Origin of the sequence: Paraburkholderia sp. GAS32, from assembly GCF_050434225.1 — a bacterium.
GTDB lineage: Bacteria > Pseudomonadota > Gammaproteobacteria > Burkholderiales > Burkholderiaceae > Paraburkholderia > Paraburkholderia madseniana.
Genome location: NZ_JBNPVS010000008.1, coordinates 173015 through 230685, shown reverse-complemented (window position 1 = coordinate 230685; position 57671 = coordinate 173015). Strand labels below are relative to the sequence as shown.

Here is a 57671-nt window from a genome sequence, read left to right as displayed (position 1 = left end):
CAATAGCGCGATCGTGCCGGAACTGACACCCGCGCAAGGAGAGCTGGTGGTGCGCAAGACCGTGCCGTCCGCGTTCTTCGGCACGCAACTCGCGCCATGGCTCACGCAGCGCGCCGTGCAGACGCTGCTCGTGGCCGGCGCGGTAACGAGTGGTTGTGTGCGGGCCAGCGTTGTCGATGCGATGTCGTATGGGTTCCGGCCGCTGGTGCTGTCCGACTGTGTCGGCGATCGGGCAATCGGCCCGCACGACGCGAACCTGTTCGACATGCAGCAGAAGTATGCCGCGGTGATGCCGCTCGCGGACGCGCTGGTCGCGATCGAGCAGCGCGTGCGTTGACGCATGAGCGTGGTACACACCTTGGGACCCTGCCCGTGAACCGCTCCGAACTTCTGGCAAGTGTCGGCCGCCTTGCCGTGATCCGCCGGCCGGCTGCGCCCGTCAGGCCCGCCGCCGGACAGCCCGGCAGCCTCTCGACCTACGTGCCGGACGTACCCGAAGTCTTCGTCGCGATACTCGATGACGGACGGATCCTCGCGTTCAACGGTCACGTCGATCTCGGCACGGGCATACGCACATCGCTCGGCCAGATCGTCGCGGAAGAACTCGACGTGCCGGCGAAGCGCGTCACGGTGCTGCTCGGCGACACCGCCGCCACGCCGAATCAGGGTCCCACGATCGCCAGTGCGACAATCCAGATTTCGGCGGTACCGCTGCGTTGTGCGGCGGCGCAGGCGCGCGGCGCACTCTTCGAACTCGCCGCGCAGCACCTCGGCGTCGCCATCGAGCAGCTTGCCACCGATGACGCCCAGATTTTCTGCGCGGCCAACCCGGACGGCGCACGCGTGACGTTTGCCGAACTGATCGCTGGCCGCAGCATTACGCTTGAACTCGACATCGGCACGCCCGTCAAGGATCCATCGACGTACCGGCTCGTCGGGCGTTCATCGCCGCGCATCGATCTGCCGGCGAAGGCGACCGGCGCGTTGACCTTTGTGCATGACATGCGCGTGCCCGGCATGCTGCATGGACGGGTGGTACGTCCGCCTTATAGCGGCATCGATAGCGGCGCTTTTGTCGGCACATCTCTCGAGCGGGTTGAACGCGAATCCGTCGCTCATATTGCGGGTGTACGAGACGTGGTCGTGATCGGCGATTTCGTGGGCGTCGTGGCCGAGCGCGAAGAACAGGCGATTCGTGCCGCACGCGAGTTGCGCGTCAAATGGAAGCCACTGCCGCCGCTCGATTCCCTGGATGATCCAGGCGCTGCGATCTCCGCTGCGCCGGCAAAACGACGGCCTCTGCTGGAAGAAGGCGACGTCGAATCCGTGCGCGGTCTGCCCGGCGCGACCACGCTGTCACGCACCTACGTATGGCCTTATCAGATGCATGGCTCGATCGGTCCATCGTGTTCGGTGGCCGACTACCGGGAGCCCGGCAAGGGACGCATCACCGTCTGGTCGGGCACGCAGAACCCGGTCTCGCTACGCTGCGACCTCGCGACCCTCTTGCAACGCGACGAAGCCGACGTCGACGTCGTCCGCATGGAAGCGGCGGGCTGCTACGGACGCAATTGTGCGGACGACGTCTGTGGTGACGCGCTGCTGCTCTCGCGCGCGGTCGGTGCGCCGGTGCGCGTGCAGCTCTCGCGTGCCGACGAACACACGTGGGAGCCGAAAGGCTGTGGCCAGGTGGTGGACGTCACCGGCACGGTGAGCGACGACGGCCGTCTGCTCGGCTACGACTTCGCGACGCGCTATCCGTCGAACGATGCGCCGCTGCTCGCGTCGCTGCTGACAGGCGCCGTCGCCCCACAAGCGCGCGTCTTCGAAATGGGCGACCGCACCGCCGTCTCGCCGTACGAAAGCCCGCACCGTCGTTTCGCATGCGACGATCTCGCCCCTCTCGTGCGTTCGTCATGGTTTCGCGGTGTGTCGGCGCTGCCCAACTCGTTCGCGCACGATTCGTTCGCCGATGAAATGGCCGCGCTAACCGGCAGCGACCCACTGGAATTTCGTTTGCGCCATCTGAAGGACACACGCGCTGCCGAACTGCTCGAAGCGGTTGCCGCACGTGCCGGGTGGAAGCATCGCAAGCGCGGCATTGAAGCGGCTGACGAGCGCTATGCGCGCGGACATGGCATCGCTTACGCGCGCTACGTGCACAGCCGCTTTCCAGGCTTTGGCGCGGCATGGTCGGCGTGGGCGGTGGAACTCGTGGTGGATCGCGTGACCGGGCAGGTGCGGGTCGAGCGCATCACGGTCGGCCAGGACACCGGCACGATGATCAACCCCGACGGCGTGCGTCATCAGATTCACGGCAACGTAATCCAGGTCCTGAGCCGCTCGCTCAAGGAGCGCGTGCGATTCGTCGACGGCAAGGTGGCGAGCCGCGAATGGGGCAGCTACCCGATCCTGACTTTTCCGGAGTTGCCGGCCGTCGATATCGTGCTGATGCCGCGCCAAGGCGAACCGCCGCTGGGCGCCGGCGAATCGGCCTCCGTGCCTGGACCCGCCGCGCTCGCGAATGCGATCTACGACGCGACTGGCGTGCGCCTGCTCGCGCCGCCGTTCACGCAAGAGACCGTGCGCGAGGGTTTGCGCGCCGCCGGCAAGCTGCTGGCGGCTGAACCGGCGCATGCGGCGAATACTTAGGAGCCACGCAAGACGATCGCGGCGGGACTCGCCTACTCGGCGTCCGCGTCCGACTCCATCATTTTGCGCAGCAGAAACAGCATGGCGACGCGCTCGCCCGCATTCAGCGCGCCGTAAGTGCGCTCCGTGACCTCCTGGGCGAACGGCACAGTGCGCTCGATCAATGCGAGGCCCGCCGCGGTGGGACGCACAACGAGCTTGCGTCCGTCGTTCGGGTCGGCGCCCACCTCGATCAGCGCGCGCGCCTTCAGGCGCTCGACGACGCCGCGGATCGTTGCCTGATCGATCGCAGTCGCTTTGACGATGTCGTTCAGCGAGCACGGTTGCTGTTCTTTGACCGCACACAGTGCGACGAACTGCGCGGCGGTCAGATCGGAATCGGGAATCGCTTCCTGGAAAATCGCGACATGCCGTTGATACGCACGACGCAACAAGTGGCCGATCTGATCGTGAAAGTCGTAGGAATCCTTGCGCGGCGCCATAGGGGTACAAGGCCGGGCGGCCTGAAGACGAAAGAGAAAGAGTGTACACCCTCTAACCGGACCCTCAATACGACCTTGATCAAGCTGCCGCGTCGTGCAGCTGATTTGTAGCTAACACGCTTTACATTTTTCATGCACTTCCGCTGTGCAAGAGGTACGTACACGCTCGCATGAAAGCACGAATTACAGGCATTTCTACGAGGAATCACGCAACTCAATGAGGAAAATTTATGGGCTTTGATGGGTATTTTTCCACACCGTATTTTGGAGCGTATACGCTACGTTTTTAGCGTGATACACAGACATCTGCAAGCGAAGTGCGAGTGATCTCTGTCGCACGATATCCACCTTTTTTCGCACCACCTTCCGGGAGTGGCAGTCATGGCGAATGTTTATCAGGGCAGTGCCGTGCTCGACACGAGCAGCACCGACAACAGCGAGCTCTATCGCAAGGTTACGATCCGTCTCATCACGTTCTTCTGTCTGTGTTATTTCGCGGCGTATCTCGACCGAATCAACATCGGTCTCGCTAAGCTGCAGATGCTCGACGCGCTCAAGTTCAGCGATACCGTCTACGGCCTCGGCGCGGGTCTGTTCTTCGCCGGCTATATCCTCTTCGAAGTACCGAGCAATCTGATTCTGCAGCGGGTCGGTGCGCGCTTGTGGATCGCGCGCATCATGATTACCTGGGGTCTGCTGTCGGGCGCGACGCTGTTCGTCACCACGCCGATGCAGTTCTATATCGTGCGCTTCCTGCTCGGCGTCGCCGAAGCCGGATTTCTGCCGGGCGTGCTGCTCTATCTGACGCAGTGGTATCCCGATGCACGCCGTGCTCGCATGGTGGCGCTGTTCATGGTCGGCTTGCCGCTGTCGAGCATGATCGGCAGCCCCATTTCCGGCTGGATCATGGCGTTCTTCAACGGCGCGCACGGCCTGGGCGGCTGGCAATGGCTGTTCCTGCTCGAAGCGCTGCCGTCGATTGCGCTCGGCATTGCGATCCTCGCGTGGCTACCGAATAACATCGAATCCGCCCGCTGGCTCAGCGCCGCGGAGAAGAAAACGCTGCGTGCGAATCTCGACGCGGAGCCGTCCGGCAACAAGAGTCATTCGCTAAGCGGCGCCTTCGTCGACTTCAAGGTGTGGGCGCTCGGCCTCATCGATCTGTGCGTGCTGCTTGGGCTGTACGCGACGAGCTTCTGGCTGCCGTCGATCCTGCGCGACACCGGTGTAGCAGATCCGTATCACATCGGTTGGCTGATGGCGATTCCGAATGCGTTAGCCGTGCTGAGCACGCTTTACTGCGGCGCCAGTTCCGACCGGATGCGCGAACGCCGCTGGCATATCGTGGTCCCGTTCCTCGTGGCGGCGGTTGCGCTGGTTATCGCCGGTTCGGGTCACCACGGCACAGTCGCGACGGTCATTCTGTTCTCGCTGATCAACGCGGGCGCGGCCGCTGCGATGCCCGTCGTGTGGTCGCTGCCTTCGACCTTCCTGAAGGGCCCCGCCGCGGCGGCGGGTATCGCCTTCGCCTGTTCGATCGCGAACCTCGGCGGCTTCGGCAGCACGTATTTCATCGGCTGGCTGCGCGATACGTTCCATTCGCAAAGCGCGGGTCTGTTCGGCTTTGCGGCATGCATGATCGTCGGCTGCGCGCTTGCGCTGACCTATTCCGCCAAGCTCGTGAACCGCTGATCGGTTCGTTGCGATGCGTCGCGTCTCGCCGCGGCGCATCATGACGCTTGCTGGCGTAGCAAAAAAGAATCGCGGAAAGAAGCGGTTAGCAAGCCGGGTGTCGGCCTGTTTTATGGGAGTTTGCCGAGAAGAGCGCTGAATTCGTCTTTCTTTAATGCACGGAGCGTTTGCGTGCGGACATTGCCTGCGGCGCCGAGCGCCAGGCCGAATGACATGAAGCTTTGCTCATCCGGTGCTTCCACGATCGTGACAATGTCATATTGGCCCATCGTCCAGTAGATCTCTTTCATTTCACAGCCAAAACTCTTGGCCATCTCAGCCGCTTGACCGGCCCGCTGTGCGCTGTTTTTGACGGCGCGAATACCCTGATCAGTAAACTGTGCAAGAACCACATAAGTCGCCATGACGATTCCCCTTACGAATAGTACGAGTTGGGATTCAGACGCGCAGGCTCGACAGCGAACGCTACTGCAATCGAGTTGCTCGAAAGCGTTCTGCGCGTAACCTGATTCTAGGTAATGGAATCGCGTGTCACCGCATCAATCTCGACACGCAGCGTTTCCGATGGGAAAAGTTGCTCGGTCGTCGCACGAGCCGGACGCTACCCAGACCCTCCCTTCCCAAATGTTATTATCGGAAACATCGAACGCCGCGCAAGGCGAGCATTTAAGCCAGCCCCATGGACACCCACCTCACCAAACCCGCCGACCCATCGACAACCGACCTCGGCCGCCGCGTCCGCGCCGCCCGCCAGGCGCAGGACTTGACGCTCGAAACCGCGAGCCGCCTCTGCGGCGTCTCCCGCTCGACCCTCTCCAAAGTCGAAAACGGTCTGATGTCCCCGACTTTCGACGTCCTGCAGAAAATCGTTCTCGGTCTGAAGATTGAAATCGGCGAGCTCTTCGGCTCGACGCCCAAAGTCAGCGCCAGCGGCCGCCGCGCGTTGACCCGCAAAAACGAAGGCCAGCGTCACGCCTACCGCGGCTATCAGATGGAGTTGCTCGCCACGGATCTGGCGCACAAAGCGATGTTGCCGTTTCGCATCCGCATTTCGGCGCACACGCTGGATGCCTTCGATGACTGGGGCCGTCACGAGGGCGAAGAATTCCTGTACGTGATCAGCGGCAGTGTGTGTCTCTATTCCGAGTTGTACGCGCCGACGCATCTGAATGCGGGCGACAGCCTTTACTTCGACAGCCGTACCGGCCACGCAGCAGTGTCCACTAGCGACGAAGACGCCGAGGTGTTGTGGATGGCAACCAGCGCCGACATCCCGCAGACGTCGGCTACCTCAGAGCCGGCGAAAAAATAACGACGGCGCTACGGCCCCTTAACGGCGCGCCGCCAACGCCCGCTGCGCTAGTTGCGCGATATGCATCGCGTGTTGCCCGGTCCCCTGTTCGATCTGCTCCCGGCAACTGAAGCCGTTAGTCAGCACGATCGTTTCCGCGTTTGCCGCCGCAGCAGCACGCACCGCTGGAAACAGCGTGTCTTCGCCGATCTTCTCCGAAAGCACGTGATGCTCGTCGTTAAAGCCGAACGATCCCGCCATGCCACAGCATCCCGTATCGAGCAATTTCCACTTCACGCCAAGCTTGTTCAGGAGCGCGGTATCGCCTTGCATACCGAACAGCGCCTTCTGATGACAATGTCCGTGCACGATCACGTCCGCTGCGAGCGTCGGCCAATCGAACGGCTGACGCGCGACGAAATCGGAAAATAGAAACGTCTGCGCCGATAGTTGCGTCGCTAAAGCATGATCGGGGAACTGCTTCAGCAGTTCATCCTTGAACACCGACAGGCAACCCGGTTCGAGCCCGACCACCGGCACACCCGCGGCGATGTCCTCTCCGAGGTCATCGAGAATGGTGGTCAGCAACTCGCGCGCACGGTCGAGTAAACCGAAGTCATACAGCGGACGCCCGCAACACAACCGGTTCTTCGGCAGCACGACGTGCCACCCCATTTGCGTCAGCACATCGGCCGCGGCCTGCGCGATCTCTGGCGTGAAGTGATCGTTGAACGTATCGACCCACAGGATGACTTTCTTCACCTCACCAGGAGAGCGAGCATCAAGCTCCGTCTGAGGCGAACGCCGAGCAATCTGCCGATACGTCCGCGTAGCAAACATTGGCAACTCACGTGCTTGCGCGACACCGGCGACCCACTTCCCAACCGCAGCCAACCCCGGCGCCGACGTCATAAAATTCGTCAACCGCGGGAAGCGCGCCGCCCACGGCGCCCATTCGCCAATCCGCCCCATAAACAACGCCTGACGCGGCCGGCGATTCGTCTCGTAGTAATGCGAAAGAAACTCCGCTTTGTACGACGCCATATCCGTATGCGTCGGGCAATCGGATTTGCAGCCCTTGCACGCGAGGCAGGTATCAAGCGCCTCTTTCACTTCACGGCTTTGCCAGCCATCGGCGATCACGTCGCCTTGCAGCATTTCCCAGAACAGATGCGCGCGGCCACGTGTCGAGTATTTCTCTTCACGTGTCGCGCGAAAGCTCGGGCACATCGTGCCGCCTTCTAGCGAGCGGCACTTGCCCATGCCGATGCATCGTTCGATCTCACGCTGAAAACCGTCGCCTTCCTGGCTCGCGAAGGTGAGCTTCGTTTGCAGTGTCACGGGCTTGTAGGCCGGACCCATGCGCAGGTTTTCGTCGGCGCGATACGCATGCACGACCTTGCCGGGATTCAATCGATTGGCCGGGTCCCAGATCGCTTTGAATTGCTCCATCGCCTGCATCAGTTCGGGGCCGTACATGATCGGCAGGAATTCGGCCTTGGCCTGGCCGTCGCCGTGTTCGCCCGAGAGCGAGCCACCGAATTCGACCACCAGTTCCGCGGCCTCGCGCAGAAACTTGCGCCACGTCGCGACGCCTTCCACGCTGCGCAGATCGAAGGTAATACGCGCGTGGACGCAGCCGTCGCCGAAATGACCGTATAGACTCGTCTCGTAGCCATAGCGATCCACCAGCGCCTGAAACGCACGCAGATAATCGCCGAGACGCATTGGATCGACCGCTGCATCCTCCCAGCCGACCACTGGATCGGGCGTGCCTGCATCCACCGACAAGGCCACCGCCGACGCGCCCGTCTCGCGGATCGACCACACCTTCGCCTGCAGAGCACGATCTTCGACAAGCATCGCGGACACGTTCGGTCCTGCTGCGCCCGACGAGAAATATGCCTCAGCGGTTTGCGCCTGATGCACGGCGTCGTCTTGCGTATCAGCACCGAATTCGAGCACGACCCAGGCATCACCTGCCGGCAACAAGGCGATCTCATCCTTCTTCAACCCGCGCGCCTGCAAGCCGCGAACGATCGCACGGTCGAGCCCTTCGATCGCGATCGGCCCGCAGCGCATGAAATGCGGCACGGCGTCCGCGGCGGTGTAGATATCGGTGAAACCGACCACGACGATCACGCGTTTCGCCGGGCTCTTTACGAGCCGAACTTTCGCCTGCAAGGTCACGGCACAGGTGCCCTCGGTGCCGACCAACGCACGTGCGACATTGAAGCCGTTTTCCGGCAGCAGTTGATCGAGGTTGAAGCCCGACACGCGCCGCTTGATCTGCGGGAATTTCGCGCGAATCTGAACGGCGTAGGTGTCGCGCAGTTGCTTGAGTGCGGCGTAGATTTCGCCCTGGCGGCCGCCTGCGGCGATGATGCGTTCGAGTTCGCCGTCCGGAGTGGGGCCGACCCAGAAACGGGCGCCATCGAAGGTTGCGATTTCCAGCGCCTCGACGTTCTCCACCGTTTTGCCGGCCATTACCGAATGCGCGCCGCACGAGTTGTTGGCGATCATGCCGCCGAGCGTGCAGCGACTGTGAGTCGCGGGATCGGGTGCGAACGTGAGGCCGTGTTCTTCGGCGGCATCGCGCAAGGTGTCGCAGACCACACCCGGTTCGACGATCGCCACGCCCGCTACAGGATCGACCGACACGACGCGGTTCACATACTTGCTCGCGTCGGCCACCACCGCGACATTCACACATTGGCCGTTCTGCGAGGTGCCACCGCCGCGCGGGAGAAAGGGCACGTCATTGCGGCGGCACGCAGCGAGCGTTTCGAGCAGATCGTCGACGTCCGATGGCACCACCACGGCGAGCGGGACTTGCCGATAGTTCGACGCATCCGCCGCATAGAGCGCTTTCGAGCCCTGATCGAAGCGCACTTCGCCGCGTACGTTGCGGCGGAGGTCAGCTTCGAGCGCCTGCATAACAGCAGCGGTCCCTTGAAAGGGCTTGGCAACGCGCGGCGCTTTTGACGGGCCATGAGCCGCGTCGCTCAACGAAGCACTCATGCCCGCGCCCTGCTCTTCATCCAATGACGTTCCCACTCCGCCTCTCATGTCTCGTGTCCGACGCTCGCGCTATCACCCTGCGCTTACAAATTAAGCCGCCTGGCTCGCGGTCATCTTGAAGATGCCCTGCGCGTTGCCCGCGTCGAAACGCAGGTCCGTTTCCCAGCGACGCGCGTCCTGATCGAAGGTCCGCTTGCGCGTGATGAACTCGTAGAACGAACCCGGCACCTCGCGCGTCACGATGCTGCCATCGGCCGCACGGAATTCGCGCCGCACGATGTCCGCACGGTATGCGGTCTGAAACACACGGCCCGAACGCGAACGCTCGACTTCCGGCTTCATCGGACGACCCTTCGCCTTTTCGTCGTCGGAGAGCTTGAACACGTCCGCGACGCGATCGGTAGCGTGATTGAACGCATTGCCTTCGGTCGCGATCCACGCCATTTCTGCCGACTCCTTCAACAATACTTCGTAATCGGCTTCGCGTGGCGTCTCATGCTGACGGGCGAAGGCGCCGACGATCACCGGCAGCAACGCGTGAGCCGCCTCGAGCGGCAACACGCCGTCGCGTTCGAGCTCCCACAACTGGCCGGCGGCTTGCGGCGTCAACGGATCGCGCGAGGCGCCGATCACGTTCGTCACCGCCTGCTGAAACTCTGCCGAGAAACGCTCGGGATGCAATTCGCTGACGAAGAACTGCGCGATCTCATCGGGGGCGTCATCGTGCGCCCAGGCGCGGCCGGTCATGCCAAGGCGATCGAGTGGATAACGGCCGTTGATGCTGAAGCCGAGCGGACGCAGGATGCGCGCGAAAGCCGCTTCGCCCGGCGGCAACGCGCCGCTCGCCGCCCAGCGCACCGTGCGCAATGCACCATGATCGAAGTAGACACTGCCACCAGCGGCGATCGCCTCCTCGGTGTACTGGCGGCCATTCGCCGAGCGCGCCAGCAGGTCTTCGAACAGCGCCATGTTCATCGCCTGCGCCAGTTCGGCGCGCGTAACGGTGCCGCCCTCCCATTCGTTAAGAATCTGCGGATGGTTCAGGGTGGCGAACAGCCTCGCGGTTTTCTCTGCGCCGAGCAGTTTCAGCAGCAGTTGTTCGACATTCGCATTCTTGATGTTTCGCATATCGGTTCCGGGCGGAGCGCGGTGAGCACGCGTTCGTGTGTTTGAAGATGGCCTGCCGGCATGGCTTCAAGGCGCAAGCACGGCATCGTTGGATGCAAGATTATTCAAATTCGCAGCACTGCCGTAAAGCGAGATAAAATCGCCACTTGATGCGTTTTTGGAATCAACGTGCGAAAGTTCAAGATCCCCAACATGGGCGCGCTGCTCGCTTTCGAAGCCGCCGCGCGGCACGAGAGCTTCACGCATGCGGCGCGCGAGCTGTTCCTCACCGAAAGCGCGGTGTCCCGGCAGATCAATACGCTGGAGAGCAATCTCGGCGTGCGGCTCTTCGTGCGCGTCAAACAGCGCGTGGTGCTGACCAAGGCAGGCAAGGTCTATAGCGCGCAGGTGCGGCGCTCGCTGGAACAACTGGACCGCGACACGCTGTCGATCATTGCGCATGGCAGCGGCGGTGGTTATCTGGAACTGGCGGTGCTGCCGACTTTCGCATCGCAATGGCTGATTCCGCGGCTGGCGGCATTCAACGCGCAGTATCCGGACGTGCGGGTCAATATGGGCGTGCGCACCGGCACCTTCCCGTTCGCCGATACGCATTTCGAAGCCGCGATTCACTACGGCAAGCCGACATGGCCAGGCACGTCGGCGGATTTTCTGTTTAGCGAGGAAGTCGTGCCGGTGTGTGCGGCGAGTCTGCTGGCCCGGCCCGTGGAAACTGCGGCAGAACTGCTGGACTACCCGCTACTGCATTCCACCACCCGGCCTGACGGCTGGGCGTCATGGTTCGCCAACCTCGGCGTCGACGATAACCGGACGATGCAAGGGGTCCGGTACGAACTCCACACGATGCTGATCAGCGCCGCCGCGGCCGGTCTCGGCATCGCGCTGGTGCCGCGCTTTTTCGTCGACGCACAGCTCGAACAGCTCGGACTCGTGATGCCGCTCGACGCACCCGCCGTCGCCGACTCGGCGTATTACCTCGTCTATCCGACGGAGTTGAGCCACGGTAAGCCGCTCACGAGCTTTCGCGAGTGGCTGTTGCGGGAAGCGGCGGCATACAGCGCCGTGAATCCTGGGCTGGGCGGCAATCCCGATACTGATTGATTCAGCGGCAGGCGCCGAGTGGCAAACGGCAAGCGCTAAGCGTTAAGCGTTAAGCGCCGGTTTGCTCGCGTGCCTGCGCCAACGCGCTCAAATTGCCTTCGCCGAAACCGTGGTGACCCTGCCGTTGCACGATCTCAAAGAAGATCTCGCCGGCGCCGCGTCGCACAAAGGTCTGAAAGAACAGCAGCGGTACGCCGTCGGCGCCGATCTCGCCGTCCACCAGAACATGCGTGCGCTTGAGCCGCTCGACATCGAGCCCATGACCTGGCAGGCGCGCGTCCAGTTGCTCGTAATAGCGCGGCGGTGGCTCGACGAATTCGACGCCGTTCGCGAGGAGTTGCTCGACGCACGCAAAGATATCGTCGGTGGCGAGCGCGATGTGCTGCACGCCTTCGCCCGGATGATCCGGCAGATAGTCGTGCATCAGATTCGTACGGCGCGTGCCTTCTTCATACAAAGGCACGCGGATCGCGCCGCATGGCGACACCATCACGCGCGATTCCGCGGACACATGCCAGTTCGCGTGCAGTTCGTGAATCTCACGGAAGTTAAGCAGGTCGCGATAAAAGTCGAGCCATTCCTGCATCCGGCCCTCACCGACCGTTTGCGTCAGATGATCGACCGCAACCAGGCCGGTGCCCGCGTGACTCAGATCGGCGTGCGCGGTATCGATCTCGATCGGACGGAAGTCGATGTCGAAGATCGAGATGTCGCCGAGGCCGCCGCGCTGGCCGCCACGGCCGCGCCACCGGTCGACGAAATAGATGTGCGAATCGCCAATGCCCTGGATCGCCGGAATCAGCAACTCGCCCGCACCGAGGCGTTCGCCTTCGAACGCCCATGCACCGAGTTCGATCGCGCGGTCGAAGGCGCGCTGCGCGTTGGCCACGCGAATGCCGATCGCGCAGATGCCGGCGCCGTATTCCTCGGCGTAGCGCTCGGCAAACGAATCCGGCTCCGCGTTGATCAGGAAATGCATCTCGCCCTGGCGATACAGCGTGACGTCCTTGCTGATATGGCGCGCAATCGCCTTGAAGCCGAGTTTCGTGAACGTCTCGCCGAGCGCCTTCGGCTCGCGCGAGGCGAACTCCACGAATTCGAGGCCGGCGGTGCCGAGCGGATTGTGCTCAGGCGCCGACACGGCGCGCAGCGCGGCGTCTGGAGTGGGCAAGTCGCTGGGCATGGCAATCTCCTTGTGCAGTCTTTCGTACGCTGTTGCGCGTGTTCGTGATGTTTCTGCTGTTCGGTGCACGCCGTCATTCACCTGAAGTGTGACACCGTATGCGCGGTGTGCCGCAGCAATGCGGCCCGTGACGGCTTTTGCACCGTGTTTGTACACCGGGTAGCAGGGCGTTCGCAACCTTCATTTTGTACTGGATGGTTCACGCGGGGAGAATTGGGCCGCAGCGGGCGTCTACTGCGCCTCCTGCATTTCCCGTGACTCCCGCATCTCCAGCTTCGCTTGGCGACGTGCGTCAGGTCTTGGACATGCCGCCGCGACTGCGTTTGGACGCACGTTTAACCGCAGGCTTGCCAGCGGCCGCCGCCATGCGCTGCTGCGCAACCTCGCGCACGGCATCGATAAACGCCCGTCCCACAGGAGACGGCTGCGTGTCCGAGCGCCGGATCAGCCCCACAGGCTCGCCGGTGCCCGCGAACGGCAAGGGCAAACGCACCAACATACCGTGCACCAGTTCATATTCGACGGCGCTCAGTGGCACGAACCACACCGCGTCATTCTCCAGCGTCAACGCACGCCCCGTCGACACCGACAGCACTTCGACAAACCCCGACAACGGCGGCACGCCCCACGCGCTCAACAGGCTTTCAGCCGATTGCCGGATCAGCGTGCCGAACGGCGGCAGCACCACCGGAAAATCCTCCAGCGACGTGGCCGGCAAGCCGGCCCCCAGCGCCAACGGATGCCCGGCGCGGACCACGGCAATCAACGGCTCGCTGAAAAGCTGCTCGAAACTGAGCCCAACCATCCGTTCCGGGTCCGCCAGACGCCCGATCGCGAATTCGATCGTGCCGGCCTTTAAACGCTCGAGCAATTCGGGGTTGGCGCCGGTGGCAAGGCGCACGATCACGCGCGGCCAAAGCGCGGCGAACCGCTTCAGCACCGGCGGCACCAGCGCAGCCGCGACGGTCGGCAGAATGCCGATTTCCAGCGTGGCGGCCGCCGCGCCTTCCGCGCGCGCCAGCAAGTCCACACCCTGTCGCAACGCACTGACACAGGCGCTCGCATGCGGCATGAAGAGCTGCCCCTCGCGGGTCGGCACGGCGCCGTGGCGGCCGCGCTCGAAGAGCTTCACGCCGAGAATCGCCTCCAGTTCGGCAACCGTCTTGGAGACCGCGGGCTGCGTAATGGACAGGCTTTCGGCCGCCCGCTGCACGCCGCCGAACTGGGCGACGGCCAGGAAGCACTGGAGATGACGGAATTTGACGCGGCTGTCCGCGAGGCTGCGTTGCATAACGGTAGGTTATACGAAATGGGCGAAAACGTCATTTTGCATAACCTCTCAGGTTAGATAAAGTCGCTCCATACGCTGTATCCCACAATTCCCCGAAGGAGACACTGATGGACGAGTCCTTTCTCACCGCGCGCGACTTCGCGTCCCACCCCGCCTACGTCTATCCCGGCTACGGTTCTTCGGTCAAACGCGGCCCGACGCGTCCGCTGATTCCGCTGAAGGAAAAACTGCGCGACCAGCGTGTACCGGTCTACGGCACCGAAGACCTCGGCGCGCTCGATCACGATCTGACGCGCAATGCGGTGCGCAACGGCGAGCCGCTCGGCGAGCGCATCATCGTGACGGGCCGCGTGCTCGACGAAGGCGGCCGCCCGGTGCGCAATACGCTGGTTGAGATCTGGCAAGCCAATGCTGCCGGCCGCTATGTGCACAAGAACGATCAGCACGACGCGCCGCTCGACCCGAACTTCCTCGGTGCCGGCCGCTGCATCACCGACAACGAAGGCCGCTATCGCTTTCTGACGATCAAACCAGGCGCTTACCCTTGGGGCAATCACCCGAACGCGTGGCGTCCGAATCACATTCACTTCTCGCTGTTCGGCGACCATTTCGGCTCGCGCCTCGTCACGCAGATGTATTTCCCCGGCGACCCGCTGCTGGCCTTCGACCCGATTTTCCAGGGCACGCCCGAGCACGCACGCGACCGCCTGATTGCAGGCTTCTCGCTCGATACGACGCAAGAGGCCTATGCGCTCGGCTACGACTTCGACATCGTGCTGCGCGGCCGCAACGAAACTCCGATGGAGCGCTAAGCCATGACGACCCTCAAACAAACGCCTTCGCAAACGGTTGGACCGTACTTCGCCTACGGTCTGTGCCCTCAGCAATACGACTTCGCCTTCAAGAGCCTGTTTACGCCGGTTCTGGCCGACCGCGAAGCGGCCGGCGAGCACATCACGATCGTCGGCCAGGTGTTCGACGGCGACGGCAAGGTGATCGGCGATGCGATGCTGGAAGTGTCGCAGGTAGACGCGCAAGGCCACTACCCGGAATCACGCGAGGAAATCCTGAAGACCGGTTTCCGCGGCTTCGCCCGCGTCGGTACGGGCACCGATCCGCTCCAGCGCTTTGTCGTTGAAACGGTGAAACCCGGCCGCGCAAACCCGGACGAAGCGCCGCATCTGAATGTGATCGTGACGATGCGCGGCATGCTGCTGCACACCTTCACGCGCATCTATTTCGAGGACGAAGCCGAGGCTAACGAACGGGATGCCGTGCTGGCAGCGGTTCCGGCGGACAGGCGTGGCACGCTGATCGCGCGCCGCGAGCCGAACACGGCCAATGTGTACCGGTTCGATATCTATATGCAGGGCGACAAGGAAACCGTGTTTTTCGATCTGTAACGCGGATTTTCTATACTTTCATAAAGCTTTCACATACACTGGAGATGATCCGTCTAGCGACTGGATCGCGAAACTCCGAGTAGGTTAAGCCCGCCCCGCGCGGGCTTTTTTTTGGATGCCGAATCAATTGGCACAACGCGATATCGCGCAGCCACGCAGGAAAACGATTAGCAGAAGAAACTGAGGCCCCGCTCAACAGCGGAAATGGTCGATGTTCTGTCCAGCGTAGATTGCACGCGCAAGCCAATCCGGCTTTTCGCCATGACCGTCCCACGTATTTCCGTAGGCGTCGCGATACATCACGGCCCGCACTGCGGCTTTGTCGGCCTCGATTGCATCAGCAAGCGCTTCAATCGTAATGCCGTATTCGTCCATGCGTCGGCGGATCCACACGATCAGGCGCTCACGCGCATTCCCGTCGAGGTCGAACAGCCGTTGTTCTTCTCGCTCTTTCATAACGTACCGGTTTCGCGGCTGATAGTGCTCGCGTTGGAAAAACAAAGGCTTCGCTAAACAACGCGAAGCCTATGCGTGAATCAGATGGGTTGAGTGCGAATCGAACTCACGACGCCGCGCCTGATGCGCGACAACTCGCATCGGGAATCATGCCCAATAAATCCTGGATTTAGGGGAATTCGTCGGCAAACGGCTCGAATCGCGCCCGATCGGCCTTGGTGCTCCAAGGCTGCTTTAGCGTATGGGAGGGCATTCTAGCATCCAATTTCCGCTGCTTGCAGCAACTGATTGGCTGCGTGCGGTGATGGGCTTTCTTTGTCATTCGGTTGGCGTTCGTTACCGGCTTTTTCGATTCTTATTGGTTCTTTATTGGTTCTATTGGCGCTGACCGAAAACAAAACCTCGCCCTCCCATGCTATGTTCACTGATCCGCATCGCCGCCTGTAGGAGACACACAAAAATGCCCGCCTCGACCGCCATCGTCACAATCCTGGCCGCACTGCTGCTCGGTGCAATGAGCCCAGGACCGAGCTTCGTTATCGTTGCACGCAATGCAATCGGACTCTCGCGCGGCGACGGCCTTGCAACGGCGGCCGGCATGGGCATCGGCGGCGTGTTCTTTAGCGGTATCGCCTTGCTCGGCCTGTACACCTTGCTGGCGACAGTGGAATGGCTGTACGTCGGCTTGAAAGTGGCCGGCGGCCTTTATCTGATCTACCTTGCGTCGAAGATCTGGCGCGGTGCGGCCAAACCGCTCGCGTTCGACGCGGCGCAAGCCGCCGCTACCAACGTGCGCAAATCCTTCTGGATCGGTTTGAGCACACAACTCAGCAATCCGAAGACAGCGGTCTACTACGGCAGTATCTTCGCGGCCTTGCTTCCGCAACATCCGCCGCTGTGGTGCTACTTTGCATTGCCCCCTGCGATCTTCGCCATTGAAGCCGGCTGGTACACCGTGGTCGCCTTGTGCTTTTCGAGCAAACGTCCGCGCGAAATCTATCTGCAGTGGAAGGCCTGGATCGATCGCGTCGCCGCAAGCGCAGTTGCCGCGCTCGGATTACGCCTGATCCTGACAGCGCATAAAGTGGGCATCTGAAACCGAAACCCAGTTGGAGTGACTTGCCGTGCCGCGCGACACGGCAAGTAAGCAACGAGGGTCACATGACCACACGCCCCTCATGCACAAACGATGCCCATAACAAAACAGTTACAAGATAAGTGTTGACGCTGACATGGCCCGGCGGTTACTGTGGCATCCGAAGTTCAAGAAGTTCGATTGCTGTTCATCAATGTCTCGCTCCTCAGCGGTATTCGTTGTCCTCTCCCTCCTTGACCCTTCACGCGCTCCTCAACAGAGCAAATTTTTCTATTTTTTCCTCAAGGATTCTTCATGGATACCGGTACCGTTAAGTGGTTCAACGACAGCAAAGGCTTTGGCTTCATCACCCCGGACAAGGGCGGCGACGACCTGTTCGCGCACTTCTCCGAAATCAGCGGCGACGGCTTCAAGACGCTGGCTGAAAATCAGAAGGTGAGCTTCGAAACGAAGCAAGGCCCGAAGGGTCTGCAAGCGGCTAACATCAAGCCGATGTAAGTTTGAAGGGCTCGGTGTCCGGCAACGGACATCGGGCTGCAGCGACATCCTCGCGGAGCGTTGTCTCCCACAGTTGGCGCGATCGCTTTTAGCTGCATATATTGTTCAGCTAGCCTAAGCGCCAAACGCCTCGTTGCACCTCATTCTCCCCTCTGGCTTTAACGCCCTTTTTAGCTTTCCGACTGCGTTTGGATTCGGCTCGCAATGGCTTGAATCGGCTCGTCCGCGTGACCCGTATAACGGCTCGCACGGCAGGCGCGCACTCGAACATTATTAAAATATAAAATGCAAAACAAACATATTCATCATTACAACGGCTATGCCGTCAAACCCTCGGCACATCGTTTGCCCGACGGTAGCTTCTCATCCAACCTGTTGCTCGAACGCGCTAACAGCGCGCGTACCGAAGGGCGCTACCAGTTCTATTCGCTCGATTACTTCCCGAACGAAGAACAGGCACTGCAGCACTCGGCACGCTGGGCACGACGTTGGGTCGACACGCGCGGTTAAGCGCTTGTCGAAACTGATGCGCGCGGAATCCCGCGCTTGCATCGCTCAGCACCCATAGCGCGCCATTCGGTGCGCTAGACCCTCGCGCGCGATCTATTCGGTTTGTTCCGCCTTGATCCGCGCGCGCAGTTCGAACTTCTGAATTTTTCCCGTCGACGTCTTCGGCAATTCGCCGAAACGCACCGCCTTTGGCAGCTTGTATCCCGCAAGAAATAGCCGGCAGTGCGCGATGATCTCTTCTGCGCTCACCTGAGCGCCCTCCTTGAGTTCGACGAACGCGCAGGGTACCTCACCCCACTTCGGATCGGCCATCGCCACCACGGCGGCAACCGACACCGCAGGGTGACGGTACAGCGTGTCTTCGACCTCGATGCTCGAGATGTTCTCGCCGCCCGAAATGATGATGTCCTTGCTGCGATCACGGATACGGATGTAGCCGTCAGGCATCCGCACGCCGAGATCCCCGGTATGGAACCAGCCGCCGCGGAAGGTCGCTTCCGTGGCGCGCTCGTTCTTCAGGTACCCCTTCATGCAGATATTGCCGCGGAACATGATCTCGCCGAGCGTTTCGCCGTCGTCAGGCACGGGCGCGAGCGTGTCCGGATCGAGTACCGTAACGGCCGCCTGCAAGTGATAACGCACACCTTGCCGCGCGTTCATTTCGGCGCGCGCGTTGTCGTCGAGCGTGTCCCATTCTTCCTGTTTTGCGCAGACCGCGGCCGGGCCGTAGGTTTCGGTGAGTCCATACACATGCGTCAGATCGAAGCCGATCTCCTTCATCTTCGCGATCACCGCCGGTGCGGGGGCCGCGCCCGCCACCATCGTCGACACGCGATGCGTGATGCCCTCACGCCATTCGGCGGGCGCATTCGCGAGCGCGCTTTGCACGATCGGTGCGCCGCAATAATGCGTGATGCCTTCGCGGCGGATCAGGTCAAACACCGTCTTCGCGTCGAATTTGCGTAGACAGACGTTGACGCCGGCACGCGCGGCAACGGTCCATGGGAAACACCAGCCGTTGCAGTGAAAGAGCGGCAAGGTCCAAAGGTAGACCGCATGCTTGGGCATATCCCATTCGAGGATATTGCTGAGCGCATTCAGATACGCGCCGCGATGGTGGTAGACCACGCCTTTAGGGTCGCCCGTCGTGCCCGAGGTGTAGTTCAACGCGATAGCGTCCCACTCGTCGGCGGGCAAGGTCCAGGCGAACTCGGGGTCGCCGGTTTGCAGGAAGGCTTCGTAGTCGGTTGCGCGGATAAACTTGCTGGCGTCGGCGGGCATCGCATCGGCCACGCTGATCACGCGCAACTCCGGGAATTCCAGCGCGGCGCGGTGCGCCAATTCGCTGTACTCCGTATCGACGATCAAGGCCTTCGCCTCGCCATGACGCAACATGAACAGCAGCGACGATACGTCGAGCCGCGTATTCAGCGTATTGAGCACGGCGCCGGCCATCGGCACGCCGAAATGCGCTTCTATCATCGGAGGAATATTCGGCAGCAAAGCGGCAACCGTGTCGCCGCGTTCTATACCGGCCTGCTGCAGCGCGCTGGCCAGACGCCGCGCGCGCTCGTAGGTTTCGCGCCAGTTACGGCGAATCTCCCCATGGACGACCGCCAGCCGCTCACCGTAGACTTCCGCTGCGCGTACGATGAAATCGATGGGCGTCAGCGGGACATAATTGGCCTCGCGCCGCTGGAGGCCTTCTTCGAACATGTGTGTCATCGCTTTGTCTCCTGAGGCGCTGGCCGCGCCGTCGATTTTTCTGATTGATGAGCTAGCCTAGCAATTGTCATGGTGAACTGTCTGTCATTCAAATGACAGAGTGACGCGCCCTGGTTCTATTCAACCGACTTCACCCGCCTACACCCCGCTCGCCGCTTATGGAAGACGCACCGTTTACCGTCGTCGCAGACTCCCACCCGCACCGGCCTGAACGGGTCCCGCGCGCCGATCTGCCGCGGCTTTTCGGCACCTGCGCATGGTTCAGGGCGCTCGCCGCCGAGCACCAAGCCATCGTGCTTGCCAGCGCGCACGCGGAGCGGCTGGAAGGGGGAGCTTGGATCGCGCGCCGCCAGGAGCCGTCAGACTACTGGATCGGCGTCCATTCCGGCCTCATCAAACTCGCCATCTACAACGCCTCGGGACGCAGTTGCACGCTCTCCGGCGTGCCACCCGGCGGCTGGTTCGGCGAAGGCAGCGTGATCAAGCGCGAATTGCGCAAATACGACGTGGCCGCCATTCAGCCTTCGCTCGTGATGTTCGTGCCGTCGGAGACGTTCCATGCGCTGCTCGAATCGAGCCTACCGTTCACCGGTTTTGTGATCCGGCAGTTGAACAACCGCATGGGCGAATTCATCGCGTCGATCCAGAATAGCCGTCTGCTGGATGTCGACGCGCGCGTCGCCCAGTCGCTCGCGCAACTGTTCAATCCGGACCTCTACCCCGATACCGGTCGCACGCTGGCCATTTCGCAGGAAGAAGTCGGCCTGCTGGCAGGCGTGTCGCGGCAACGGATCAACCAGGCACTGCAAAACCTCGAAAGGCTGCAGATTTTGCGCCTCTCGTACAACCAGATCGACGTGCTGGACCTCGAACGCCTGTGCGCGTTTGGTCAAGAACAGATCTAGGGTAAGCGCGTGCGCCCGGCTGCCTCTTGCAGCTCGCCGCGGTTTCCCGCGATTTTCTACGGGTTTTGGCTCCTTTTTCCCCGATTTTCCTCGACGTTTCCCGTATTTCATCGGTCGCCTCGGGCCGGAAATTCACGTTTCAGGCGGCAATTTCGGACGCCGGAATAAAGAATCCACAGCAATAGCCGTTATGCCGGCTATGCAACGCAGATTGCAGCCCCTCCCTATTCCGAGTTCAACGTATTGTCGAAACCGATAATGAACCGTCTGACACTAAAACAGAAATTGTGGGTGCCGATACTGCTTTGCTGGGCGGCGCTTCTGATCGTGACCGTTGTGAATGCGTTCGATGCACGAAACGCTCAAATGGACGCACGGCGCGCGGATCTGGCCGACGTCACCGACATGGCGGTGTCGCTCGTCGCGGACTACGCGAAGCAGGCCGACGCGGGCAAGCTCCCGGTCGATGAGGCCAAACAGCAGGCCATCGCCCGCATCACTGCGCAACGCTACGGCACATCGGGCTACGTGACGATCGTGCGGAGCGATTCGGTAATGGTCGCTCATCCGATGAGTCCGAAGCTGAACGGCAAGGATATGAGCAGCTTCCGAGACGCCAAAGGCAATGCGCTGTATCACGACATCGCGCAGGCAGGCGGCTCGGCGAGCGGCGCAGGCTATCTGCGCTACTGGTGGCCGAAACCCGGCGAGACGGCGCCGAGCGAAAAGATCGGCTATGTGAAGCGCTTCGGCCCGTGGAACTGGGACTTTATCGCCGGCGCCTATATGGATGACATCCAGGCGCAGTTCTACGCGACCCTCGCGCGCTCGGCCGGCATGCTGGTGCTGCTGGGTGTGCTGGTGTCGTTCGTGGCTTCGCGGGTGGTGCGCAACGTATCGCGTTCGATCGGCGGAGAGCCTTCCACGGCAGCGGCGATTGCCATGCAGATCGCGCGCGGCGACCTCGCCACTCACATCGACCTACGGCGCGACGACGCGTCGAGCCTGTTGTTCTCGCTGCGCGAGATGCGCAATCAACTGGCTGCGACCGTCGCGCGGATCAAGACGTCCGCCGAAACGATCACGATCGCCTCGAAAGAGATCGCCGCGGGCAACCTGGATCTGTCGAGCCGTACCGAAGAACAGGCCGCATCGTTGCAGCAGACTGCCGCCAGCATGGACGAACTCACCAAGACCGTCACGCAGAACGCCGACAATGCGGCGACCGCGTCAGAACTCGCGGCGGATGCATCGAACATTGCCGCGCGTGGCGGCGAGGTCGTCAATGACGTGGTCGAGAAAATGGCCGGCATCACCGATAGTTCGCGCAAGATCGGCGAGATCATCAGCGTGATCGAAGGCATCGCCTTCCAGACCAATATCCTCGCGCTGAACGCAGCGGTGGAAGCGGCGCGCGCCGGTGAAGAAGGCCGCGGCTTCGCGGTCGTTGCGGGCGAAGTGCGCAATCTCGCGCAGCGCAGCGCGACGGCAGCCAAAGAGATCAAGGTGCTGATCCATCAGTCCGTCGCGCAGGTCGGCGAAGGCTCGACGCTGGCAGGCAAAGCCGGCAGCACGATCAGCGAGGTGGTCGACGCCGTGCGCCGCGTGACGGCGATCATGAACGAGATCTCGGCGGCCTCGAAAGAACAGAGTTCGGGTATCGGCGAAGTCAATCTCGCGATCCGCCAGATGGACGATGTGACGCAGCGCAATGCTGCGCTAGTCGAACAGGCAGCGGCTGCAGCCGGTTCACTCGACGAGCAGACCGAACGTCTGCGAAATGCGGTTGCAGTGTTCAAGGTCGAACAGCATGCGTGATTGAGCGGTGCCTTCGATCAGCACCTTCATGCAGCAGGCCAAAGCATGCGATTGAAAAGGCCGTCATCCGGTAACCGGATGACGGCCTTTCTGCTTGTTATTCCGAAACGGTTCTGAGCCTGCTACGCTGGGCGCGGATAGCCCCTGCGAGTGATAGGCCGCGTCAGCATGGCATCGGTATCGAACAAGGCAAAGGCGATATTGGCCAGCACCCCTGAATTCTTCCAGCGCAAATAATAGCGATGCGCGGTCTGATAAGGCGCATAGCGGTCGGGCATTGCGTGCCATGGCTTGCCAGTGTGCAGCACCCACAGCACGCTGTTCACCACGCAACGGATGTCGATGCTGGGACGGCCACGCCGAGGTCCGTGATCTTTCATTTCAGGCAGGAGCGGCACGATGAGATGCCATTGCTCGTCGGTGAGATCCTGAATGGCTGGCGAACGAGCCAGCGGGTTTGAAGCGGGAGTATCCATGCAGTAAGAACGCGCACCTGCAGCACACGTGCTAGCGTCGCCGCGAAAAATGTCTATAACTCAATCGTTTCAGACTACCCCAAGCGCGCTGTCGCGAAAGTCAATTATTGTCAGACTCGTGTGCACAATTGTTAGAAATCGCCATACGTTATTGCGCCAATGGATTAATGGCGCGGCGGAGGTGGTGGCCTATCATCGGCGCGCCCGGCGCGTAGCAAGCCTGCGCGTCCCGCCCTTGAATGGCGCACCACGGCATCCGGCATTCACGCCGGGTGCCGACCACCAAAGTGGCGCGCCCATAAAAAAAGGTGCCGCGAACGGCTAATGCCGTTCAGTTAAGATCCTTCTTCAAGAAACGAACGGTATAACGGTGAGGTCGAGATTTGACGACCCGGTCGCATGCGCGGCCGGGTCGTTTTTCATTGGGCAGCGACTTGAGGCGCTCACGCAGGCGCTTCAGACAGGCGGGCAATTTCGCATAGGCCGGCGTTAGCGCGGCCCACATCATTTCGTGCTGGATCGTGTGCAGGGCGCGCACGAAGCTGATATCGGTCGGCTCGAGTTTCGCTTCCCATGCGGCGCTGGCGATCTCACGGCGAATCAGGTTGTAGGCGATCAACGCACCCCATATCTCCTGATACACACCTTCGACCGTACGACTGCGCAAGGTCAACTCCGAGCCGAGCATCGATTGCTTAAGCTCGCGGTAGCTGGTTTCGATCTGCCAGCGACGCTCGTAGCAGGCCAGGATATCAGCGGGTTTGAAGCGGCGACGATCGCCCAGCGAAGTCAGTAGCACGCGTTCGCGCCCGCGCGCATCGATGGTGCGGATCGCCCGCGCATTCCAGAATTCGGGCAAAGCCGGACACTTCTTGCGCGCCTGCGGCGAGACGCGCATGCGTACCGTCGCATCGTCAGCGGTACCCGCGATCACTTCCCAGCAGCTATTGGATTTGGCGGGAATCAGGAAGTGGCGGTTACGTCCTCCCATCGTCAGGCCACAGAGGATTTCGGCAGACAGAAAGCCTTTATCGAATACCGTCAGCGAATCTTCCGGTATCTGCGGCAACAGGCCTTTTGCATACACCATCTCGTTGGTGTCGTAACGACCGAAATTGATGTCGGCGACCAGATGCGTTGGAATCGCCGTGAGCGTCACTGCGCGCACCTGCGGATAGCTGGCCACCCTGCCACCGGCGTAACCTTGCGCGCCGAAGTGCTCCCGGTTGGCGGGGCTGTCGGGCGTGCGTAGCGTGGTGCCGTCCATCGCCCACAAACTCAACCCCTTGAACGCATGGTGAGCCGCGTCCTGCCGGGTCCAGGTCCGAGCTGTCCGGTCAAAAAGCCAGGCCAGCGGCGCTTCGCCGATGCGCTGACGCGCCTGCGTCACCGCGCTCTTGCTGACGAATGGTGCATCCTCGCTGGGTAGCGCCAGATCGAGTCCGTCGAGCACTTCACTGATTGACCAGTGCCGGTACATGGCCAGAGCGATCACCAGCCATACCACCTGCTCGGCCGGCAGGCGTCGCCGCCGCAGGCTTGCCGTCCCCGTAGCACGCACCGCGTGCTCAATCCATTCGTAAGGCAGATGCTCAGCCAGCCGGCTCAGGTCGGCTACCGGCTCTTGCGCTTCGATCAGGTAGGTAAGGTGGGCTGAGAGCATCGCGCCGAAAAGTTAACACCCCGGCGCGCCGTTTACAACCTCTTCCTGCTCTGCAAATGAAAATGCCGTTCAGTGCTAACTGAACGGCATTAGCCGCGAACGGCACCTTTTCTGCAACAACTAGCTTCTTCTGCTGAAGCTTAGAAGCGGTGACGCAGACCGACCGTAGCGGCCGTCTGGTTCTTCGACGACGACGGCAGTTGCGTCACGTCGCCGCTGTAGATCGAAGCAACACCGCCGTCGCCCATTGCGTGCTGGTACACGGCTTGTGCGTAGACGTCCGTACGACGCGACAGCGAGTAGTCAGCTTGCAGGCCGATCTGGTGGTAGCGAACCGACTCCGAACCACCGTTTGCAGCAACGCCGTAGCCCTTGCCGTCGGTGAACGTGTAAGCAACGCCCAGGCCCAGAGCCGGGGTCACGTTGTACTTGCCGTTGACTTCGTAGTTGTTGGCGCGCAGCGATTGTTGTGCGCCAGCGACGTTGTCGATACGCGATTGCGTCCATGCCAGACCGACGGTAGCCGGGCCGAACGAGTACGAACCTGCTGCGCCGAATTCACGCTGACGGAAGTTACCGGTGAGGCCCAGGATCGAACCGTCCGAAGCTCCGCCGTTGCTTGCCGTGCCTGCTGCGTTCCTTGCGCCCGGGTTGTTCTGCTGTGCGTAAGCAGCGCCCAGGTGCAGGCCTTGCCACTGGTATGCAGCACCCACGCTGTATTCGCGGTTGTTTGCGAATGCGCCAGCCTGGTTCGAGAAGCCGTACGTGCCGCCGAACGTGAAGCCAGCGTAGTTAGCGCTCGAGTACTTGATCGAGTTGTTGACTGCGAAGCCGCCGTTCGTGTTCAGGTTGTCGTTGTTGAACGGGTGCGCGAAGTACGTGCCGCCCCAGCTGCCCGTTGCGGTCAGCGGTGCCAGGTAGTCTTGTGCCGCGTCGTATTGACGACCCAGCGTGACCATACCGAATTGCGCGCTCGACAGACCGACAAACGCTTGACGGTTGAACATGCCGTTGTTGTTAGCGAACTTGCCGTTGTTGATATTGAAGCCGCTTTCCAACGTGAAGATTGCCTTCAGACCGCCGCCCAGATCTTCCGAACCACGCAGACCGAACATGCTTTGGTTGATGCCGCCGCTACCTGCTGCCCACTTTGCGTTGTGGTTGACGTTGCTGGTGTACGTCAAGCCTGCGTCCAGCAGACCATACAGGGTCACGCTGCTTTGTGCGTGAGCGACGGAAGCAAACGATGCGGCAACCGCAACGACGATGAGACTCTTTTTCATGCGTGGGACTCCAGTTCGATAAATTTACGCGGGGAGCGGGACCTGCCTCAGCAGCGCATGCATCATTCGCTGCCGCCCTGTTCGCCGACCCGTTTCGGATCAGCTGGGCACCCTTGAAACGAAGCGTGAGTGTAGGTGGAGACCCTAGTAGCGACGCCCGCAATTTACGCAACAGGATTTTTCAGAATCCGCAACAATCAAATCGAGATATGCATTAAGTCTTTATCTTTCATACGCTTATCGCAAAATGTGGATGAATGTACGCCTGCTCTGGACAAAAGTTATCCGCAACATCTCAATATTAAAGTTGTGTGAATGCAACAGCATTTAATATGCGTGACGTAATCGGGTCGGAACGTTTGAAAAATGAGAGACATCTGATTGCTCGGAAATCAGGCGATTGCGATAGGCCTAAATCGATGCGGTGTAAATTTATTTTGGAAAAGCGGGAACTTAATTGATTTAATGCAGTCGGCGATTTAACACCGAATACTCCGAGGAACGGGTATCTGCATTAGCTGTGATTAAAGCGGGTCGCGAATTGTCGAGCGGCGTGGCGAAGTGGAGTCAGGCGAGGTGAAGCCTTCAGCACGGGCATTGCCCGGAGGTGAACTGCGCGGCGCCAGCCGTCGTGTGACAAGAGCCCGTGCTGAAAGCGGACGACATACATCGAACAGCCTTCCGTATTCATTTAACGGCACAGCCGTGCACTTTTTTACACGGAGTTTTCCTTACCTCCCGGTCGCCGGTCCATATGGCCCGCAGTGGAACCGGTTAGGCCTTAAGAGTCGGCGCACGCTGGCGCCAGGTTCGCCGATCTCTTCTCGAAAGTGAAGCGTGATATTGCGCGGGAACACGCGACGCTTAATAAGCGGCATATTGCCGCATCTGATATTGGATTCTCACCACAAAACAAAAAGGGTTCCGAAAACTCGGAACCCTTCTTTACATCTATGGTGGGCCGGGTCGGAGTCGAACCGACGGTGTCCTTTCGGAGGCGGATTATGAGTCCGCTGCCTGCAACCAGCACGGCGTCCGGCCCAAGAAAAAGACCCGGTCATGAAGGCCGGGCCAATTCGTTGATTGGCCGACATACTACACGAAAAAGGGGCCTTCGCAACCGCTTCGCCCAAGCGAAACAACCGGAAGACCCCTTCAAACCGCTACATCATTTCGCACGACCGCCTACTTCGATCAATTCCCTTCGAGGAACGACTTCAGCTTGTCCGAACGGCTCGGGTGACGCAGTTTGCGCAGCGCCTTTGCTTCGATCTGACGGATCCGCTCACGCGTCACGTCGAACTGCTTGCCGACTTCTTCGAGCGTGTGATCGGTGCTCATTTCGATACCGAAACGCATGCGCAGCACCTTGGCTTCGCGCGGCGTCAGCGAGTCGAGCACGTCCTTCACGACGTCGCGCATGCTGGCATGCAGAGCGGCGTCGGCCGGCGCAACCGTGTTCGTATCTTCGATAAAGTCGCCCAGATGCGAATCGTCGTCGTCACCGATCGGCGTTTCCATCGAGATCGGCTCCTTCGCGATCTTCATGATCTTGCGGATCTTGTCTTCCGGCATTTCCATCTTCTCGGCCAGCGTTGCCGGATCCGGCTCGAGACCGGTTTCCTGCAAGATCTGACGCGAGATGCGGTTCATCTTGTTGATCGTTTCGATCATGTGAACCGGAATCCGGATCGTACGCGCCTGGTCAGCAATCGAACGCGTAATGGCCTGACGGATCCACCATGTTGCATACGTGGAGAACTTGTAGCCGCGACGATATTCGAACTTGTCCACCGCCTTCATCAGGCCGATGTTGCCTTCCTGAATCAGGTCGAGAAACTGCAAACCACGGTTCGTGTACTTCTTCGCGATCGAGATCACGAGACGCAAGTTCGCCTCGGTCATTTCACGCTTTGCCTGACGCGCTTTCAGTTCGCCCGCCGCCATCTGGCGGTTGGTTTCCTTCAGGTCCTTCAACGGCAGTACGACGCGCGCCTGCAGGTCCAGCAGACGTTGCTGCTGTTCGCGAATGGCCGGAATGTTACGCGTGAGGATCGCGCTATACGCGTGACCTTCACCGACGATCTTGTCAGCCCATTCGAGATCCGTTTCGCTGCCCGGGAAACGCGCGATAAATTCCGCACGCGGCATGCCGCACTTATCGACCACCGTATGCAGAATCTGACGCTCGACCTGACGCACTTCGTCCACTTGCGCACGCAACGTGTCGCACAGACGCTCAACGGTACGCGCGGTAAAGCGGATCGTCATCAGCTCGTTCTGGATCGTTTCCTGCGCCTTCAGATACGACTTGGACTTGTAGCCTTCCTTCTCGAACGCACGACGCATCTTGTCGAACCATTCGCTGATCATGGCGAACTTCTCGAGGGACGCACGCTTGAGCGCTTCCATCTGCGCTGCGTTGGCCGTGGCTTGCGCCGCGCCGTCGTCTTCTTCCTCGTCGTCCGATTCCTCTTCCTCGGCTTCCTCGTCTTCGCTTTCGATCGCTTCCGCTTCCTGCGCCGAGAAGCCGTCTGCATCTTCCGCGTTGGCGTCGATCAGGCCGTCGACCAGTTCGTCGATGCGGATTTCCTCGTTCGCGACGCGCTCGGCCATCGCCAGAATGTCGGCGATCGTGGTCGGGCACGCGGAGATCGCCATCACCATGTGCTTGAGGCCGTCTTCGATCCGCTTGGCGATTTCGATTTCGCCTTCACGCGTCAGCAGTTCGACCGTACCCATTTCACGCATGTACATGCGGACCGGGTCCGTTGTGCGGCCGAATTCGGAGTCGACGGTGGAGAGCGCGACTTCCGCTTCCTCTTCCACTTCGTCGTCTGACGAAGCAGCGGGTGCGTTGTCGTTCAGCAGCAGCGTTTCAGCATCCGGCGCCTGCTCGTACACAGCCACGCCCATGTCGTTGAACGTGCTGATGATGCCTTCGATCGCCTCGGTCTCGGTGAAGTTGTCCGGGAGGTGGTCGTTGATTTCCGCGTACGTGAGGAAGCCGCGCTCCTTGCCGAGCTTGATCAACGCGCGCAGTTTGGCGCGGCGCTCTTCGAGTTCCTCGACGGTGCCCGGCTGCGACGACGCAAACGCGTCCTTCAGCAGTGCTTTTTCCTTTGCACGACGATCGCGAGCCTTGACCTTTTCCACCTTGCCGGGAACGGCAGCAGGGGTTTCTTCGCTTTGGGTTGCGTCGTCATCGACGGGTGTTTCGTTCAGCTTTTTCGTCATGGAGTTCGTCGTACCGGCTGTAGTCTCGACTCGCGGCTGTTGGACAACAGCCGGTTGAACCGTGGATACTGGAGTCTCACGCTCTACCGCATCGTCCTGCGCGGCAGGCGCTTCCCTTGCGCTTCTGACACCCGGCCGTTTTGCGGCCGGTGGTGGTACAGCTTTCGCCGCCCTGACCGGCTCCGCTCGCGCAGCGGAAGTGGTCGAGGATTTCTTCCCGGCAGCAGGTGTGACGCTTGCGGCAGACGCTTTTCTGGGGGAAGAAGCTAACTTGGCCTCGGTGACCTTTCTGGTCGGCTCATTCGAACCTGTGCCCGTTGCTTTTTTCCCGCCTGGTGTCTTTGCCATCGCAATCGCCTTTTCGCCTTTGCTAGGAAAACCATTGAAAAAACAAACCGCTAGAAACTTTTTATTATAGCACTCAGCTTTCTGCCATCCCGCTTACAGCCCGAGCTGGCGCTTCATCTCAGCCCGCTTCTGATTCAGGCCCGTCAGCTCCGCAAACTCCTCCGGCGTGTGCCGGGATTGCCGCGAAAGCTGCTCGAGGCGATCGCAGTAAGCGTCGTATCGCATCTTCAGAATCGCCGCTTTCAACTCCTCTCCGACGATCCGTTCCTGCTCGCGCCGTTCCTCGATGACGGTCGCATCCTCCGGGTCCTTCAGCAGCAAATCCCGGACGTTTTCATCATAGTCTAGAATTTTGCGAAAGATTTCCTCGAAAGTTGGGGCATTTGCGCCGTTTCGCAACAGGTCGGACAGCAACTGAAACTCCGCCGAATCGCCCAGCGCGCGCGCATGCGTCGTCACTTCTTCGAACAGCTCGCCGTGCCGCGTGACGCTCAGAAGCGCCTGTTCGGCTTCCTCGTCGAGCACCGCCACGGTCCGCGGATACATCACCAAATTACGCAGCGTCTTTTCTTCGATCCCGGTCACACTGCGCCGGTCCTTGCGGGCCGGCGCCGATCGGGCGGCCGCCGCGATCCGGGCGTCGACTTCGCATAAAGCGGCCACTTCCTCGAACGGCACGTCGAGCCGGTCGGCAAACATATGCATGATCTGCGCGCGCAGCGCATTCGCGGGCAGCTGCTGCAGCAGCGGTTTCGCGTCGAACAGCGCACGGGCGCGGCCTTCCGGCTGATCCAGCTCCTTGCCGGCCAACACCTCGTTCAGCATGAACTGCGACAGCGGCATGGCACGCTCGACCTGCTCGGCGAACGCTTCTGTGCCGAATTCACGCACGTAGCTGTCCGGATCGTGCTCGGACGGCAGAAACAGGAACCGGATGGTCCGGTTGTCCGCCGCGTGGGGCAGGCAGGCGTCCAGCGCACGGCGCGCGGCGCGGCGCCCCGCCGAATCGCCGTCGAAGCTGAAGATGACCGTATCGGTCTGGCGCATCAGTTTCTGCACATGAATCGGTGTGCAGGCCGTGCCGAGCGTGGCGACCGCGTTCTGGAACCCCAATTGGGCCAGCGCGACCACGTCCATATAGCCTTCGACCACCAGCACGTAATGCTGTTCACGAATCGCCAGACGGGCCTCGAAGAGCCCGTAAAGCTCGCTGCCTTTGTTAAATAGAGGCGTTTCCGGCGAATTCAAATATTTGGGTTCGCCGCCGTCCAGCACGCGCCCGCCGAAGCCGATCACCTGCCCTTTCACATTCCGTATCGGGAACATGATCCGCTCGCGAAAGCGGTCGTACCGGCGGTTCTGACCTTGTGCGTCCGACTTTTCGCTGACGATCACGAGACCGGACTCGACCAGCGAATCATCCCGATAGTTGGGGAAGGCCGGTTCGAGGTTCTGCCAGCCGTCCGGTGCATAGCCGAGGCCAAAACGGGCGGCGATCTCGCCGGTCAGACCGCGTTTCTTCAGATACTGGATCGCGACCGGCGCGCCACGCAACTGCTTGCGGTAGAAATCGCAGGCGGTCTGCATGACATCGGACAGCGCCGTGGTCACCGCCTTGGACGCACCCGGCGAATACCCGCCGGAGCCGCCACCGCCGCCATAGCCCGGCGAAGGCTCGTTCGGCACGGTCAACCCGACCGATTGCGCGAGTTCGTTGACCGCCTCGGGGAACGTGGACCCAACGTGCTCCATCAGGAAGCCGATGGCCGTACCGTGCGCGCCGCAGCCGAAGCAGTGATAGAACTGTTTAGTCGGACTAACCGTAAACGAAGGGCTCTTCTCGTTGTGAAACGGGCACAGCCCCATGAAGTTCGCGCCGCCCTTTTTCAACTGCACGTACCGGCCGACCACGTCGACGATATCGACGCGGTTGAGCAGGTCCTGCAGGAATGACGGTGGAATCACAGTGAATGACGCTACCTAAAAAGCTCAAGGCTGTGCGCGCCGTCGAACAACGGCACGCGCAGACCGGAAATACAGGAATTACTTCGCGAGCGCGGCTTTGACTTGCGCCGAGACAGCGGTCATGTCGGCGCGACCGGCCAGCTTCGGCTTGAGCACGCCCATCACCTTGCCCATGTCCTGCGGGCCCGCAGCGCCGGTTTGCGCGACCGCGGCCTGAACTTCGGCAACGATCTCCGCTTCGGACATCTGCGCCGGCATATAGGCGGACAGGATGGCCAGTTCGGCCTTTTCCTTGTCGGCGAGGTCCGTGCGGCCAGCAGCTTCGAACTGGCTGATCGAGTCTTTGCGCTGCTTGATCATCTTGTCGATGACGGCGATGATCGCCGCGTCGTCAAGGGTGACGCGTTCGTCGACTTCGCGTTGCTTGACCGCGGCGAGCAGCAGGCGGATCGTGCCGAGACGCTCGGTCTCACGCGCCCGCATGGCCGCTTTCATGTCGTCGTTGATCTGGTCCTTGAGGCTCATCACTCACCTGAATGCGTTGAAAATTTAAAAACCGGCCGCTTACGGTACCAATGCGCCGCATCCAACACAAACGCCCGCTTGGGACTGCTTCCTCAAGCGGGTTGGCGCAATTTTGCGTAGTGGATGCGACCCTGCCGGCTGGCCCGAAGGGCCGTGTTTTCCGCGATGGCACCTGCTGTGCCGTCACCGTTGGATGTCGCCGCTCCGTTCGACGGGAACCGCGGCAACGCCAGAATCAGTAGAACTTCTTTGGCAGCATCTGGCCACGCAGACGCTTGAAATGACGCTTAACCGCAGCCGCCTTCTTGCGCTTGCGCTCAGCCGTAGGCTTTTCGTAAAACTCCCGGGCGCGAAGTTCCGTTAGCAGCCCGGTTTTCTCCATCGTGCGCTTGAAGCGGCGCATGGCAACTTCAAACGGCTCGTTGTCTTTTACGTGGATGGTCGTCATTTTTCAATAACGGAACTTTGTAAAGGTTCAGGAGTATAGCAGAGCTTTCTCACAAAGCTATTGCGCCGTCAAGCCCCTAAAACGTACTCCGCGGACGCCTGGCCGGCCGCCACGCCGGAGGCCCACGCCCACTGGAAATTGTAGCCGCCGAGCCAGCCAGTCACGTCGACCGCCTCGCCAATGAAGTACAAACCCGGCGTGCGGGCGCTCATCATCGTCGCCGACGACAGCTCGCGCGTGTCGATACCACCGCGCGTGACTTCGGCCTTGCGGTAGCCTTCGGTGCCGTTCGGGGTGAGCGTCCAGCGCGACAAGGCCTCACCGACGCGGCGCAGCGTCTTGTCCGGCAGATCGGCCACGCGCACCTCGGCGGGAATCTGGTGGGTTTCCAGCCAGACGTGGGCGAGCCGTTGTGGCACCCATTCCGAGAGCAGATTGGCGATCTGGCGCTTCGTGCCGGTTTTGGCTTCCAGCAACGCGGTGGTGGCGTCCTGCTCGGGCAGCAAATTGATGTGAATCGGCTCGCCGGGCTGCCAGTAGCTCGAAATCTGCAGAACCCCCGGGCCCGACAGGCCGCGGTGCGTGAGCAGCAGGTCCTCGTTGAACTCGGAGCCGGTCTTCTTGTTGCCGGTCGCCAGTTGCACTTCGAGCGACACGCCGGAGAGCGCCGAGAACGGCTCCCAGTCGGCCGGAGCAAAGGTCAGCGGCACCAGCGCGGGGCGGGTGTCGATCAGCTTATGGCCGAACTGCTTGGCGAGGCGATAGGCGAAATCAGTGGCGCCGATCTTGGGGATCGACAGGCCGCCGGTCGCCACCACGAGCGCGCGGGCCGTGATCGGGCCGGAGTGGGTGTCCAGCGTGAACCGTCCTTCGGCATCATGCCGCACCTGGTCGACCGCGAGCGGCGTGCGCCACGCAATGCGGCCCGCGTCGCATTCGTTCTTCAGTACGTTGATGACCGCGTCGCTCGACTGGTCGCAGAACAACTGCCCCTTGTGCTTCTCGTGCCACGTCACGTGATGGCGCTTGAGCAGCGCCATGAAGTCACGCGGCGTATAGCGCGCCAGCGCCGAGCGGCAAAAATGAGGATTGGCCGACAAATAATTGGCCGGTCCGGCATACAGATTCGTGAAATTGCACCGGCCGCCACCGGAAATGCGGATTTTCTCCGCGAGGCGCTGCGAGTGGTCGATCAGCACCACGCGACGGCCGAGTTGCCCGGCCACGGCCGCGCACATCATGCCGGCCGCGCCCGCGCCGATCACTGCGATATCGAAGGATTCCATGGGGCCGCATTGTACCTGCGCGCCTGCGGCTCCCTGCCCGCACTGCTATACTTTCAGGCTTGCCTTTTCACTTTTAGGCGCTGGAGCGGCTTTGCTTCCGTGCCCGCTCCAACCCATCCGCGACCCACCCACCATGCTCGTTCTCGGCATCGAAAGCTCCTGCGACGAAACCGGTCTCGCGCTCTACGACACAGAGCGCGGACTGCTCGCGCACGCGCTGCATTCGCAAATTGCGATGCACCGGGAGTACGGCGGGGTGGTGCCGGAGTTGGCGTCGCGCGACCATATCCGGCGCGCGCTGCCGCTGCTCGAAGAAGTGATGGAGCGCGCCGGCACGGTGCGCAGCGACATCGACGCGATCGCCTATACGCAAGGCCCTGGCCTCGCGGGCGCACTACTGGTCGGCGCGAGCGTGGCGAACTCGCTGGCCATGGCGTGGGACAAGCCGACCATCGGCATCCATCATCTCGAAGGGCACTTGTTGTCGCCGCTGCTGGTGGACGAGCCGCCGCCGTTTCCGTTCGTCGCGTTACTGGTGTCGGGCGGCCATACGCAGTTGATGCGTGTGACGGACGTGGGTGTCTACGAAACGCTCGGTGAAACGCTGGACGACGCCGCCGGAGAAGCTTTCGACAAAACCGCCAAGCTGCTGGGCCTAGGTTATCCGGGCGGCCCGGAAGTGTCGCGGATGGCGGAATTCGGCACGCCCGGCGCAGTGGTCCTGCCGCGCCCGATGCTGCATTCCGGCGACCTCGATTTCAGCTTCAGCGGGCTGAAGACCGCTGTTCTCACGCATGCGAAGAAGCTCGGTGGCGCGAATATCTGCGAGCAGGCGAAAGCGGATCTGGCGCGTGGTTTCGTCGATGCGGCCGTAGAAGTGCTGGCGGCGAAATCGCTGGCCGCGCTCAAACGGACGAAGCTCAATCGGCTGGTGGTGGCAGGCGGCGTCGGTGCAAACCGGCAACTGCGTGAAGCGCTTTCCGCCGCGGCGAAGAAACGCAATTTCTTTGTGCATTACCCCGATTTGTCGCTGTGTACGGACAACGGCGCGATGATCGCGTTGGCCGGCGCGTTGCGATTGCAACGCTGGCCCGATCAATCGGGTAAAGACTATGCGTTCACCGTGAAGCCGCGCTGGGATCTGACGTCCCTCGCGCGCTGAACCCGCAACGAGGCCGCGACGCCCGCCGCTTACCGGGCAAAACGATGACGATGGCAACCCCATAGAAAAAGCCGCTTCGAAAGCGGCTTTTTCTATTCGCGGCAAGCAAGAAGCTAAAGCGTGATCACGCCACCCGCTTATCCCGTTCGATCACTGCATACGCGCTGTGATTGTGAATCGATTCGAAGTTCTCAGCTTCGAGCACATAAGCGACGATGCGCTCGTCTGCATTCAGACGCTGCGCAACGTCACGCACCAGGTCCTCGACGAACTTCGGATTTTCATAGGCACGTTCGGTGACGAACTTCTCATCCGGACGCTTGAGCAAACCCCACAGTTCGCACGAGGCTTCTTCTTCCGCGATACGAACCAGCTCTTCCACCGCCACGTCGCCCACTAGCTCCGCGTTGATCGTGACGTGCGAGCGCTGGTTGTGCGCGCCGTACTGCGAAATCTTCTTCGAGCACGGGCACAGGCTCGTGACCGGCACCAGCACCTTCAGGAACAGACGCGTCGCGCCGTTGCGGGTCTCGCCCGTCAACGTCACTTCGTAGTCGAGCAGACTTTGCACGCCGGACACCGGCGCGGTCTTATTCACGAAGTACGGGAACGACACTTCGATGCGCCCCGCCTCGGCCTCGAGCTTTTCCAGCATCGCGGCGAGCATGGTGCGGAACATGGCCGCCTCGAGCGGCGCCTTGTTTTCTTCGAGCAGCGCGACGAAACGCGACATGTGCGTGCCCTTCTGATCGGCGGGCAGATGCACGTCGAGATTCCACGTGCCCACAGAAGGCTGCACTTCGCCGCTTTGCGTGCGCACCGTCAACGGATGGCGCACTGCCTTGACGCCGACTCGTTGAATCGGAATCTGACGCGTATCGGGCGTGCTCTGCACGTCGGGCATCACAAAGGCGGGATTCATCTGGTTCATATTCTTGTCCTTTCAGGAAACGCCGGGCCGTCCCATGTTTTCCGCTCTACGGGAGTCCCCCGCCTCGAAGGAAACCCCTTCAAGGATTGGAGGATTGCCCCATCGGCGGGTGTCGCAAAACGACACGTTTGAGGGCGCTCAGCGGCCGTGCGAATCAGGTCGCGCAACGGCAAACGCCGGCCCCTGCCGGCGTTGGATGATGGACCCGAAGGTCCATCGACTCAAGTTGGAGATTGCTATGGCCGCTATAGCCGCGGCGTAGCGCACGGCAGTGCAGCTGAACGACTCAGCCAATCCACGGAGCTAAGTGAGGCAACTGAGTGACACAATCAAGCGACGCGCTTCACCGAGGATTGGCCAGCGACCGCACCGCTGGAAAGAAAGCGTTCGCGAATCGACTTGGCGATGCCCGCGGCGTCGAGACCACACGCGGATAGCAACTTGGCCGGATCTCCATGATCGATGAAGCGATCCGGAAGGCCCAATTGTAGTACGGGCCGCATAACCCCACTCTCAAGCAGGGCTTCGACGCAAGCCGAACCCGCGCCGCCCATCACGCAGCCTTCTTCCACCGTGACGATGGCGTCGTGCGTTTCGGCCAGTTGACGGACCAGTTCGGCGTCCAGCGGCTTCACGAAGCGCATGTTCGCCACCGTGGCGTCCAGTTGCTCAGCGGCCGCCAGCGAGGGCGCAACCATCGTGCCGAATGCCAGAATCGCAATCCGCTTGCCGGCCGGTTGCGACGTTTCGCGACGGACCTCGCCCTTGCCGAGCGGCAGCGCCGTCATTTGCTTGACCGTTGCCACGCCCGTGCCGGCGCCGCGCGGGTAGCGCACTGCCGTCGGGTTCGGCTGCTGCAATGCCGTGTACAGCATCTGGCGGCATTCGTTTTCGTCCGACGCAGCCATCACCGTCATGTTCGGGATGCAGCGCATGAATGCCAGATCGTAAGCACCCGCATGTGTGGCGCCGTCCGCGCCGACCAGACCCGCGCGGTCGATGGCGAACACCACCGGCAGGTTCTGCAGCGCGACGTCGTGGATCAGCTGGTCGTAAGCACGTTGCAGGAAGGTCGAGTAAATCGCGACCACCGGCTTCATGCCGTCCGCAGCCAGGCCGCCGGCGAACGTCACTGCGTGCTGCTCGGCGATGCCGACGTCGAAGTAACGATCCGGGAAGCGCTTCTCGAACTCGACCATGCCCGAGCCTTCACGCATGGCCGGCGTAATACCGACCACGCGCGCGTCCAGCTCGGCCGCGTCGCACAGCCATTCGCCGAACACCTGCGTGTACGTCTTTTTCGACGGCGTGGTGGCGGGCTTGATGCCCTCAGCCGGATTGAACTTGCCCGGGCCGTGATACAGCACCGGATCGGCCTCGGCCAGCTTGTAGCCCTGCCCCTTCTTCGTGACGACGTGCAGGAATTGCGGACCGCGCAGTTCCTTGATGTTCTGCAGCGTCGGGATCAGCGAATCGAGGTCGTGACCGTCGATCGGGCCGATGTAGTTGAAACCGAACTCTTCGAACAGCGTAGCCGGCACGATCATGCCCTTCGCGTGCTCTTCGAGCTTGCGGGCCAGATCGAGCATAGGCGGCGCGACGCGCAGCACACGTTCGACGCCCGCACGCGCGGCGGCGTAGAAACGGCCCGACATCAGGCGCGCCAGATGGCGATTCAACGCGCCGACCGGCGGCGAAATCGACATGTCGTTATCGTTCAGGATGACCAGCAGCGGCACGTCGTCTTCGACGCCGGCGTTGTTCATCGCCTCGAAGGCCATGCCGGCCGTCATCGCGCCGTCGCCGATCACGGCGATGCCCATGCGGTTCTCGCCCTGCAGCTTGCTGGCAACGGCCATGCCAAGCGCGGCCGAGATCGACGTGCTGGAGTGCGCGGTGCCGAAAGTGTCGTATTCCGACTCGTCGCGCTTCGGAAAGCCCGAGATGCCGCCGAGCTGACGCAGCGTGTGCATCTTGTCGCGGCGGCCCGTCAGGATCTTGTGCGGGTAGGTTTGATGGCCGACATCCCACACGATCCGGTCGCGCGGCGTGTCGAACACATAGTGCAGAGCAATGGTCAACTCGACCGTGCCGAGGTTGGACGAAAGATGGCCGCCCGTCTGCGATACGCTGTCGAGCACGAAGGCACGCAACTCGTCGGCAAGCGGTTGCAATTGGCGGCGATCGAGGCGGCGCAAGGCTGCCGGGTCGTCGATAGTTTTCAGCAAGTCGTACATCGTCGTTCCATTGTAGGAAAACTTACGCGCCCGCACTTCATACATGCACCCCGTAGCAAAGGTGCGCGGCGGCGGGCTTTCGCGTTCAGCTAACCCGGTTCACCACCAGGTCGGCCAATTCGGCAAGACGCTGCGCGCGCGCACCAAACGGCGCAATCGCAGCGTGGGCGTCGCTGCGCAGTTGCGCTGCGAGCGCACGCGACGCATCCAGCCCAATAATCGACACGTAGGTCGGCTTGCCGTCCTTCGCGTCTTTACCTGCTGTCTTGCCAAGCGTTGCGGAATCGGTCGTGACGTCGAGAATATCGTCGACGACCTGAAACGCGAGGCCTACGGCGGCCGCATACGCGTCGAGGGAACGCATGGCGTCCGCATTCGGCGTTTCGCCCGCCAGCGCACCCATGCGCACCGCGGCACGCAACAAGGCACCGGTTTTCATCCGGTGCATGGTTTCGAGCTGCGGACGCGTCAGCGTATGGCCGACGCTTGCGAGATCAATGGCCTGCCCGCCGCACATGCCGATCGAGCCACTCGCCAAAGCCAGTTCACGCACCAGCGCGGCCTGCTGCGCCGGCGCCAGCACGTCCGACGTCAACGCGACGAATGCCTGCGCTTGCAGCGCGTCGCCGACCAGCAGCGCCGTGGCTTCGTCATACTTGACGTGCACCGTGGGCTTGCCGCGACGCAGCGCGTCGTCGTCCATGCAGGGCATGTCGTCGTGCACGAGCGAGTACACGTGAATCATTTCCAGCGCCGCCGCGGCCGCGTCCAGGCACTCGGCGCGCGCGCCGGTCAGTTCGCCGGCCGCGTGACACAGCAGCGGGCGCACCCGCTTTCCACCGCCCAGCACGGCGTAGCGCATGGCTTCATGCAGTTTGGCCGGCTCAGTCGCTTCCGTCGGCAGATAGTGTTCTAGTGCCGATTCGACACGTTCGAGTACCGAGCGTGTCCATTGTTCGAATGTCATAGGTCGTCCCCGCTTTCAGTAGCGGCTGTGCCTGCGCTATTCATAGGCAGCGGCTTCAGCGTCTCGCCATCGAGCACGCGCACCTGTTGCTCGACCTTCTCGAGCTGCTGCTGGCAAAACGCGACGAGCGCCGCACCGCGCCGGTAGGCGGTGAGCGATTCCTCGAGGCTGAGATTGCCGCCTTCCATGCGCGCCACCAACCCTTCCAGCTCAGCCTGGGCGGCCTCGTAGTTCTCGGGCAACGGCGTGGTATCGACGCCTTCAGCAGGCGCGGCAGCAGTATCTTTCGACGCGGTCTTCGCCATGAATAGTCGCAAAATTAAAACAAGTCGGACATTCTACGGCAAAAGCGACATTTCCGATCCCATCGCCAGCCCGCGCCCCGCCTTTGCCCTTCGCGCCCGACCCTCAGTCTCGCAGAAAAAAAACGATTGGTCTGCGGCGAAAACCTTGAACTTCCTTGACATTTTTGACCCAAATCAGGCACTTAAGCGCCCCGAGGAGGGGGAATCGGGTATAATCGCGGGCTCCCTAAATCGAATCTATCGATGGTTGGGTTGTTCACTGCTTTCACGTCTTCACGGGAGTGGGAATGTCCAATCTGAGCAATGCATTGCAGTTGCGGTCTGTCCACAGCCAGCTGCCAGTCACGGCTTACTTTGACGAAGCGCTTCTAACGCGCGAAATCGACACCCTTTTCAAGAAAGGTCCTCGCTACATCGGCCACGATCTCATGGTGCCCGAAGCGGGAAATTATTTTGCTTTGCCGAGCGAGAGCGAAGGGCGTGTGCTCGTCCGTAACCAGCAGTCACAAGTCGAACTGCTGTCGAACGTGTGCCGCCACCGGCAAGCCATCATGCTCAACGGCCGCGGCCAGACGGAGAACATCGTCTGCCCCCTGCATCGCTGGACGTATGACCTGAACGGCCAGCTCCTCGGTGCACCTCATTTTGCGGATAACCCCTGCCTGAATCTCGGCGCCACGCCGCTGCAGAACTGGCAAGGCCTGCTGTTCGAAGCGCAGGGGCGCGACGTCGCGCGGGATCTGGCACGCCTCGGCACCAAGCAACACTTCGATTTTTCGGGCTTCATGTTCGATCACGTCGAAGTGCACGAGTGCAATTACAACTGGAAGACCTTCATCGAGGTCTATCTGGAGGACTACCACGTCGCGCCGTTCCATCCGGGCCTCGGCAGCTTCGTCAATTGCGACGATCTGACATGGGAGTTCGGCGAGTGGTACAGCGTGCAGACGGTTGGCGTCCACAAGGATCTGGAGCAGCCGGGCAGCCCGACGTACCGTAAATGGCACGACGAAGTGCTGCGCTTTCGCGGCGGCAATCCGCCCGATTTCGGCGCGATCTGGATGGTGTACTACCCCGGCATCATGATCGAGTGGTATCCGCACGTGCTGGTCGTGTCGTGGTTGATTCCGCGTGGTCCGCAGAAAACCACCAATGTGGTGGAGTTCTATTACCCTGAGGAAATCGCGCTGTTCGAACGCGAGTTTGTCGAAGCCGAGCGCGCTGCCTATATGGAAACGGCCCGCGAAGACGACGAGATCGCCGAACGCATGGACGCCGGCCGCCGTGCGCTGATGGACCGCGGCGAATCGCAGGTCGGCCCGTATCAGAGCCCGATGGAAGACGGCATGCAGCACTTCCACGAGTTCTTGCGGCGTGAACTCGGCGCGATCTGATTCGCGCGCGGTCCGCATGCATCGGTGTTTGATGCCGATCCTGGCGCGAACCGCATCAAAACATGGAAGACGGGCTTCGGCCCGTCTTTTTTTGTTTAGACTATCAGTATCGTTCGGCCATTCGCTAACGGCCTCAAGCCGCCGCGTAAGCGCCGCAACCATCTTGCATGGGACTGGAGACGTCATGCCCCACACTCACTACACCACACTCATCTCCGCGACAAACCTCGCGGAACGGCTGGCCGCCGCGCCGGGCAGCGTGTTCGTCATCGACTGCCGTTTCGATCTGGCGGACACCGAGGCGGGCGAAAAAGCCTATCTGGCCGGGCACTTGCCGGGTGCGCACTATCTGAACCTCGATCGTGATCTGTCGGGGCCGAAGAACGGCCACAATGGCCGCCATCCGTTGCCGGATCGTGCAAGGCTGGTGGAAACGCTGGAGTCGCGCGGGCTCAAGCAGGGTCAGCAGGTTGTCGCGTATGACGCGCAAGGCGGCATGTACGCCGCGCGCGCATGGTGGCTGCTGCGCTGGCTCGGCCACGATGCGGTTGCGCTGCTCGACGGCGGACTGCAAGCCTGGGAGGCCGCCGCTCAACCGCTGACACAAGACGCGCCGGCGCAGAATACCGGTGACTTCAAAGCGGGGGCGCCGCTTTCTGTCACCGTCGACGCGCAGACCGTCGAGCGCAATCTCGGCACGAAAGAACGCGTCGTGGTCGATGCGCGCGCGAACGATCGCTATCGCGGTGAAAACGAAACGCTGGATCGCGTCGGCGGCCATATTCCTGGTGCGCTCAACCGGTTCTTCAAGGACAACCTCACCGCCGACGGCCGCTACAAGCCGGCACACACGCTGCGTGAGGAATTCCATGCGTTGCTGGGCGACACGCCGCCGGAACACGTCGTGTTGCAATGCGGCTCGGGCGTGACGGCGTGCGTGAACGCGCTCGCGATGGAGATCGCCGGCATGCATGGCGCGGCGCTGTATGCAGGGTCGTGGAGCGAATGGAGTTCTGATCCGAAGCGGCCGGTTGCAACGGGCCCGAATCCTTAAGCGGCCCATCAAGCGGGACGAATAGCAAAAGGCCGTGGCCGCTTTCCAGCGGCCACGGCCTTTCTTATTCTTTAAGGCGAGCGTATCGACGCACCCTTTGGGCACGTTAGCGACGACATCAAGACGCACCACCGGTCAGGCAAGCGCACGCCCTCAGGAGACCCCATGCTGCTTGAACCACACCAGCGCACGTCGCCAGCCATCCCCGGCATCAGCCTCCTTGTAACTCGGCCGGTAATCCGCGAAAAACGCGTGGCCCGCGTCGTCGTACACGACGAATTGCGAGCCGCGCCCCGCCTGCGGACCCTGCGCGATGGCCTGTTTCATCTGCTCGAGCGTGGCTTGCGGGATGCTCTTGTCTTGGAGCCCATATAAACCCAGTACCGGCGCATGCAGCTCCGCCACCAGGTCAAGCGGATTGGCCGGCGTCATCGCGTTCTTCGCGCCCACTACGCGCCCATACCAAGCCGCGGCAGCCTTCAGCCGGGGATTGTGCTCCGCATACAGCCACGAAATACGCCCACCCCAGCAAAAACCGTTCACACCGAGCCGGTTCAGATCGCCGCCATGTTCGCCGGCCCACATGACGGTCGCATCGAGATCGGCCATGGCCTGCTCGTCCGGCACCTTGCTCAGGATCTGATCGTCGATCTGCTGGATGGTCGGCAGCACCGAAGGATCACCCTCCCGCTCGAACAGGTTCGGGGCGATCGCCAGATACCCCAGCTTCGCAAAGCGCCGGCACACATCGGCGATATGCTCGTGCACGCCAAAGGCCTCATGCACGACGATGATCACTGGCAAATGCGTCTTGCCCTTCGGCTGCGCGCGATAGGCCGGCACCAGCGTGTCGCCCGAACGCACGCCAATCTCGCCGGCTTCAAGACCGTCGCTATCGGTATGGATGGTTTGCGCCGACACCGGCAGCACGGCCGCGGCGAAACCGGTGCCGAGGGCGGCTTTGATGAAGGTGCGTCGATTGAAGGGAACGTGCGGGACCAGGCTGTCGATATCGGGTTTCAGCATGCGGCGCTCCTCGTGTGAAGGTTGGAGGCAACAGGATACGCTTCACCCGCATCCTGTTGCAGATGCAACCTTCTCGAGCGCAGTCAGCCTTCAGTGCAGCTTGACCCGCGGCAGCGTGGTGCGTCGCAACCAGTGCGCGAAGGTGTCGAGCACCATCCGCGCGTAGCCGTGCAGCGCCGCGATATGCAACCGGTACAGCGACATGTACATGAAGCGCGCGAACAGCCCTTCGATCAGCATATTGCCGCCGATCACGCCACCCATCAGATTGCCGACCGCGCTGAAGTGCCCGAGCGACACCAGCGAGCCGAAGTCGCGATAGGTAAATTCAGGCAGCGGCTTATTCTCGAGCCGTGCCGCAAGCGCCTTCATCAGGAAGCTCGCCTGCTGGTGAGCCGCTTGCGCACGCGGCGGCACGTTACGCTCGTTGCCCGGCCATGGGCAAGCGGCGCAATCGCCGAGCGCGAAGATGTTGTCGTCGACTTCGGTTTGCAGCGTGCGGCGAACGATGAGTTGCCCCAGACGGTTGACCGGTAGGCCGTCCAGTTCACTCAGGATGGCGGGCGCCTTGATGCCCGCCGCCCATACCGTCAGATCGGCGCGTACAGTTTTGCCGCTGGCCGTGCGGATCATGCCCGGAGCGACCTCGGCCACCGTCTCGCCGATCATCAGCTTCACGCCGAGCTTGGTGAGCAATTCGGCGGTGGCCGTCGACACGCGCTCCTGCAAGGCCGGCAAAATGCGCGGCCCCGCCTCGATCAGCACGATGCCGACGTCGTGCCGCGGATCGAGCTTATGCAAACCGTACGCGGACAACACCTGGGCCGTATTACGCAACTCAGCCGAGAGTTCGACACCCGTCGCGCCGCCACCGACGATCGCCACCTGGATGCGCGGCTCAGTGGAGGTCGACGACGTGCCCGGGCTCGATTCGACAGGTTCATGCACCTGATGCTCCGCACGCATACAGGCCGCGATCAGGCGTTTGCGGAAGCGCTCCGCCTGGCTGACCGTATCGAGCGCCAGGGAAAACTCAGGCGCACCCTTTACGCCGAAGAACGCCGTGGTGCTGCCGATCGCGATGATCAGCGTGTCGTATTCGAGTTCGCGTGCGGGCAGCAATTCGGCGCCGTCGTCGTCGAGCACGGTACCGAGCGTGAGACGCTTGTTCGCGCGGTCCAGACCGGTCAGATCGCCCTGCTGAAACTCAAAGCCGTGCCAGCGCGCCTGCGCCGCATATTCGAGTTCCTGGGTGAACGGGTCCATGCTGCCGGCGGCCACTTCATGCAACAGCGGCTTCCAGATATGGGTTGGATTACGGTCGACGAGCGTCACTTGCGCGCGCACACCGCCTTTGTTCTTGTGGGGCGAATAGCGGTCGCCTAAGCGCGTCGCCAGTTCCAATCCCCCCGCGCCCCCGCCAACGACGATAAAACGATGCATTGAACTCTCCGTATTTGCCGATGGGTTATGCGTCGCGACGGCGCGCATGAAGCATGAAACGCGCGCCGTCTGTCCTGGCGATTGTCCGCGAGCGGCGCGGGTTGTCACAAGCCATCAATACGCATGTGTGACATGCGCGCGACGATATCGCCTATCACGCGCGCCGTCACATGCACGTCAATGCGCTTCCTCCCAGTTCAGGCCGGCACCCACTTCAGCGACCAGCGGCACTTTCAGCGCGGCGACACCGCACATTAGTTCCGGCAAGCGCTTACGTACGTCGGACAATTCCGCGTCCGGCACTTCGAGGATCAGTTCGTCGTGCACCTGCATGATCATGCGCGTACCGACCTTCGACTCCTCGATCCACTTCTGCACCGCGATCATCGACAGTTTGATCAGGTCAGCGGCCGTGCCCTGCATCGGCGCGTTAATGGCCGCGCGCTCTGCTGCCTGACGGCGCGGACCGTTGCCACCGTTGATCTCCGGCAGCCACAGGCGGCGGCCGAACGCCGTTTCCACGTAGCCCTTGGCCTTCGCGCTCAGACGCGTTTCGTCCATATAACGCGCAACGCCCGGATAACGCGCGAAGTAGCGGTCGATATACAACTTGGCCGCGTCGCGCGTAATGCCGAGGTTCGCGGCAAGACCGAACGCGCTCATGCCATAGATCAGGCCGAAGTTGATGACCTTCGCCACGCGCCGTTGATCGTTCGACACTTCGAGCGGCGTCACGCTGAAAATCTCCGCGGCAGTGGCGCGGTGAATGTCTTCGCCTTGCGAGAACGCACGCAGCAGGGATTCGTCGCCGGAAATGTGCGCCATGATGCGCAATTCGATCTGCGAGTAGTCGGCGGAGACGAGTTTGTGTCCCGGCGGGGCGATAAACGCCTCGCGAATGCGGCGGCCTTCGCCGGTACGCACGGGGATGTTCTGCAGATTCGGATCGTTCGACGCCAGCCGGCCCGTGACCGCCACCGCCTGCGCATAGTTCGTATGCACGCGACCGGTTTGAGCGTTGACCATGCGCGGCAGCTTGTCCGTGTAGGTCGATTTCAGCTTCGACAAACCGCGGTGTTCGAGCAGGATCTTCGGCAACGGATAGTCTTCAGCGAGCTTTTGCAGCACTTCTTCGTCGGTGGACGGCGCGCCGCTCGGGGTCTTCTTGACCACCGGCAATTCGAGCTTCTCGAAGAAGATCTGACCGATCTGCTTCGGTGAACCAAGATTGAATTCGCCACCGGCCAACACGTACGCTTCGCTTTCCAGTTGAATCAGACGCGTGGCGATTTCGCTGCTTTGCGCGCGCAGCTTTTCCGCGTCGATCAGCACGCCGGTGCGCTCCATCTTGCGCAAGACGCGCGAGGTCGGCACTTCGATGTCGCGATACACGTAGTCAAGCGTCTTCTCCGCGGCCACTTGCGGATACAAGGCCTGATGCAGACGCAAGGTAATGTCGGCGTCTTCCGCCGCGTACTCGGCGGCTTTGTCCAGCGCGACTTCGTCGAAACCGATTTGCGACGCGCCCTTACCCGCGACCTCTTCGTACTTGATCGTCTTGATGCCGAGATGGCGCAGCGCGAGGCTGTCCATGTCGTGCGTACGGTGCGATTCGAGCACGTACGATTCCAGCAGCGTGTCGTGTTCGACGCCGCGCATTTCGATGCCGTAGTTCGCCAGCACCTGTTCGTCGTACTTCATGTGCTGGCCGACCTTCTTGTGCTCGGTGCTTTCCAGCCACGGCTTGAGCTTCGCCAACACTTCGTCGCGCGGCAGTTGCACGGGTGCGTCCGGACCGCGATGCGCGAGCGGCACATAAGCGGCATAGCCGGGTTCGACCGACAACGACAGGCCCACGATTTGCGCGGTCATCGGGTCGAGCGAGGTGGTTTCGGTATCGAATGCAGTCAACTCGGCGGCGTTGATTTTCTCAAGCCACGCGTCGAGCTGCTCCCAGGTCTGCACGGTATCGTAGTGACGTTCGTGATCCACGGTGAGCGCGGGCGGTACATCGGTCTCGGGACCTTCCACGACTTCGGCGACTTCCACCTCACGCAGCCAGGTCTTGAAGCCGTTGCGCCTGAACACGTCGCGCAGTTCCTCGCGCGATTCCGGCCGGCTTTCCAGGCTCTCTTCGATCGACACGATATGGCCGGTCAGATCGCATTGGCGCTCGACGGTGACGAGTTGCTTCGCCATCGGCAGAAAATCGAGCGCACGTCGCAGATTGTCTCCTACCGCACCTTTGATCTCGTCCGCATGTGCGACGATGCCATCGAGGGTTTCGTACTGCGTCAGCCATTTGATCGCCGTTTTCGGCCCGCATTTTTCGACGCCGGGCACGTTGTCGACGGTATCGCCGATCAACGACAGGTAGTCGATGATGCGTTCCGGCGGCACGCCGAATTTGGCAATCACGCCTTCGCGGTCGAGCTTCTCATTAGTCATCGTATTGATGAGGGTGACATGATCCGACACGAGCTGCGCCAGATCCTTGTCCCCAGTCGACACGATCACATTCATGCCGCGCTTTTCCGCCGCGGTGCTGAGCGTGCCGATCACGTCGTCAGCTTCGACGCCTTCGATCATCAGGAGCGGCCAGCCGAGCGCACGCACGGCGACGTGAATCGGCTCGATCTGACGCGCGAGATCCTCCGGCATCGACGGGCGGTTCGCCTTATAGTCGGCATACCAGTCGTCGCGGAACGTTTTGCCCTTGGCGTCGAACACGCACGCGCTATACTCTGCGGTAACTTCCTTGCGCATGCGCCGCAGCATGTTGATCATCCCATAGAGCGCACCCGTCGGGCCACCCTCGGGTCCGCGCAGATCAGGCATCGCATGGTAGGCCCGGTACAGATAACTCGAACCGTCGACCAATAGCAGGGTCTTACCTTCAAGGCTTCGTTCTTCAGGCATTATGACTAAGAGAAAAGTGATTCCGAGTCTGCGATCACTCGCAGATCAAGAGCGCGCTACGGCTAAGAAGGCCCGCGCATCGTGGCAGATGTTCACGATTATGGCAGAGTTTATCGAGGCGACCGAGTACCTCTCGGAGATTCGTCCGGCTGTCAGCATCTATGGTTCAGCGCGCCTGAAACCGAACTCGCCGTATTACAAACTCGCCACGCAGATCGCACGCAAGCTGTCGGACGCCGGCTTCGCGGTCATCTCGGGCGGTGGCCCCGGCATCATGGAGGCGGCCAACAAGGGCGCCCATGCAGGCAAAGCCCCTTCGGTCGGCCTGAACATCGAACTGCCGCACGAGCAATCGGGCAATCAATGGCAGGACATCTCGCTGCGCTTCCGCCATTTCTTCACGCGCAAAGTCACGTTCGTGAAGAACTCGGATGCGGTGATCGTCATGCCGGGCGGTTTCGGCACGCTGGACGAGCTCGCCGAAGTCCTCACGCTGATTCAAACCAAGAAGTCGCGCCACGTGCCGATCATTCTGGTGGGCGGCGAGTTCTGGGAAGGCCTGCTTGCGTGGTTCAAGAACTCGCTCACGCCGATGGGCCTGATCAATCCAACGGATATGGATTTGATGCAGGTAATCGACGATCCGGACCAGGTGCTCGAAGCAGTGCTGAAGTTCTATGAAGACCGCGAAGAAGCCGAACCGCATCCGGCCAAATCGGATGAGGACCGGATGTTCTATCTGTGATGCTGGCTCTTCGCGCCTCGTGCGCGAAGTCAGCTTGCTGATGTTCAATGCGTATTTAGCAGAGCAACGCATGCGGGTTCTAGCGAGTGGCCTCCAGGTCGCTCGCTTCCGCTACGTCGGTCTGATCACCCTGCGCTTGCAGCCATTCGCAGAACTGCGCCACTAGCGGCGCCTGCGCGACCTCCCGCCTCGCCACCCACCAATAGCCGCGCGCATCGATACGCGGACCGGCCAACGGCACGACGAGCCGTCCCGATGCCAGCTCATCCGCCAGCAAAGGCAACGGGCCGAGCGCTACGCCGAGTCCATCCACCGCGGCCTGCAAGGCCAGATAGAAGTGGTCGAACGACTGCTTCTTCCGGCATGTCGCCGTGACCCCTGCCGCCGATAACCAGTTGCTCCACGCATCGGGCCGCGTGTCCGAATGCAGCAGCACGTGCTTCGCGAGATCGTCGGCCGCCTTGATTGGTGAGCGTTGCAGGAGAGTGGGACTGCACACCGGGATCTCGCTCTCGCCAAGAAAATGGCCGCTCACGCAGTTCGGCCAATGCGCCGGCCCGCGCCGCACGGCGACGTCGAAGCCGTCCAGCGTTTCGACCGGTGAGTTTGAAGTCGATAGGCGCAGCTCCACATTTGGCACCTTGCGCTGGAATTGATGAAGCCGCGGCAGCAGCCACTTCATTGCGAAAGTCGGCAGCGCATTCACCCTTAAAACGTGAACGACGCCCGTATCACGCAATTGATCCGTAGCAAGCGCGATGCTGTCGAACGCGGCCTGGACGGTGGCCAGATAGCGGCGGCCGTCGTCGGTCAGGCGCACGCGCTTGCCGCGGCGATGAAACACCTGCACGCCGAGCCATGTTTCGAAAGCCGCGACTTGCCGGCTAATTGCACCGTGCGTCACATGCAATTCGTTCGCTGCGGCGGTGAAACTTTCATGCCGTGCGGCAGCCTCGAAGGCACGCAGCGCCGGAAAAGGAGGAAGATTACGAGCCATGCTTGTGATTCTAGATCACAAAGGCGCGCTCAAAAATCGTTTTGCCCAGCGAGGGTTCGGCGCTAACCTCCAGAGCTTGAACTGGAAGCCTAGCGATATGGATCACGATCTCACCTCAATCACGGCCGACCGGGCGCCCACGCCCACATTGCGGGAAATTTTTAGCGGCTTTCTCGGCCTCGGGCTGATCTCATTCGGTGGCGCACTGCCGCTGGCGCGGCGCGCCCTGGTCGAGCAACGGCGCTGGCTGACCGGCGCGGAATTCACCGACTTGCTGGGCCTGTGCCAATTCCTGCCGGGCGGCAATGTGATCAATCTTTCGGTGGCGATCGGGATGCGCTTTCGCGGCGTGCCGGGTGCGCTGGCGGGGTTGCTCGGGTTGATCGCCGGGCCATCGCTGGTGGTGATCGGCCTTGGCGTGCTGTACGAACATACGCAAAACGACCCACACATTCGCCATCTGTTTGCCGGTCTTGCCGCCGCAGCGTCCGGTCTGCTGATCTCGATGGCCGTAAAAATCCTTCTGCCGTTGCGGGATAAACCGATGGCCGCGCTTATCGCGGCGCTCGGCTTCATCGCGATCGCCATCATGCGCCTGCCGCTTCTGCCTACGATGCTGGTGCTCACGCCACTCAGCATCTACATCGCGTCGAGGGCCGCACGATGAACGACACGCTCATTTCTCTCGCCATCATTTTCAGTCAGCTTTCGCTGCTCGCGTTCGGTGGCGGCAACACGATTCTTCCGGAGATGCAGCGACAGGTGGTGGATGTGCATCACTGGATGCCGGCCAGCGAATTCAGCGCGCTGTTCGCGCTCGCACAAGCGGCGCCAGGGCCGAACCTGATGATTGTCACGCTGGTCGGCTGGCATGTGGCGGGTTGGGCGGGGATGCTGGTGACTTCTGTGGCGAAGTTCGGACCTTCGTCGCTCGTGACGATTCTTGCGCTGCATGCGTGGGACCGGTTCAAGGACCGTCCGTGGCGGCGTTACGCGCAAGCAGGACTGGTGCCGGTGACGGCAGGCATCGTCGCGGCAAGCGCGTCCTTGATCGCCGAAGCGTCGAACCCGACGGCGATTGCATGGGCAATCTGCGCATTTACCGCCGTACTGGCGTTGAAGACGCGCATTCATCCGCTGTGGTTGCTGGCGGCGGGGAGCTTGATCGGGCTGACAGGGTTTGGGCAGTTTTAAGGCGGTAAGGCGAGGAGAGGAGCAGACGCTCGCCCTCGCCTTACCGCGCCCTATCAAGAGGCGCTTATTGAAACGCCACTTCCGCGAAGCTGCGCAACTTACGGCTATGCAAACGATGCAAGCCATTCATCCGCAGCAACTCCATCGCCTTCACACCGATCTGCAAATGCTGATCGACCTGCGCGCGATAGAACTGATCCGCCATGCCGGGCAATTTCAATTCGCCATGCAAAGGCTTGTCCGACACACATAGCAAGGTGCCGTAAGGCACGCGGAAACGGAACCCGTTGGCCGCAATCGTCGCGCTTTCCATGTCGAGCGCGACCGCGCGGCTTTGCGACAGCCGCTGCACCGGCTCACGGTGATCGCGCAACTCCCAGTTGCGGTTATCCACGCTCGCCACCGTGCCCGTACGCATCACGCGCTTCAACTCGACGCCGTCCAGTTGCGTGACCTGCGCGACCGCGCGTTCCAACGCCACCTGCACTTCGGCAAGTGCAGGAATCGGCACCCACAGCGGCAAATCGTCGTCGAGCACGTGATCTTCGCGCACATAGCCGTGCGCCAGCACATAGTCGCCCAAACGCTGCGTATTGCGCAGACCCGCGCAGTGTCCAAGCATGATCCACGCATGCGGCCGCAGCACGGCAATGTGATCCGTGATCGTCTTCGCGTTCGACGGTCCGACACCGATGTTGACCATCGTGATGCCGCTGCCGTCGGCACGCTTCAGGTGATACGCAGGCATCTGCGGCAGACGCGGCGGCGCCGTGCCTTCCTGCGCCTGCTCGCCGAGATTCTCGTTGTACGTGATCACGTCACCTGGTTCGACAAACGACGTGTATTCGCTGCGATAGGCGCGCAGTTCTTCGTCGTCGGTATGGGCCATCATCGTGCGGCCGAGTTTGACGAACTCATCGATATAGAACTGATAGTTCGTGTACAGCACGTAGTTCTGGCAATGCGTGGGCGAGGTCGCCGTGTAATGCTTCAGCCGATGCAGCGAGAAATCCACCCGCGCCGCCGTGAACAGCGCAAGCGGATGCGGCTCGCCCGGCAGCGGCTCATACGTGCCGTTGACGATGCGGTCGTCGAGCAGCGCGAGGTCCGGCGTATCGAACACGTCGCGCATCAGGAACAGGCGCTCGCGATCCAGATCGCCCTCGAGATGGATGCCTTCGGCGAAAGCAAAGTGAATCGGAATCGGCTGGTCGGAGACACCGACTTCAATCTTCACGTGATGGTTTTTCGCCAGCAGGCGCAATTGCTCGCGATAGTAGTTGCCGAACAGATCGGGCCGAGTGACCGTAGTCTCGAACACGCCCGGGCCCGCGACAAAACCGTACGAGCGGCGCGAGTCGATATGCGTGTTGACTTCGGTGCGCACTCTGACGAACGGGTAGCAGGCGCGCACCCGGCGTTCGAACAGTTCGTTGCGGCGGTAGCGCGCGAAGGCGTCGCGCAGGAACGAGGTGTTCGCTTCATAGATCGCCGACAGACGCGTGACGGCCTCGACCGCGTCGTCAAAGGATTCGGTTGGGAAGCTGTTGGCGGGAGTCTGCACCGCGCGTTGATTGGTATCGTTGTTCATCTTCATTCGCCCCTATTCATGAGATGACATTACCACGGAACCCGCGATCGCCAAATGACCTCGCCGCGCCTACCACACCTGCCGCAACAGCGGCCGCAAGATTGCGCGCACGTCGCGCGAAAGCGGCGCAAAATAAGGCGATCGCGCCCGTAGGCAAGGCTGGATTTGCTAGAATCGGGGCACCATATTGGAGAATCACCATGAAGCCGTTCCTTCCCGTCGCCGTTGCATTGGCCCTCGCCTTTGGCAACGCGGCGATGGCTGCCCAGCCTGTCGATGACACTCCGGCCCCCGGTGCGCCCCAGTCCGCCAATGAACGGGCTGGTCTGCCTGACCTGGAGAAGATCAATCGTCCGGCCGCCGAGGTCAGCTCGAAGGTCGAAATCAACGTCCCGCGCACGCCGAGCTTCTACGAACGCAGCGCTAACGGCACCGAAATCACCGAATACCGCGACAAAGGCAAGCCCGTTGAAATCAACGTGCATTCGAATCTCGGCACGCGCTATCAAATGAGCGCGCCGCTCGACACGTCGCCTACCGTGCGCGACAACGGCCGCGCAAGCACGCGTCTGCCGTCGGTGAATCTGACATATTGACGGTTGCCGGGGCAGCGGCGTGACGTAAGCCGCTCCCGGATCTGCGCGGCCCGCGGGCGTCGCCCCGGGCTTTTAGCCTGCTTGCCGATTTTCAGCACCGCCTGCAGCATGGCGATACCGCGTTGAATTGTCACAGCGCTTAGCGACCCTGACGGGTGGCCAGGATTGGCAGGCAAGATTCGCTGCCTGATTGACTTTGACTGCGTGACCTTGACCGCGCTTTCTGCAACGCATTCGCCACACCTCGTACTGGTCGCCTCGCGCCAGCCCGACTAACCTGATCCGACGTTTCCCGCATGGCTGTCTTCACCGCTGTCACCGAACCCCAACTAGCAGAATGGATGCGTCATTACGATCTCGGCGAAGTCGTCGAGTTTCGCGGCATTCCGTCCGGTATTGAGAACAGCAACTTCTTTCTGACGACGACGCGCGGTGAATACGTCCTCACGATTTTCGAAAAGCTGACGGCCGAGCAATTGCCGTTCTATCTCGATCTGATGCAGCATCTGGCCGCGCACCGCGTGCCGGTGCCGGATCCCATGCCGCGTGAAGATGGCGCGCTGTTCGGCACGCTGCACGGCAAGCCCGCCGCCATTGTGACCAAGCTCGAAGGCGCGCCGGAGTTGGCGCCGCAGGTCGAACACTGCGTCGAGGTCGGGCAAATGCTCGCGCGCATGCATCTGGCGGGGCGCGACTACGCGCGCTATCAGCCGAATCTGCGCAGCCTGCCGTGGTGGCAGGAAACCGTGCCGACCATCCTGCCGTTCCTCGAGGGGGCGCAACGAGACCTGCTGTCGTCGGAACTGGCGCATCAGGAGGCGTTCTTCGCGTCGGCGGATTACGCCAGGCTGCCCGAAGGTCCGTGCCACGCCGATCTGTTCCGCGACAACGCGCTATTCGCGCATGCCGCGCCGGAATCCGGTCACGAGGTGCGCCTGGGCGGCTTCTTCGACTTCTATTTCGCCGGCTGCGACAAGTGGCTGTTCGACGTCGCGGTAACGGTCAACGACTGGTGCGTCGACCTCGCCACCGGCAAGCTCGACGAAGCACGCACCGAAGCCATGCTGCGCGCCTACCAGACCGTGCGCCCGTTCACCGTCGAAGAAAACCGCCACTGGGGCGATATGCTGCGTGCCGGCGCTTACCGCTTCTGGGTCTCGCGCCTGTATGATTTTCATTTGCCGCGCGCGGCCGAGTTACTCAAACCGCACGACCCCGGTCATTTCGAGCGCATTCTGCGCGAACGCCTGTCCGGCGTTGCTCTTCCAGGCATTCATACCTCATGCAACTGATCGAAGTCCCCGCGAAAACCGGCTATGTCTGGTTCCGGCAGGGTATCTGGCTGTTCCGCAAGAACCCGCTCGCGTTTCTGACGCTGTTCTTCACCTATCTGCTGGTCATGACGCTGGCGGCGCAGATTCCGGTTGTCGGCGGCGTGCTGCCGCTGGTCTTCATTCCGGGTGTCGCCGTCGGTTTCATGGCGGCGTGCCGCAACACCATCGCGGGCAAGCCGGTGTTCCCGACCATTCTGGTGGACGGCTTTCACTCGTACGGCCCCGCGGTCGCCAAACGTCTGCTGGCGCTGGGCGTGCTGTACGTCGTCGCGATGGCGCTGGTGCTGGCCGGCTCGGCACTCGCCGACGGCGGCATGCTGCTGAAGGTCATGCTCGGCATGGCTACGATGGATCAGGACGCGATCGCCAACAGCAATATCCCGCTGGCAGTGATCGCCGCGTTCGCGTTCTACATTCCTGTCGCGATGATTTTCTGGTTCTCGCCGGTTCTTATCGCGTGGCACGACGTGCCGCCCGTCAAGGCGATGTTCTTCAGCATCGTCAGTTGCTGGCGCAATCGCGGCGCGTTCATCGTGTTCGGTGCATTGTGGTTCGCGGTGGCGACGACCGTCTCGTTCGGCTTGTCCGCGCTGATGCAGGCGCTGGGCGCGGGCGACTTCGCATTCGCGATCCTGATGCCCGCCACGATGATCGTCACAACCATGCTGTATTGCTCGTTCTACGCGACTTATCGCGGCTGCTTCGGCGTGCAAACGCCTGAAGCACCGGACCTGCCGACCACGCCGGCGGCTTGAGCGCCGGCTAGGCCGCTGCTCAAGCGCGGGCGCTTTTTCGGCGCCCGTGTGGTTTCAATCCGGCGCACTGCCCGCTTTCGCCTTGGCACGCTCGGCATCTCGCCTCGACTTGCGGCACAATGGTTTGCGCGCAATCGATTTGCACGCTCTTTTTTCCGCGAGATGCAACATGACCCAGCGCCCCGCTTTGCCCTTCACGCTCGACGAGCAACTCTGCTTCGCCCTCTATTCGACCTCGCTTGCGATGACGAAGGCGTACAAACCGCTGCTCGACAAGCTCGGCCTGACGTACCCGCAATATCTGACGATGCTCGTGCTATGGGAAGCCGACGACGTCACGGTGAAAGACATGGCCGCGCGCCTGAATCTCGACTCGGCGACGGTCACGCCGCTGCTCAAGCGCCTCGAGGCGCAGGGCTACCTGGAACGGGTACGCGGCGTCGAAGATGAGCGGCTCGTCTATATCCGGCTCACCAAAGCGGGCACCGCGCTGAAGCGTCAGGCACGCGAAGTGCCGGCGGAAATCTTCTGCGCGACCCAGCAGACGCCGGAATTCCTGCTCCGTCTGCGTGACGATCTGACGCGCCTGCGCACCACGCTCAACGATTACATGGACCACTAGCCGGCCTGTTTCAAATGGCACGCTATCGAGTCGATACAAAAATTAGTTTGCACACAAATGATTTGTGTACTATCTTTATCACATGCCGCTTCGATAGCACTCCGCCAGAAAGGTGGCCAAACAGCGGCAAGCATGCAAACCACCCTGACAACCCAGATTTAGGAGCAGCATAATGAACATCCTCTACAAAGCAAGCGCAACCAGCAACGGTGGCCGTGACGGCCGCGCAGTGTCGTCGGACAATGCGTTGGACGTGAAGCTGGCGGCACCGCGTGAACTGGGCGGCACGGGCGCAGCGGGTACCAACCCGGAACAACTCTTTGCAGCGGGCTATTCGGCGTGTTTCCTGAGCGCGATGAAGTTCATCGCCGGCCAGCGCAAGCAGGCTTTGCCGGCTGACACGCAAGTCACGGCAGAAGTGGGGATCGGCCCGAACGACAATGGCGGCTTCGCGCTCGACATCGATCTGCGCGTCTCGTTGCCGGGCCTCCCCGCAGATGCAGCCAAGGAACTGGTCGACGCAGCACATCAGGTCTGCCCGTACTCGAACGCCACGCGCAACAACGTCGCGGTGCGCCTGCAAGTCGCGTAAGCTCCGGCGGCTTGAACGAATTGCCAATGAATCGAATCGTTGACACGCGCGGCACGACCGCGCCGTCATGAATAACGCCCGTATCCTGCAAACCAGGCGCGGGCGTTGTGCCATTTTGCGGCGCAACAGGCATTCGCGGACGCGGCACGCAATGTGCGACATCGTGCGACATCGATCCGACCGATCGCCTGCCGTCACGCTGTTTCACCCGTAGCTTTGTGAGTAAAAGCACAGTTCAGTAATATCGTCGCCTGGCAGTTGATCATCGCGCCGTTCCATGCTTCGCCACGCGGCCCTTTACCCGACCCACGTTTCCAATGACACGCCTCCGGCGCCTGAACGACACTTTCGATACCGGTCTGGTCTGGTTTCGCCGCGACCTGCGCAGCACGGACAACGCCGCGCTCTACTACGCGCTCAAGCATTGCGCGCGCGTCTGGTGCGCGTTCGTATTCGACACGACGATCCTGCAACCGCTGAGCGACGCCTGGCAAACTCGCCATCCGGACACGCAGCCACAGGACCGCCGCGTCGAGTTCATTCTTGCTGCATTGGGCGAGTTGGACGAGGCGTTGCGCGCCAAAGGTGGCGGGCTCATCGTGCTGTACGGCGATCCGGTCGATCTCGTGCCCAGGCTCGCTGATGAACTCAATGTGGATGCAATATTCACGAATCACGATTACGAGCCGGTCGCGATCGAGCGTGACGCGACGGTGCACGAACGGCTTGTCGAGGTCGGACGCCAATGGCTGACGTTTAAGGACCAGGTGATTTTCGAGCGCGATGAGGTGCTGACAGGCCAGAACAAACCGTTCACGGTGTTCACGCCTTATAAGAACGCATGGCTCAAGCAGCTAACGGCCTTCGATCTGAAACCGTATCCGGTCGAGACCTACGCAAAGCATCTGACAGCACTGCCTCCCAAGCTGGACCGTCAGTTGCCGACGCTCGATCAACTCGGCTTCGCACCGAGCAATCTTGCGGAGCTCAACTTGCCCACCGGCATGAGCGGCGCGCAACGCCTGCTTGACGACTTCATGACCCGCATCGACAGCTATCGGGACCGGCGCGACTTTCCCGCAGTCAAAGGCCCGAGCTACCTGTCGATGCATCTGCGCTTCGGTATCGTCTCGATCCGCACGCTCGCGCGGATCGCGCACGAGATGTCACTGCAGCCGGACGGGCAAGGTTCGGCCACGTGGCTGACGGAGCTGATCTGGCGGGATTTTTACTTCATGATCCTCTCGCATCATCCAAAGCTGGCGGATGGTGCGTCGTTCAAGGAAGAGTACGACCGGCTGCGCTGGGAGCAAGGCCCGGAAGCGGACGAGGCGTTCGCCGCATGGTGCGACGGCCGCACGGGCTATCCACTGGTCGACGCCGCGATGCTGCAACTGAACCGCACGGGCTACATGCACAACCGCCTGCGGATGGTGACGGCGAGTTTTCTGGTGAAGGATCTGGGCGTCGACTGGCGACGCGGCGAGCGGTACTTCGCCGAACAACTGAACGACTTCGATTTCTCGGCGAATAACGGCGGCTGGCAATGGGCGGCATCGACGGGATGCGACGCGCAGCCGTATTTCCGGATCTTCAACCCGATCACGCAATCCGAAAAGTTCGACACCGAAGGGCGCTTTATCAAACGCTACCTGCCCCAACTTGCGAAACTGCCGGCCAAATGGATTCACGCGCCGTGGCTGGCGGGTGCGGATCGGCTCGCGGAATTTGGCGTGATTTTGGGCAAAGATTATCCCGCGCCGATCGTCGACCATGCCGACGCTCGGCAGCGTACGCTTGCCCGTTTCGGCAAGTAAGCGCCCGCTCACATTGATTTGATCAGAAACGTCTGGCGAAGACTGAAGGACGCGCCGTTTGCCGTCGTTGTTCGTGTTTTAGTGCTGATCGTCGCACTGACGCTTGCACTCTGGCGACGGGACCACTGGGCTGGCGAACTACTCGAGCCCTATGTAGCCTGGGTGGCATTTACCGCGGTGTTGGATCACGCGCTGTGGCAATTGAATCCGGCTGTTTAAGCGTGTTTGAGCCCTTCCAATAGCTCATAACAGCTTGGGCGCCTTACCCCAAACATCGGCGTTCTTCATTACGCGCCGATGCTTCAAACTCGCGCAGCTTAGTGCTGGGCCATCCACGCCGGATGACGGGTAGCCGCCTCACGGTCGAGCTTGCGCATACGGAATTCCAGATCGTAAAGATCGGTTGCCTCTGCGAGGAAGGCGTCAGCGCGTTCTTTCGCGAGTTGATCGGGCGATTTGGTCAGGAACAGAAACAGGCGGCTAAGCAGGTACATGGTCAACCTCGAC

51 protein-coding genes and 1 tRNA gene (1 of these 52 cut by a window edge) are annotated in these 57671 nt (G+C 61.6%); 25 read left to right on the top strand and 27 right to left on the bottom strand.

The genetic code is table 11. The annotated features are described in order from the left end of the window. Nucleotides 1-337 carry the 3' portion of an isochorismatase family protein gene (locus P3T25_RS12975; RefSeq protein ID WP_171925796.1) on the top strand. 308 nt of this gene lie to the left of the window's left edge, so 337 of the gene's 645 nt are visible here — the last part of the coding sequence; its start codon lies beyond the left edge, outside the window; its stop codon occupies nt 335-337. Nucleotides 338-372: 35 nt separating this feature from the next. Further along, nucleotides 373-2652: a xanthine dehydrogenase family protein molybdopterin-binding subunit gene (locus P3T25_RS12970; protein WP_168435512.1), complete on the top strand. Its 2280-nt coding sequence runs from the start codon at nt 373-375 to the stop codon at nt 2650-2652. A 32-nt stretch (nt 2653-2684) separates the two neighbouring features. Here the strand turns inward: P3T25_RS12970 and P3T25_RS12965 are convergent, their stop codons facing one another. Further along, nucleotides 2685-3134 (bottom strand): MarR family winged helix-turn-helix transcriptional regulator, encoded by a 450-nt coding sequence (locus tag P3T25_RS12965; RefSeq protein ID WP_154557886.1) that lies wholly within the window; start codon nt 3132-3134, stop codon nt 2685-2687. A 381-nt stretch (nt 3135-3515) separates the two neighbouring features. Here P3T25_RS12965 and P3T25_RS12960 point away from each other — a divergent pair, with 381 nt between their 5' ends. Beyond that, nucleotides 3516-4826 (top strand): MFS transporter, encoded by a 1311-nt coding sequence (locus P3T25_RS12960; protein ID WP_154557887.1) that lies wholly within the window; start codon nt 3516-3518, stop codon nt 4824-4826. A gap of 110 nt (nt 4827-4936) precedes the next feature. Here P3T25_RS12960 and P3T25_RS12955 read toward each other — a convergent pair whose 3' ends face one another. Then, the gene (locus P3T25_RS12955) at nt 4937-5230 is read right to left on the bottom strand and encodes a GYD domain-containing protein (protein ID WP_154557888.1); all 294 of its coding nucleotides are present in this window, start codon (nt 5228-5230) and stop codon (nt 4937-4939) included. Between the two features lie 275 nt (nt 5231-5505). Between P3T25_RS12955 and P3T25_RS12950 the strand changes: the two genes are divergently transcribed. Beyond that, entirely contained in the window at nt 5506-6138 is a 633-nt protein-coding gene (locus P3T25_RS12950; RefSeq protein WP_093635019.1) for a helix-turn-helix domain-containing protein, read from the top strand. Between the two features lie 18 nt (nt 6139-6156). On the opposite strand, the gene P3T25_RS12945 is transcribed toward P3T25_RS12950, so the two are convergent. Together P3T25_RS12945 and P3T25_RS12940 are read right to left on the bottom strand one after the other, a co-directional pair. Further along, entirely contained in the window at nt 6157-9138 is a 2982-nt protein-coding gene (locus P3T25_RS12945; RefSeq protein ID WP_154558021.1) for an FAD-binding and (Fe-S)-binding domain-containing protein, read from the bottom strand. Between the two features lie 90 nt (nt 9139-9228). Further along, a complete protein-coding gene (locus P3T25_RS12940) occupies nt 9229-10266 on the bottom strand; it encodes a DUF1338 domain-containing protein (RefSeq protein ID WP_154557889.1) in 1038 nt (345 codons plus the stop codon). 168 nt (nt 10267-10434) lie between these two features. Here P3T25_RS12940 and P3T25_RS12935 point away from each other — a divergent pair, with 168 nt between their 5' ends. Continuing rightward, nucleotides 10435-11367 (top strand): LysR substrate-binding domain-containing protein, encoded by a 933-nt coding sequence (locus tag P3T25_RS12935; protein WP_174825264.1) that lies wholly within the window; start codon nt 10435-10437, stop codon nt 11365-11367. 49 nt (nt 11368-11416) lie between these two features. Here the strand turns inward: P3T25_RS12935 and P3T25_RS12930 are convergent, their stop codons facing one another. Next, nucleotides 11417-12550: a 4-hydroxyphenylpyruvate dioxygenase family protein gene (locus tag P3T25_RS12930; RefSeq protein ID WP_154557890.1), complete on the bottom strand. Its 1134-nt coding sequence runs from the start codon at nt 12548-12550 to the stop codon at nt 11417-11419. A gap of 292 nt (nt 12551-12842) precedes the next feature. Further along, nucleotides 12843-13841, bottom strand: a complete 999-nt coding sequence (gene pcaQ / locus P3T25_RS12925; RefSeq protein ID WP_154557891.1) for a pca operon transcription factor PcaQ — start codon at nt 13839-13841, stop codon at nt 12843-12845. A gap of 107 nt (nt 13842-13948) precedes the next feature. Between pcaQ and pcaH the strand changes: the two genes are divergently transcribed. Then, nucleotides 13949-14653 carry a protocatechuate 3,4-dioxygenase subunit beta gene (pcaH, locus tag P3T25_RS12920; RefSeq protein ID WP_154557892.1) on the top strand — a complete coding sequence of 235 codons (705 nt, stop codon included), beginning with the start codon at nt 13949-13951 and terminating at the stop codon, nt 14651-14653. A 3-nt stretch (nt 14654-14656) separates the two neighbouring features. Then, the gene (gene pcaG, locus P3T25_RS12915) at nt 14657-15244 is read left to right on the top strand and encodes a protocatechuate 3,4-dioxygenase subunit alpha (RefSeq protein ID WP_154557893.1); all 588 of its coding nucleotides are present in this window, start codon (nt 14657-14659) and stop codon (nt 15242-15244) included. A 192-nt stretch (nt 15245-15436) separates the two neighbouring features. Here the strand turns inward: pcaG and P3T25_RS12910 are convergent, their stop codons facing one another. Beyond that, nucleotides 15437-15700, bottom strand: coding sequence for an H-NS family nucleoid-associated regulatory protein (locus P3T25_RS12910; RefSeq protein WP_054034930.1), 264 nt, complete (start codon nt 15698-15700; stop codon nt 15437-15439). A gap of 460 nt (nt 15701-16160) precedes the next feature. Between P3T25_RS12910 and P3T25_RS12905 the strand changes: the two genes are divergently transcribed. The 3 genes from P3T25_RS12905 (at nt 16161) to P3T25_RS12895 (ending at nt 17804) form a co-directional block, all read left to right on the top strand. After that, the gene (locus P3T25_RS12905; RefSeq protein WP_093635011.1) at nt 16161-16796 is read left to right on the top strand and encodes a LysE family translocator; all 636 of its coding nucleotides are present in this window, start codon (nt 16161-16163) and stop codon (nt 16794-16796) included. 294 nt (nt 16797-17090) lie between these two features. After that, nucleotides 17091-17294, top strand: a complete 204-nt coding sequence (locus P3T25_RS12900) for a cold-shock protein (RefSeq protein ID WP_007178877.1) — start codon at nt 17091-17093, stop codon at nt 17292-17294. A gap of 285 nt (nt 17295-17579) precedes the next feature. Further along, the gene (locus P3T25_RS12895) at nt 17580-17804 is read left to right on the top strand and encodes a hypothetical protein (protein WP_093635010.1); all 225 of its coding nucleotides are present in this window, start codon (nt 17580-17582) and stop codon (nt 17802-17804) included. A 93-nt stretch (nt 17805-17897) separates the two neighbouring features. Here the strand turns inward: P3T25_RS12895 and P3T25_RS12890 are convergent, their stop codons facing one another. Beyond that, nucleotides 17898-19529, bottom strand: a complete 1632-nt coding sequence (locus P3T25_RS12890) for an acyl-CoA synthetase (RefSeq protein ID WP_429358191.1) — start codon at nt 19527-19529, stop codon at nt 17898-17900. Nucleotides 19530-19687: 158 nt separating this feature from the next. On the opposite strand from P3T25_RS12890, the gene P3T25_RS12885 reads away from it, so the two are divergent. Both P3T25_RS12885 and P3T25_RS12880 read left to right on the top strand, forming a co-directional pair. After that, complete coding sequence (locus P3T25_RS12885) at nt 19688-20434, top strand: Crp/Fnr family transcriptional regulator (RefSeq protein WP_154557895.1); 747 nt, start codon at nt 19688-19690, stop codon at nt 20432-20434. 258 nt (nt 20435-20692) lie between these two features. After that, complete coding sequence (locus P3T25_RS12880) at nt 20693-22252, top strand: methyl-accepting chemotaxis protein (protein WP_154557896.1); 1560 nt, start codon at nt 20693-20695, stop codon at nt 22250-22252. Between the two features lie 122 nt (nt 22253-22374). On the opposite strand, the gene P3T25_RS12875 is transcribed toward P3T25_RS12880, so the two are convergent. The 9 genes from P3T25_RS12875 to P3T25_RS12835 form a co-directional block, all read right to left on the bottom strand. After that, a complete protein-coding gene (locus P3T25_RS12875; RefSeq protein ID WP_154557897.1) occupies nt 22375-22728 on the bottom strand; it encodes a transposase in 354 nt (117 codons plus the stop codon). A gap of 331 nt (nt 22729-23059) precedes the next feature. Further along, a complete protein-coding gene (locus tag P3T25_RS12870) occupies nt 23060-24391 on the bottom strand; it encodes an IS4 family transposase (protein ID WP_429345660.1) in 1332 nt (443 codons plus the stop codon). 140 nt (nt 24392-24531) lie between these two features. Next, the gene (locus tag P3T25_RS12865; protein WP_429358190.1) at nt 24532-25674 is read right to left on the bottom strand and encodes a porin; all 1143 of its coding nucleotides are present in this window, start codon (nt 25672-25674) and stop codon (nt 24532-24534) included. Nucleotides 25675-26628: 954 nt separating this feature from the next. Next, nucleotides 26629-26716: transfer RNA gene (locus tag P3T25_RS12860), tRNA-Ile, on the bottom strand. Between the two features lie 152 nt (nt 26717-26868). Beyond that, nucleotides 26869-29259, bottom strand: coding sequence for an RNA polymerase sigma factor RpoD (rpoD, locus tag P3T25_RS12855; RefSeq protein WP_154557899.1), 2391 nt, complete (start codon nt 29257-29259; stop codon nt 26869-26871). 93 nt (nt 29260-29352) lie between these two features. Next, a complete protein-coding gene (dnaG, locus tag P3T25_RS12850) occupies nt 29353-31224 on the bottom strand; it encodes a DNA primase (RefSeq protein WP_168435514.1) in 1872 nt (623 codons plus the stop codon). A gap of 78 nt (nt 31225-31302) precedes the next feature. After that, nucleotides 31303-31749, bottom strand: coding sequence for a GatB/YqeY domain-containing protein (locus P3T25_RS12845; protein ID WP_154557900.1), 447 nt, complete (start codon nt 31747-31749; stop codon nt 31303-31305). Nucleotides 31750-31984: 235 nt separating this feature from the next. Continuing rightward, nucleotides 31985-32197, bottom strand: a complete 213-nt coding sequence (rpsU, locus tag P3T25_RS12840; RefSeq protein WP_154557901.1) for a 30S ribosomal protein S21 — start codon at nt 32195-32197, stop codon at nt 31985-31987. A gap of 68 nt (nt 32198-32265) precedes the next feature. Beyond that, a complete protein-coding gene (locus P3T25_RS12835) occupies nt 32266-33483 on the bottom strand; it encodes an NAD(P)/FAD-dependent oxidoreductase (protein ID WP_154557902.1) in 1218 nt (405 codons plus the stop codon). Nucleotides 33484-33616: 133 nt separating this feature from the next. Here P3T25_RS12835 and tsaD point away from each other — a divergent pair, with 133 nt between their 5' ends. Beyond that, complete coding sequence (gene tsaD, locus P3T25_RS12830; protein WP_097394777.1) at nt 33617-34645, top strand: tRNA (adenosine(37)-N6)-threonylcarbamoyltransferase complex transferase subunit TsaD; 1029 nt, start codon at nt 33617-33619, stop codon at nt 34643-34645. Between the two features lie 124 nt (nt 34646-34769). Here tsaD and folE2 read toward each other — a convergent pair whose 3' ends face one another. From folE2 to P3T25_RS12810, 4 genes are all read right to left on the bottom strand, one after another. Further along, a complete protein-coding gene (gene folE2, locus P3T25_RS12825) occupies nt 34770-35576 on the bottom strand; it encodes a GTP cyclohydrolase FolE2 (protein WP_154557903.1) in 807 nt (268 codons plus the stop codon). A gap of 329 nt (nt 35577-35905) precedes the next feature. Beyond that, complete coding sequence (gene dxs / locus P3T25_RS12820; RefSeq protein WP_154557904.1) at nt 35906-37813, bottom strand: 1-deoxy-D-xylulose-5-phosphate synthase; 1908 nt, start codon at nt 37811-37813, stop codon at nt 35906-35908. A gap of 85 nt (nt 37814-37898) precedes the next feature. Further along, the gene (locus P3T25_RS12815) at nt 37899-38780 is read right to left on the bottom strand and encodes a polyprenyl synthetase family protein (RefSeq protein WP_054034829.1); all 882 of its coding nucleotides are present in this window, start codon (nt 38778-38780) and stop codon (nt 37899-37901) included. Next, nucleotides 38777-39085, bottom strand: coding sequence for an exodeoxyribonuclease VII small subunit (locus P3T25_RS12810; RefSeq protein ID WP_054034828.1), 309 nt, complete (start codon nt 39083-39085; stop codon nt 38777-38779). The genes P3T25_RS12815 and P3T25_RS12810 overlap by 4 nt, the downstream gene beginning before the upstream one ends. Before the next feature lie 287 nt (nt 39086-39372). Between P3T25_RS12810 and P3T25_RS12805 the strand changes: the two genes are divergently transcribed. After that, a complete protein-coding gene (locus tag P3T25_RS12805) occupies nt 39373-40479 on the top strand; it encodes an aromatic ring-hydroxylating oxygenase subunit alpha (RefSeq protein ID WP_154557905.1) in 1107 nt (368 codons plus the stop codon). Nucleotides 40480-40663: 184 nt separating this feature from the next. Further along, nucleotides 40664-41533, top strand: a complete 870-nt coding sequence (locus P3T25_RS12800; protein ID WP_154557906.1) for a sulfurtransferase — start codon at nt 40664-40666, stop codon at nt 41531-41533. A 153-nt stretch (nt 41534-41686) separates the two neighbouring features. Here P3T25_RS12800 and P3T25_RS12795 read toward each other — a convergent pair whose 3' ends face one another. The 3 genes from P3T25_RS12795 to polA all read right to left on the bottom strand — a co-directional run bounded on the left by P3T25_RS12795 (nt 41687) and on the right by polA (nt 46921). Next, complete coding sequence (locus tag P3T25_RS12795; protein WP_429358189.1) at nt 41687-42559, bottom strand: dienelactone hydrolase family protein; 873 nt, start codon at nt 42557-42559, stop codon at nt 41687-41689. 90 nt (nt 42560-42649) lie between these two features. Further along, a complete protein-coding gene (locus P3T25_RS12790; RefSeq protein ID WP_154557908.1) occupies nt 42650-44002 on the bottom strand; it encodes an NAD(P)/FAD-dependent oxidoreductase in 1353 nt (450 codons plus the stop codon). A gap of 177 nt (nt 44003-44179) precedes the next feature. Beyond that, nucleotides 44180-46921 (bottom strand): DNA polymerase I, encoded by a 2742-nt coding sequence (gene polA / locus P3T25_RS12785; protein WP_429358188.1) that lies wholly within the window; start codon nt 46919-46921, stop codon nt 44180-44182. 1 nt (nt 46922) lies between these two features. Here polA and P3T25_RS12780 point away from each other — a divergent pair, with 1 nt between their 5' ends. Continuing rightward, nucleotides 46923-47666 (top strand): TIGR00730 family Rossman fold protein, encoded by a 744-nt coding sequence (locus P3T25_RS12780; RefSeq protein ID WP_054034825.1) that lies wholly within the window; start codon nt 46923-46925, stop codon nt 47664-47666. A gap of 79 nt (nt 47667-47745) precedes the next feature. Here P3T25_RS12780 and P3T25_RS12775 read toward each other — a convergent pair whose 3' ends face one another. Further along, the gene (locus P3T25_RS12775; RefSeq protein ID WP_429358187.1) at nt 47746-48663 is read right to left on the bottom strand and encodes a transcriptional regulator GcvA; all 918 of its coding nucleotides are present in this window, start codon (nt 48661-48663) and stop codon (nt 47746-47748) included. 97 nt (nt 48664-48760) lie between these two features. Between P3T25_RS12775 and P3T25_RS12770 the strand changes: the two genes are divergently transcribed. Both P3T25_RS12770 and P3T25_RS12765 read left to right on the top strand, forming a co-directional pair. Beyond that, nucleotides 48761-49330: a chromate transporter gene (locus P3T25_RS12770; protein ID WP_154557911.1), complete on the top strand. Its 570-nt coding sequence runs from the start codon at nt 48761-48763 to the stop codon at nt 49328-49330. Next, the gene (locus P3T25_RS12765; RefSeq protein WP_154557912.1) at nt 49327-49857 is read left to right on the top strand and encodes a chromate transporter; all 531 of its coding nucleotides are present in this window, start codon (nt 49327-49329) and stop codon (nt 49855-49857) included. Before P3T25_RS12770 ends, P3T25_RS12765 begins: the two co-directional genes overlap by 4 nt. Before the next feature lie 64 nt (nt 49858-49921). Here the strand turns inward: P3T25_RS12765 and P3T25_RS12760 are convergent, their stop codons facing one another. Then, nucleotides 49922-51448 carry an AMP nucleosidase gene (locus P3T25_RS12760; RefSeq protein WP_154557913.1) on the bottom strand — a complete coding sequence of 509 codons (1527 nt, stop codon included), beginning with the start codon at nt 51446-51448 and terminating at the stop codon, nt 49922-49924. A 200-nt stretch (nt 51449-51648) separates the two neighbouring features. Here P3T25_RS12760 and P3T25_RS12755 point away from each other — a divergent pair, with 200 nt between their 5' ends. From P3T25_RS12755 to P3T25_RS12725, 7 genes are all read left to right on the top strand, one after another. Further along, nucleotides 51649-52044 carry a hypothetical protein gene (locus P3T25_RS12755; protein WP_154557914.1) on the top strand — a complete coding sequence of 132 codons (396 nt, stop codon included), beginning with the start codon at nt 51649-51651 and terminating at the stop codon, nt 52042-52044. A gap of 296 nt (nt 52045-52340) precedes the next feature. Beyond that, on the top strand, nt 52341-53336 hold the full coding sequence (locus P3T25_RS12750) for a homoserine kinase (protein ID WP_154557915.1): 996 nt from the start codon (nt 52341-52343) through the stop codon (nt 53334-53336). Continuing rightward, nucleotides 53327-54133 (top strand): BPSS1780 family membrane protein, encoded by an 807-nt coding sequence (locus tag P3T25_RS12745; RefSeq protein ID WP_093634984.1) that lies wholly within the window; start codon nt 53327-53329, stop codon nt 54131-54133. The genes P3T25_RS12750 and P3T25_RS12745 overlap by 10 nt, the downstream gene beginning before the upstream one ends. Nucleotides 54134-54302: 169 nt before the next feature. Next, nucleotides 54303-54755 carry a MarR family winged helix-turn-helix transcriptional regulator gene (locus P3T25_RS12740; protein WP_054034820.1) on the top strand — a complete coding sequence of 151 codons (453 nt, stop codon included), beginning with the start codon at nt 54303-54305 and terminating at the stop codon, nt 54753-54755. Between the two features lie 172 nt (nt 54756-54927). Further along, nucleotides 54928-55347 carry an organic hydroperoxide resistance protein gene (locus P3T25_RS12735; RefSeq protein WP_154557916.1) on the top strand — a complete coding sequence of 140 codons (420 nt, stop codon included), beginning with the start codon at nt 54928-54930 and terminating at the stop codon, nt 55345-55347. A gap of 317 nt (nt 55348-55664) precedes the next feature. Next, a complete protein-coding gene (locus P3T25_RS12730; RefSeq protein WP_154557917.1) occupies nt 55665-57164 on the top strand; it encodes a cryptochrome/photolyase family protein in 1500 nt (499 codons plus the stop codon). An 18-nt stretch (nt 57165-57182) separates the two neighbouring features. Continuing rightward, entirely contained in the window at nt 57183-57383 is a 201-nt protein-coding gene (locus P3T25_RS12725; protein WP_154557918.1) for a tryptophan-rich sensory protein, read from the top strand. 98 nt (nt 57384-57481) lie between these two features. Here the strand turns inward: P3T25_RS12725 and P3T25_RS12720 are convergent, their stop codons facing one another. After that, nucleotides 57482-57658, bottom strand: a complete 177-nt coding sequence (locus tag P3T25_RS12720; RefSeq protein ID WP_093634980.1) for a DUF3563 family protein — start codon at nt 57656-57658, stop codon at nt 57482-57484. Between the last annotated feature and the right edge of the window lie 13 nt (nt 57659-57671).

Bases quoted from the DNA above. Each gene is read 5' to 3' on its own strand.
- P3T25_RS12865 (WP_429358190.1), bottom strand. From the start codon at position 25,674: ATGAAAAAGAGTCTCATCGTCGTTGCGGTTGCCGCATCGTTTGCTTCC.
- P3T25_RS12815 (WP_054034829.1), bottom strand. From the start codon at position 38,780: ATGACATTCGAACAATGGACACGCTCGGTACTCGAACGTGTCGAATCG.
- P3T25_RS12790 (WP_154557908.1), bottom strand. From the start codon at position 44,002: ATGCATCGTTTTATCGTCGTTGGCGGGGGCGCGGGGGGATTGGAACTG.
- P3T25_RS12775 (WP_429358187.1), bottom strand. From the start codon at position 48,663: ATGGCTCGTAATCTTCCTCCTTTTCCGGCGCTGCGTGCCTTCGAGGCT.
- pcaH (WP_154557892.1), top strand. From the start codon at position 13,949: ATGGACGAGTCCTTTCTCACCGCGCGCGACTTCGCGTCCCACCCCGCC.
- P3T25_RS12720 (WP_093634980.1), bottom strand. From the start codon at position 57,658: ATGTACCTGCTTAGCCGCCTGTTTCTGTTCCTGACCAAATCGCCCGAT.
- P3T25_RS12945 (WP_154558021.1), bottom strand. From the start codon at position 9,138: ATGAGTGCTTCGTTGAGCGACGCGGCTCATGGCCCGTCAAAAGCGCCG.
- P3T25_RS12745 (WP_093634984.1), top strand. From the start codon at position 53,327: ATGCAACTGATCGAAGTCCCCGCGAAAACCGGCTATGTCTGGTTCCGG.
- P3T25_RS12760 (WP_154557913.1), bottom strand. From the start codon at position 51,448: ATGAACAACGATACCAATCAACGCGCGGTGCAGACTCCCGCCAACAGC.
- P3T25_RS12895 (WP_093635010.1), top strand. From the start codon at position 17,580: ATGCAAAACAAACATATTCATCATTACAACGGCTATGCCGTCAAACCC.
- P3T25_RS12755 (WP_154557914.1), top strand. From the start codon at position 51,649: ATGAAGCCGTTCCTTCCCGTCGCCGTTGCATTGGCCCTCGCCTTTGGC.
- P3T25_RS12875 (WP_154557897.1), bottom strand. From the start codon at position 22,728: ATGGATACTCCCGCTTCAAACCCGCTGGCTCGTTCGCCAGCCATTCAG.
- P3T25_RS12740 (WP_054034820.1), top strand. From the start codon at position 54,303: ATGACCCAGCGCCCCGCTTTGCCCTTCACGCTCGACGAGCAACTCTGC.
- P3T25_RS12795 (WP_429358189.1), bottom strand. From the start codon at position 42,559: ATGCTGAAACCCGATATCGACAGCCTGGTCCCGCACGTTCCCTTCAAT.
- P3T25_RS12750 (WP_154557915.1), top strand. From the start codon at position 52,341: ATGGCTGTCTTCACCGCTGTCACCGAACCCCAACTAGCAGAATGGATG.
- pcaG (WP_154557893.1), top strand. From the start codon at position 14,657: ATGACGACCCTCAAACAAACGCCTTCGCAAACGGTTGGACCGTACTTC.
- rpsU (WP_154557901.1), bottom strand. From the start codon at position 32,197: ATGACGACCATCCACGTAAAAGACAACGAGCCGTTTGAAGTTGCCATG.
- P3T25_RS12845 (WP_154557900.1), bottom strand. From the start codon at position 31,749: ATGAGCCTCAAGGACCAGATCAACGACGACATGAAAGCGGCCATGCGG.
- P3T25_RS12835 (WP_154557902.1), bottom strand. From the start codon at position 33,483: ATGGAATCCTTCGATATCGCAGTGATCGGCGCGGGCGCGGCCGGCATG.
- dxs (WP_154557904.1), bottom strand. From the start codon at position 37,813: ATGTACGACTTGCTGAAAACTATCGACGACCCGGCAGCCTTGCGCCGC.
- P3T25_RS12955 (WP_154557888.1), bottom strand. From the start codon at position 5,230: ATGGCGACTTATGTGGTTCTTGCACAGTTTACTGATCAGGGTATTCGC.
- P3T25_RS12965 (WP_154557886.1), bottom strand. From the start codon at position 3,134: ATGGCGCCGCGCAAGGATTCCTACGACTTTCACGATCAGATCGGCCAC.
- P3T25_RS12890 (WP_429358191.1), bottom strand. From the start codon at position 19,529: ATGACACACATGTTCGAAGAAGGCCTCCAGCGGCGCGAGGCCAATTAT.
- P3T25_RS12880 (WP_154557896.1), top strand. From the start codon at position 20,693: ATGAACCGTCTGACACTAAAACAGAAATTGTGGGTGCCGATACTGCTT.
- P3T25_RS12940 (WP_154557889.1), bottom strand. From the start codon at position 10,266: ATGCGAAACATCAAGAATGCGAATGTCGAACAACTGCTGCTGAAACTG.
- P3T25_RS12735 (WP_154557916.1), top strand. From the start codon at position 54,928: ATGAACATCCTCTACAAAGCAAGCGCAACCAGCAACGGTGGCCGTGAC.
- P3T25_RS12905 (WP_093635011.1), top strand. From the start codon at position 16,161: ATGCCCGCCTCGACCGCCATCGTCACAATCCTGGCCGCACTGCTGCTC.
- P3T25_RS12780 (WP_054034825.1), top strand. From the start codon at position 46,923: ATGACTAAGAGAAAAGTGATTCCGAGTCTGCGATCACTCGCAGATCAA.
- polA (WP_429358188.1), bottom strand. From the start codon at position 46,921: ATGCCTGAAGAACGAAGCCTTGAAGGTAAGACCCTGCTATTGGTCGAC.
- P3T25_RS12930 (WP_154557890.1), bottom strand. From the start codon at position 12,550: ATGCCCAGCGACTTGCCCACTCCAGACGCCGCGCTGCGCGCCGTGTCG.
- rpoD (WP_154557899.1), bottom strand. From the start codon at position 29,259: ATGGCAAAGACACCAGGCGGGAAAAAAGCAACGGGCACAGGTTCGAAT.
- P3T25_RS12800 (WP_154557906.1), top strand. From the start codon at position 40,664: ATGCCCCACACTCACTACACCACACTCATCTCCGCGACAAACCTCGCG.
- pcaQ (WP_154557891.1), bottom strand. From the start codon at position 13,841: ATGCAACGCAGCCTCGCGGACAGCCGCGTCAAATTCCGTCATCTCCAG.
- P3T25_RS12885 (WP_154557895.1), top strand. From the start codon at position 19,688: ATGGAAGACGCACCGTTTACCGTCGTCGCAGACTCCCACCCGCACCGG.
- P3T25_RS12765 (WP_154557912.1), top strand. From the start codon at position 49,327: ATGAACGACACGCTCATTTCTCTCGCCATCATTTTCAGTCAGCTTTCG.
- P3T25_RS12870 (WP_429345660.1), bottom strand. From the start codon at position 24,391: ATGCTCTCAGCCCACCTTACCTACCTGATCGAAGCGCAAGAGCCGGTA.
- folE2 (WP_154557903.1), bottom strand. From the start codon at position 35,576: ATGAACCAGATGAATCCCGCCTTTGTGATGCCCGACGTGCAGAGCACG.
- P3T25_RS12805 (WP_154557905.1), top strand. From the start codon at position 39,373: ATGTCCAATCTGAGCAATGCATTGCAGTTGCGGTCTGTCCACAGCCAG.
- tsaD (WP_097394777.1), top strand. From the start codon at position 33,617: ATGCTCGTTCTCGGCATCGAAAGCTCCTGCGACGAAACCGGTCTCGCG.
- P3T25_RS12960 (WP_154557887.1), top strand. From the start codon at position 3,516: ATGGCGAATGTTTATCAGGGCAGTGCCGTGCTCGACACGAGCAGCACC.
- P3T25_RS12950 (WP_093635019.1), top strand. From the start codon at position 5,506: ATGGACACCCACCTCACCAAACCCGCCGACCCATCGACAACCGACCTC.
- P3T25_RS12730 (WP_154557917.1), top strand. From the start codon at position 55,665: ATGACACGCCTCCGGCGCCTGAACGACACTTTCGATACCGGTCTGGTC.
- P3T25_RS12770 (WP_154557911.1), top strand. From the start codon at position 48,761: ATGGATCACGATCTCACCTCAATCACGGCCGACCGGGCGCCCACGCCC.
- P3T25_RS12910 (WP_054034930.1), bottom strand. From the start codon at position 15,700: ATGAAAGAGCGAGAAGAACAACGGCTGTTCGACCTCGACGGGAATGCG.
- P3T25_RS12900 (WP_007178877.1), top strand. From the start codon at position 17,091: ATGGATACCGGTACCGTTAAGTGGTTCAACGACAGCAAAGGCTTTGGC.
- P3T25_RS12810 (WP_054034828.1), bottom strand. From the start codon at position 39,085: ATGGCGAAGACCGCGTCGAAAGATACTGCTGCCGCGCCTGCTGAAGGC.